The sequence below is a fragment of the Methylobacterium sp. CB376 genome, from assembly GCF_029714205.1.
GTDB lineage: Bacteria > Pseudomonadota > Alphaproteobacteria > Rhizobiales > Beijerinckiaceae > Methylobacterium.
Map to the genome: position 1 here is coordinate 1,702,738 of NZ_CP121648.1, position 57,671 is coordinate 1,760,408.

The 57,671-nt window shown below is 67.2% G+C and carries 41 protein-coding genes and 6 pseudogenes (2 of these 47 only partly in view); 24 read left to right on the top strand and 23 right to left on the bottom strand.

The window, feature by feature from the left end; all coding sequences use genetic code 11:
- Positions 1-117 carry the start of a hypothetical protein gene (locus QA634_RS07635; RefSeq protein WP_012331423.1) on the bottom strand. Its footprint begins 150 nt before the window's first position, so 117 of the gene's 267 nt are visible here — the first part of the coding sequence; its start codon is at positions 115-117; its stop codon lies beyond the left edge, outside the window.
- A 696-nt stretch (positions 118-813) separates the two neighbouring features.
- Positions 814-2,208, bottom strand: coding sequence for a hypothetical protein (locus tag QA634_RS07640; RefSeq protein ID WP_012331424.1), 1,395 nt, complete (start codon positions 2,206-2,208; stop codon positions 814-816).
- A 116-nt stretch (positions 2,209-2,324) separates the two neighbouring features.
- Here QA634_RS07640 and QA634_RS07645 point away from each other — a divergent pair, with 116 nt between their 5' ends.
- The gene (locus QA634_RS07645; protein ID WP_012331425.1) at positions 2,325-4,424 is read left to right on the top strand and encodes a DNA polymerase III subunit; all 2,100 of its coding nucleotides are present in this window, start codon (positions 2,325-2,327) and stop codon (positions 4,422-4,424) included.
- A gap of 1,077 nt (positions 4,425-5,501) precedes the next feature.
- A pseudogene (locus tag QA634_RS07650) lies at positions 5,502-6,719 on the top strand (transposase); the annotation flags it as partial.
- Positions 6,720-6,752: 33 nt separating this feature from the next.
- On the opposite strand, the gene istB reads toward QA634_RS07650, so the two are convergent.
- The 7 genes and pseudogenes from istB to QA634_RS07680 form a co-directional block, all read right to left on the bottom strand.
- A complete protein-coding gene (gene istB, locus QA634_RS07655) occupies positions 6,753-7,628 on the bottom strand; it encodes an IS21-like element ISMtsp8 family helper ATPase IstB (protein WP_012290057.1) in 876 nt (291 codons plus the stop codon).
- Positions 7,625-8,014 (bottom strand): Mu transposase domain-containing protein, encoded by a 390-nt coding sequence (locus QA634_RS35800; protein ID WP_445928388.1) that lies wholly within the window; start codon positions 8,012-8,014, stop codon positions 7,625-7,627. The genes istB and QA634_RS35800 overlap by 4 nt, the downstream gene beginning before the upstream one ends.
- Before the next feature lie 60 nt (positions 8,015-8,074).
- Positions 8,075-8,728 (bottom strand): annotated as a pseudogene (istA, locus tag QA634_RS35805) (IS21-like element ISMtsp8 family transposase); the annotation flags it as partial.
- A 76-nt stretch (positions 8,729-8,804) separates the two neighbouring features.
- A pseudogene (locus QA634_RS07665) lies at positions 8,805-8,891 on the bottom strand (helix-turn-helix domain-containing protein); the annotation flags it as partial.
- A 380-nt stretch (positions 8,892-9,271) separates the two neighbouring features.
- Positions 9,272-10,480 carry a glycoside hydrolase family 5 protein gene (locus QA634_RS07670; RefSeq protein ID WP_168169141.1) on the bottom strand — a complete coding sequence of 403 codons (1,209 nt, stop codon included), beginning with the start codon at positions 10,478-10,480 and terminating at the stop codon, positions 9,272-9,274.
- 456 nt (positions 10,481-10,936) lie between these two features.
- Positions 10,937-12,607 (bottom strand): cellulase family glycosylhydrolase, encoded by a 1,671-nt coding sequence (locus QA634_RS07675; protein ID WP_012331428.1) that lies wholly within the window; start codon positions 12,605-12,607, stop codon positions 10,937-10,939.
- Between the two features lie 89 nt (positions 12,608-12,696).
- The gene (locus QA634_RS07680; protein WP_012331429.1) at positions 12,697-14,328 is read right to left on the bottom strand and encodes an NAD(P)-binding domain-containing protein; all 1,632 of its coding nucleotides are present in this window, start codon (positions 14,326-14,328) and stop codon (positions 12,697-12,699) included.
- Positions 14,329-15,012: 684 nt separating this feature from the next.
- On the opposite strand from QA634_RS07680, the pseudogene QA634_RS07685 reads away from it, so the two are divergent.
- The 5 genes and pseudogenes from QA634_RS07685 to QA634_RS35815 form a co-directional block, all read left to right on the top strand.
- Positions 15,013-15,507: pseudogene (locus tag QA634_RS07685) on the top strand (helix-turn-helix domain-containing protein); the annotation flags it as partial.
- 181 nt (positions 15,508-15,688) lie between these two features.
- Positions 15,689-16,807 (top strand): DegT/DnrJ/EryC1/StrS family aminotransferase, encoded by a 1,119-nt coding sequence (locus QA634_RS07690; RefSeq protein ID WP_012331431.1) that lies wholly within the window; start codon positions 15,689-15,691, stop codon positions 16,805-16,807.
- Between the two features lie 197 nt (positions 16,808-17,004).
- A complete protein-coding gene (locus QA634_RS07695; RefSeq protein WP_012331432.1) occupies positions 17,005-18,339 on the top strand; it encodes a lipopolysaccharide biosynthesis protein in 1,335 nt (444 codons plus the stop codon).
- 833 nt (positions 18,340-19,172) lie between these two features.
- A pseudogene (locus QA634_RS35810) lies at positions 19,173-19,343 on the top strand (ISL3 family transposase); the annotation flags it as partial.
- 83 nt (positions 19,344-19,426) lie between these two features.
- A pseudogene (locus QA634_RS35815) lies at positions 19,427-19,597 on the top strand (ISL3 family transposase); the annotation flags it as partial.
- A gap of 55 nt (positions 19,598-19,652) precedes the next feature.
- Here QA634_RS35815 and QA634_RS07705 read toward each other — a convergent pair.
- The 4 genes from QA634_RS07705 to QA634_RS07720 all read right to left on the bottom strand — a co-directional run bounded on the left by QA634_RS07705 (position 19,653) and on the right by QA634_RS07720 (position 24,244).
- Positions 19,653-20,276, bottom strand: a complete 624-nt coding sequence (locus QA634_RS07705; RefSeq protein ID WP_012331433.1) for a pyridoxamine 5'-phosphate oxidase family protein — start codon at positions 20,274-20,276, stop codon at positions 19,653-19,655.
- A gap of 71 nt (positions 20,277-20,347) precedes the next feature.
- A complete protein-coding gene (locus QA634_RS07710; protein WP_012331434.1) occupies positions 20,348-21,319 on the bottom strand; it encodes an alpha/beta fold hydrolase in 972 nt (323 codons plus the stop codon).
- Between the two features lie 162 nt (positions 21,320-21,481).
- A complete protein-coding gene (locus QA634_RS07715; protein WP_012331435.1) occupies positions 21,482-22,381 on the bottom strand; it encodes a LysR family transcriptional regulator in 900 nt (299 codons plus the stop codon).
- 324 nt (positions 22,382-22,705) lie between these two features.
- Positions 22,706-24,244, bottom strand: a complete 1,539-nt coding sequence (locus tag QA634_RS07720) for an alpha/beta hydrolase (protein WP_012331436.1) — start codon at positions 24,242-24,244, stop codon at positions 22,706-22,708.
- A 204-nt stretch (positions 24,245-24,448) separates the two neighbouring features.
- Here QA634_RS07720 and QA634_RS07725 point away from each other — a divergent pair, with 204 nt between their 5' ends.
- The 5 genes from QA634_RS07725 to QA634_RS07745 all read left to right on the top strand — a co-directional run bounded on the left by QA634_RS07725 (position 24,449) and on the right by QA634_RS07745 (position 33,084).
- Positions 24,449-25,108 (top strand): GntR family transcriptional regulator, encoded by a 660-nt coding sequence (locus tag QA634_RS07725; RefSeq protein WP_265576559.1) that lies wholly within the window; start codon positions 24,449-24,451, stop codon positions 25,106-25,108.
- 698 nt (positions 25,109-25,806) lie between these two features.
- Entirely contained in the window at positions 25,807-27,975 is a 2,169-nt protein-coding gene (locus tag QA634_RS07730) for an acetate--CoA ligase family protein (protein WP_012331439.1), read from the top strand.
- Between the two features lie 673 nt (positions 27,976-28,648).
- A complete protein-coding gene (locus QA634_RS07735; RefSeq protein ID WP_012331440.1) occupies positions 28,649-31,576 on the top strand; it encodes a response regulator in 2,928 nt (975 codons plus the stop codon).
- A gap of 49 nt (positions 31,577-31,625) precedes the next feature.
- Positions 31,626-31,985 carry a response regulator gene (locus QA634_RS07740; RefSeq protein WP_012331441.1) on the top strand — a complete coding sequence of 120 codons (360 nt, stop codon included), beginning with the start codon at positions 31,626-31,628 and terminating at the stop codon, positions 31,983-31,985.
- Positions 31,986-32,031: 46 nt separating this feature from the next.
- Positions 32,032-33,084 carry an adenylate/guanylate cyclase domain-containing protein gene (locus QA634_RS07745; RefSeq protein ID WP_012331442.1) on the top strand — a complete coding sequence of 351 codons (1,053 nt, stop codon included), beginning with the start codon at positions 32,032-32,034 and terminating at the stop codon, positions 33,082-33,084.
- Between the two features lie 457 nt (positions 33,085-33,541).
- On the opposite strand, the gene QA634_RS07750 is transcribed toward QA634_RS07745, so the two are convergent.
- Positions 33,542-34,342, bottom strand: coding sequence for an AraC family transcriptional regulator (locus QA634_RS07750; RefSeq protein ID WP_012331443.1), 801 nt, complete (start codon positions 34,340-34,342; stop codon positions 33,542-33,544).
- 153 nt (positions 34,343-34,495) lie between these two features.
- Between QA634_RS07750 and QA634_RS07755 the strand changes: the two genes are divergently transcribed.
- From QA634_RS07755 to QA634_RS07775, 5 genes are all read left to right on the top strand, one after another.
- Positions 34,496-35,815: a tetratricopeptide repeat protein gene (locus QA634_RS07755; RefSeq protein ID WP_012331444.1), complete on the top strand. Its 1,320-nt coding sequence runs from the start codon at positions 34,496-34,498 to the stop codon at positions 35,813-35,815.
- Between the two features lie 8 nt (positions 35,816-35,823).
- Positions 35,824-37,083, top strand: a complete 1,260-nt coding sequence (locus QA634_RS07760; RefSeq protein WP_012331445.1) for an MFS transporter — start codon at positions 35,824-35,826, stop codon at positions 37,081-37,083.
- Positions 37,084-37,103: 20 nt separating this feature from the next.
- Positions 37,104-37,505: an alcohol dehydrogenase catalytic domain-containing protein gene (locus tag QA634_RS07765; protein WP_236728763.1), complete on the top strand. Its 402-nt coding sequence runs from the start codon at positions 37,104-37,106 to the stop codon at positions 37,503-37,505.
- Positions 37,457-38,860 (top strand): esterase, encoded by a 1,404-nt coding sequence (locus QA634_RS07770; protein ID WP_283027375.1) that lies wholly within the window; start codon positions 37,457-37,459, stop codon positions 38,858-38,860. The genes QA634_RS07765 and QA634_RS07770 overlap by 49 nt, the downstream gene beginning before the upstream one ends.
- A 202-nt stretch (positions 38,861-39,062) precedes the next feature.
- Positions 39,063-39,278 carry a hypothetical protein gene (locus QA634_RS07775; protein ID WP_018262137.1) on the top strand — a complete coding sequence of 72 codons (216 nt, stop codon included), beginning with the start codon at positions 39,063-39,065 and terminating at the stop codon, positions 39,276-39,278.
- A gap of 129 nt (positions 39,279-39,407) precedes the next feature.
- Here the strand turns inward: QA634_RS07775 and QA634_RS07780 are convergent, their stop codons facing one another.
- Positions 39,408-39,683 (bottom strand): hypothetical protein, encoded by a 276-nt coding sequence (locus QA634_RS07780; RefSeq protein ID WP_012331447.1) that lies wholly within the window; start codon positions 39,681-39,683, stop codon positions 39,408-39,410.
- A 93-nt stretch (positions 39,684-39,776) separates the two neighbouring features.
- Between QA634_RS07780 and QA634_RS07785 the strand changes: the two genes are divergently transcribed.
- The gene (locus QA634_RS07785; protein ID WP_168169142.1) at positions 39,777-39,917 is read left to right on the top strand and encodes a hypothetical protein; all 141 of its coding nucleotides are present in this window, start codon (positions 39,777-39,779) and stop codon (positions 39,915-39,917) included.
- Between the two features lie 168 nt (positions 39,918-40,085).
- Here QA634_RS07785 and QA634_RS07790 read toward each other — a convergent pair whose 3' ends face one another.
- On the bottom strand, positions 40,086-40,289 hold the full coding sequence (locus QA634_RS07790; protein WP_012331449.1) for a hypothetical protein: 204 nt from the start codon (positions 40,287-40,289) through the stop codon (positions 40,086-40,088).
- Positions 40,290-41,051: 762 nt separating this feature from the next.
- Between QA634_RS07790 and QA634_RS07795 the strand changes: the two genes are divergently transcribed.
- Complete coding sequence (locus tag QA634_RS07795; protein ID WP_012331450.1) at positions 41,052-42,965, top strand: potassium transporter Kup; 1,914 nt, start codon at positions 41,052-41,054, stop codon at positions 42,963-42,965.
- A gap of 791 nt (positions 42,966-43,756) precedes the next feature.
- Here the strand turns inward: QA634_RS07795 and QA634_RS07800 are convergent.
- From QA634_RS07800 to QA634_RS07825, 6 genes are all read right to left on the bottom strand, one after another.
- The gene (locus QA634_RS07800) at positions 43,757-43,918 is read right to left on the bottom strand and encodes a hypothetical protein (RefSeq protein ID WP_012331451.1); all 162 of its coding nucleotides are present in this window, start codon (positions 43,916-43,918) and stop codon (positions 43,757-43,759) included.
- Between the two features lie 196 nt (positions 43,919-44,114).
- Positions 44,115-44,477 carry a CsbD family protein gene (locus QA634_RS07805; RefSeq protein ID WP_012331452.1) on the bottom strand — a complete coding sequence of 121 codons (363 nt, stop codon included), beginning with the start codon at positions 44,475-44,477 and terminating at the stop codon, positions 44,115-44,117.
- 1,224 nt (positions 44,478-45,701) lie between these two features.
- Positions 45,702-45,914 (bottom strand): hypothetical protein, encoded by a 213-nt coding sequence (locus tag QA634_RS07810; protein WP_150108603.1) that lies wholly within the window; start codon positions 45,912-45,914, stop codon positions 45,702-45,704.
- Positions 45,915-46,316: 402 nt separating this feature from the next.
- Entirely contained in the window at positions 46,317-48,266 is a 1,950-nt protein-coding gene (locus QA634_RS07815) for a DUF3604 domain-containing protein (RefSeq protein ID WP_283027378.1), read from the bottom strand.
- Positions 48,267-48,288: 22 nt separating this feature from the next.
- Positions 48,289-49,287: a HupE/UreJ family protein gene (locus tag QA634_RS07820; protein WP_012331454.1), complete on the bottom strand. Its 999-nt coding sequence runs from the start codon at positions 49,285-49,287 to the stop codon at positions 48,289-48,291.
- A gap of 14 nt (positions 49,288-49,301) precedes the next feature.
- Positions 49,302-50,231, bottom strand: coding sequence for a peptidylprolyl isomerase (locus QA634_RS07825; protein WP_236728762.1), 930 nt, complete (start codon positions 50,229-50,231; stop codon positions 49,302-49,304).
- 648 nt (positions 50,232-50,879) lie between these two features.
- Here QA634_RS07825 and QA634_RS07830 point away from each other — a divergent pair.
- Together QA634_RS07830 and QA634_RS07835 are read left to right on the top strand one after the other, a co-directional pair.
- Positions 50,880-51,086 (top strand): hypothetical protein, encoded by a 207-nt coding sequence (locus tag QA634_RS07830; protein ID WP_018262130.1) that lies wholly within the window; start codon positions 50,880-50,882, stop codon positions 51,084-51,086.
- A gap of 128 nt (positions 51,087-51,214) precedes the next feature.
- On the top strand, positions 51,215-52,621 hold the full coding sequence (locus QA634_RS07835) for a TAXI family TRAP transporter solute-binding subunit (RefSeq protein ID WP_012331457.1): 1,407 nt from the start codon (positions 51,215-51,217) through the stop codon (positions 52,619-52,621).
- Positions 52,622-52,716: 95 nt separating this feature from the next.
- Here QA634_RS07835 and QA634_RS07840 read toward each other — a convergent pair whose 3' ends face one another.
- On the bottom strand, positions 52,717-53,376 hold the full coding sequence (locus QA634_RS07840) for a hypothetical protein (RefSeq protein ID WP_012331458.1): 660 nt from the start codon (positions 53,374-53,376) through the stop codon (positions 52,717-52,719).
- A 977-nt stretch (positions 53,377-54,353) separates the two neighbouring features.
- Here QA634_RS07840 and QA634_RS07845 point away from each other — a divergent pair.
- The 3 genes from QA634_RS07845 to QA634_RS07855 all read left to right on the top strand — a co-directional run.
- Positions 54,354-54,926: a DUF1003 domain-containing protein gene (locus QA634_RS07845; RefSeq protein ID WP_012331460.1), complete on the top strand. Its 573-nt coding sequence runs from the start codon at positions 54,354-54,356 to the stop codon at positions 54,924-54,926.
- 437 nt (positions 54,927-55,363) lie between these two features.
- Positions 55,364-56,584, top strand: coding sequence for a hypothetical protein (locus tag QA634_RS07850; RefSeq protein WP_018262125.1), 1,221 nt, complete (start codon positions 55,364-55,366; stop codon positions 56,582-56,584).
- A 146-nt stretch (positions 56,585-56,730) separates the two neighbouring features.
- Positions 56,731-57,671: the 5' portion of an NAD-dependent epimerase/dehydratase family protein gene (locus QA634_RS07855; RefSeq protein WP_012331462.1), read on the top strand. It continues 133 nt past the right edge of the window; the window shows 941 of its 1,074 coding nt (coding positions 1-941); its start codon is at positions 56,731-56,733; its stop codon lies off the right edge, out of view.

The following is a 57,671-nucleotide window of genomic DNA, read 5'->3' on the forward strand; positions in this document are numbered from 1 at the left end:
GTCGAAGTGAAATGTGCCATCGGGCCGCTGAGCGCTGTCGTGAGCGGATGGTTCGAACACGGCATCGACCTGCGGGCACGTGCGGTCGGTGCGATGGTCGACGATGTTGCCGAGCATGAAGGGGCCTCCAAGAGCTGCGAGACATGAAGATCTCGGTCTGTGTGGAACAGCCGTAGCTTCAGCCAGGCGGGGCAGAAGTTGCGGGCGTCAGTGAGGATGAAGGCGGCGGGCCTGGATCGCCGGGAGGTCGCCGTCTGCCGGAGGGGCGGTGGGGACCGGCACGGCGACAGGGGGGAAGGTGCGCTCCTGGAGAGAGGGAGCGGCGGCGGCGTAGCGGGGAGTGCTCTGCGGCGGATGAGGTGATCCGCCGGAGGAGGGGGTGTCCCGTTGATGTAGCTCGGCAACCAGCGAGTACGCAGGCCAAATTGGCCCTATGCATACAGCGTTTTACAGACACGCGAATCACAGCGCTTCTCAACTCTGAGCGGCAGAGATGCGCCAGGAGCGGAGTCTTGCTGCCTCCCTGAGAGCGGCCGCGACCTGATCCGTGATCAGCAGGGGTTCGGAGCACAGCGCTCGTTATTCGTCAGAGCTTTAGGGCGCTGAGGGCGCACCGACGTCCATAGAGGGACGTCAAGTGAGAACAAGGATGAACGGTGAGAGACAGCGTGCCGGCGGATCGGATGATCCGCCGGTGTTGTGAGGAGTATGAGTGGATATAGTGACTGATACAGCACTTAAATAGTGACTGATACAGCACTTAAGCAGCACTTCATGCACATACATCCATAGCGCTTGAGTCTGCGCGTCGAGTCAGTGCCTATGTGTCTGCAGCAGGTTGAGTACTTGGCGGTCTGCTGATTTATCAGCAACGATAAGACCAGCTTCACCGAGACGAAGTGAGAGTGTCTCACTAGAGGACCAGCGTGCCAGCCGTTCCAAATGGATGAAGTCGATCAGGTGCATCTCCGAGGCCGCTGCCACAAAGGCGGGATCAAGCAGTGAAGCTTCGGGCTCGACTTGGATGGCGAGTTCTGGTCTGACGTCAGGCTCAAACTGCGACTTGGCCGAAAGCAGCATCTTGACCGGCGTGTTAAGCACGGCGCTGGCCACTGGAGGGTTGGGAAAGGCCACGCCTCCGAGGCGTTCACCGTGTTGAACCCGCAGGAAGTAGCGGAACGTCGTCAGAATTTGCCACAACTTCTCCCGATTAACTGCGGCATGAACTAGAGCATCCGATTCAGCCTCGCGTAGCGTTCGGTCGATGCCCGGGATAATGTCGTGAGTCGGGCGTTTGGCCCACAGCGTAAGCACACCGTCGTCGAACCGGTACCAGCCGGGGGAGGACGATACGGTTGTCTGACCCGCCCGAAAGCGCTGGAGCACGCTGATGAGCTGGGTTGCGTCGCCGGCGTGAAACTTAATAGTCAGCCCCGCCAGTGCCGGGTGCTCGAACACGGAGAATGTATCATCAGACGCCGCCCGCATGCGGCCGCCCGACACGTCGATCGTTTGATAGCGCGGGTCGCCGGCACCACCAGCAAGACTGACGAACACCGCCTCTAGGCCCTGAACGAGGACGTCCGGCCGGACGGGCTGCGGGGGTGAAAACGACTCGGCGTTCCATGGTTGATCGTCCGGTGCTGCTGGAACGGTCGCGAACGGGAGGACGCCGGTCTCAAGATAGACATAGAGGTATTGCTCGACTGGATGGAAGCCGAGCTTGAGCACAGCCGACGAAACGACATTCTTTTTCGCATGGGCGAAGGCATCGCGCATCTTCGCGTGTTTCAGCCTGAAGCTTACGTCTTGCACGAAGGGGATGCCGGGCGAGAGCGCCAGCGGGATTTCAGTGGTGCAGTGCAGGGTGGCGCTGTGCGTCGTAAGGCGCAGCGCCTCAGGCCGAATGGTACAGGCTACCTGGTTGGTGAGGCGCTCGCCCTTCGCGAGACCCTTCGTCTGCACGAAACCGGTGGCGACGAGGGCGGCCTGCAGGTGGGGGCTGTCGACGGAGAACCGGCAGACCTGATCGCTGACGAAGGTCTCTGTAGCCTTGATCTCGAGCAGCACAGCCTGGAGCGACTTCGCAAGCGCGGCCTTTTGGGTCTTCTGCTGCCTGAGGAGTGCCAGGGCCTGCACGACCTCCGGGGACAGCCCCTGGTTCGGCTCGACGTCGTTGCCGGGGCCCCCTGCCTCCTCGCCGTCCATCTTGATCCCTCGTCGCGGTTGGGTGTGGCACAGGGAACCGAGTAAAGGGCGAAGCGGGGCGTCACAAGGCGGACGCGTTCTCGACGATTGAGTGCCAGGCCAGGGATGCGGGGAGAATGCCCGACACGCAGGAGCCCAAGGGTTGGGATGAGAAGTACCGACCGCGCGTGTTTGGCGACCTCGTTGGGCAGGACGGGGCCGTTGCGTGGTGCAAGGAGCGCGTCAGAGAGCGGCAGGTTAAGACCCTGCTGCTGCACGGACCGTCAGGATGCGGGAAGACGACGATAGCCCGCGTGCTCGGAAATGCCTTGAACTGCCGGGCACCGGTGGACGGCTCGCCGTGCCTGAGTTGTGACATCTGCCGGGAGTTCAAACCGAAGAACGACACGTACTACCGCGAGCACCTCTGTGCGTCGCAGGGCGGCCTTGAGGACGCGCGTATGCTGGTGCGCGCTTCAAGCGCGTCTGGAAGCCGCAAGTACCGGAAGATCTTCGCGCTGGATGAAGCGCACCGCATGACGGGTGCCGCCTTCGATGCGCTGCTGTCGCGCCTTGAGGAGCCAAACAGCACCACCGTTTTCATGCTGCTGACGACGGACCTAGAGGCGATCCCGGAGGCGGTCCTGACGCGCAGCCTGCGAATCGAGATCCGCCCGATCTCCGACGAGGATGCGCTGACATACCTGAATAAGATCTGCCGCCACGAAGGCCTGGAGCCGGAGGCGGCCGCGCTGCAGCTGCTGGTCGAGACGGGACGAGGGTCGCCGCGCCGGCTTATCCGCGACTTGGAGAGGGTGAAAGACTTTGGCAGCCTGACGTATGACGGCGTGCGCCGCGCCCTCGATCTGGATCACGCCGACGTCGTGCCAGCCTATCTGAAGGTCGCCCTGACGGGTGGTCCACTGGAGCAACAGCTGCGCTTGCTGGAAGGATGGGTGACGGCCCCGGAGCGGAAGATCCGCTTGGTCGAAGAGCTGCTGGTCTACCTGCTGTTCAATGAGGTGCACCGCGTCGAGCGATCGCACGCGATCCACGACCGCGTGAGCGTGACAGACCGCCGAGTGCTGGTGGAGGCGTTGACTGCAAGGGCAGCCGCGGCGCGGACGGACGTGCCGAGCTTCATTGAACGGCTGGCGGAGCTGTGGCGGTCGAGCACGGCGCGGCAGGCGAGCGCGTCAGACCTAGCGTTGCTGATCAGCCGCTTTCACGGGTACCTCGGCCCTTTGCCCGTGCCCAGCGAAGCGCGGGGCGCTGCCGGGCCTGGGGTTACGACAGATAGTTTGATGAAGCGCCCCCGGCGTGCGCGTGCTCAGACGCCTGCGAAGGCGATCGGTGCGGGAACGGTGGCTGAGCATCTCACCTACGCGCAGGCCTGTGTACTTTGGGATGCAGCATCCTTCATGGCGCAGGAATTTGGCGTCTGGTTCAACATGAGGGTGACGATCCGACATGTGGAGGGACGGATCGGCGACAGGACAGCTGCAGAGATCGTCGGCACCTTGCTCCAGCGATTGAGCATGAAGCTGCGCGGCCGCGGCGCTTGGCACTGGATCTACGTGCACGAGTTCGCGCCGCGTGGCCGGACGGATATCCTCCTGCACGTCCTGGACGAGCAGCGCGTGGAAGTTCGGCGTTGGCTGTTGGACAACTTCCGGCGAGGTCATCTGCCACCCGGTGACAGCCGAACTCTGCGCGTCGGGCGGTTGTTGAACTTGCCGGAAGCACGCCACCACCGACTACACTTCCGTTACATGCGGTACCTCTGCCGCGGCTTGGATCCGGATTGCATGGCCCGCGACGAACGAGGCCGAGAAGGGGCTGTGCTGGATCTATTGCGGGTACTGGCACGATGGCGACGATCGATCGGGACCGTTCCGCCGGGTGGCCGACGTTTCTGGGTGTCGGAGGGGATCGGCGAGGGCGCACAGCGTCGCTGCGACGAGGAGCGGATGACGTTCCTGTCGGCGCTGCGGGACCATGCCTGGCGCCACGTCGCCTTCGGTTGGGAGGAGCGCGAGCACCAAGATCGCGAGAGGGAGAGGGAACGGCGTGCGGCTGCGTTGGCACGTCTGGCGATTGATAAGGCTGCCGCACCGGGGGCGATTCTCGCTAAGGCACGGGACGAACTGCGGGACTCGTGGCCGCTGGATGCCAGGGCGCGGAAGCGGCGTTGGCGGGGATGGTGGACGCGAGGTGCGGCGGGGGCTAAGGGCTAAAGCGACTACACACCCTATGAAAAGATGATCTAAAACAAATACTTAGCTGAACAGCGAGATGCCGGATCGATTCCGTTCGGCGGGCAAATTCTTAGAATTAGGTGATTTATGGCTTAGACCTGGGTGTGTGTTGCGCCTAAATCTAACATGGACGGAGGCTGGCATACTGCCGGCATGAGCGCGCGGCCAATAGTTAGGGGTATGGGTATCGACCGCACCGGTAGGATCAGTGTGGCCGGCCGGTGGACAACTTTGCCGATCTCTCTTGATCGAGAGATTGGAGATTGCCTCGTCTCCTCACTAGAGGGGAGGCCCGAGGTGCCATTGTGCCCGACAGGGCACAGCTTCGCCGGTGACCGGCAGAAGCAGCGAGGCACGCGCGCCGTCCCGTGCGGGAGGCCGTCGGCGCCGGGGCCGGAGGTGAAACCTTCATCAGGCAGGCCGGGGTTGGGCTGTCGGCCTTTACTCACCGCTTCCCGCCGTCCCGGCGGCCAACGCGGACGGATGCCTGCTCTCCGGACCCTTGGAGCAGGCGGTCGTCCAGGGGGCTTGGATGCTTACCGTTCCCCCATCCTGAGCGGCCCGGCAGCCCGAACCACTCTTGAGTGCCGATGCCCTTCGGCGCTTGATCCGGCGGTCCCCATCCCGCCTGGCTAGCGGTGGAGGCTCGGAGCCCGTCAGGGGCCTGGCATGTCCAGCGATGAGGCGTGATCAGGTCGTCAGCAGAATGGCTGTGCGAGAGGAGAACGCGGAAGCAAACTGCGGGGTATTCCGCGTGTCACACAGGCGTGCTACACACGACGTATTCAGGGACTCGCTAAAGCCTTGATCTGATTGAAATTGTCTGGAGAGACGTCCAGTCCGGGACTGAGCATGGCGGATCCTGTCCTGTACGCGGGCGTCCGCGCGAGCGGAGCCCCAGCGACTGTTCGGAGGAACGCGACGGGGCGTCCGGGATCGTGCCAGTCGGCGATCGCGACACAGGAGTAGCTCAGCTTCGCCTGTGTCGAACCGGAAATACCTCAGATCGCCGGACGCCCAAGCCGCACTGAAGCACGGCTCGTCGTCAGGTACAGGAAATACCTGCTGTGTCTGGAACTGACTGACGTCGGCTTCGACCACACTGTCCTGAGCGAGTTCCGCACGCGCCTTCTCGCGCACGGGGCGGAAAGCCGCCTCCTCGACGCAACTCTCAAACTGGCGCGAGAGCGCGGACTGCTGAAGGGCGGCGGACGCCAGCGCAGCGACTCCACGCACGTCCTCGGGGCGATGCGCACCATGAGCCGGCTCGAAGTCGTCGGCGAGACATTGCGCTACACACTGAACGCGCTGGCGACGGTGGCGCCCGACTGGCTGCGCGCGTGCACGACCCCGACATGGGCCGAACGGTACGAGCTCCGAGCGAGCGAGTTTCGGCTGCCCAAGAGCCAGACTGGGCGCCGGGCGTGGGCGGTGCAGACCGGCGTCGATGGCTTCACGTTGCTGGCTCTCGCCACAGCGGACGGCGCGCCGCCGGTTGTGCGGGACGCCGCGGCCCTCGAGACCCTGCGGCGCGTCTGGGTGCAGAACTTCCTCGTCGAGCACGGGCCGGAGGGCGCCCGCGTCGAGTGGCGGACGAATGATCAGGTGCCAACGTCGGGTCGCTACATCGGCTCGCCCTACGACGTGGAGGCGCGCTACGCGAGCAAGGGCGCGACGGTGTGGAGCGGCTACAAGGTGCACCTGACCGAGACGTGCGACGAGGGCACCCCGAACCTGATCACCAACGTCGAGACGACGACCGCCGCGGTATCGGACGACGCCACGACTTCGACCATCCATGCGGCGCTCGCTGCACGGGGCCTGCTGCCCAAGACCCACATCGCCGACACCGGCTTTGTGAATGCGGCGCTGTTCGTCGACGCCCAGGAACGCTACGGGGTCGACCTGGTCGGCCCGACGCGCGGCGACCGGCAGTGGCAGGCGCAGGCCGGCGCTGGGTTCGCCGCACGGGACTTCGCCATCGACTTCGTTGAGCAGCGGGCAACGTGTCCAGCCGGCAAGCGAAGCCAGAGCTGGACGCCGGCGCTCGCCCGCGGCACGACGCCGGTGATCAAGATCAAGTTCGCGGTCAGCGACTGCCGAGCGTGCCCGCTCCGGCCGCAGTGCACACGCGCGAGCACGGCACGCCGGGCGATCACGATCCGCCCCGAGGCGCAACACGAGGCGTTGCGCGTCGGGCGGGCGCGGGAGCAGACCGCGGACTTCGCAGCCGAATACGTGTCAACGGGCTTCGAACCTTCCGCAATTTCGGGCGCGCAATTTTCCTCAGATCGGCGGGCTCGGCGGTCAGGCGATGCCGAGGTGAGCACCTCCATTCTTGGGCGGGCGTCCGCGCCGACGCGGAGGCGGGGCGAGCGGCGGAGCCTGCAGGGCTGCCTTCGAGCGGATGTGCTCGGGCATGAGCGCGGTGTGCTGGCGCAGCCGGTAGCTTGAGCCCTCGATCTGCACCACCACGGCGTGGTGAAGCAACCGGTCCAGCAGCGCGGTCGCCACCACCGGATCGCCGAACACCTCCCCCCACTCTGCAAAGCCGCGGTTCGAGGTCAGGACCATCGCGCCCCGCTCGTAGCGCGCGTTGACGAGCTGGAAGAACAGGTTGCCCCCGCCCGGCACCACCGGCAGGTAGCCGATCTCGTCCACGATCAGCAGCGCCGGCCGGCAGAAGTAGCGGATCTTCTCGCGCAACGTTCCTTCCCGCTCGGCCCGCGCCAGCGTTCCCACAAGGTCGGCCAGGGTGGTGAAGTACACGCTGCGGCCCGCCTTCACCGCCTCGACCCCGAGGGCCACCGCCAAGTGGCTCTTGCCGGTGCCGGGCGGGCCGAGGAAGTGCAGCACCTCGCAGCGGTCCACGAAGCCCAGCTCGGCCAGGGCCAGGATGCGGGTGCGGTCGAGCGAGGGCTGGAAGGCGAAGTCGAAGCCCGACAGCGTCTTGACCGTCGAGAGCCGCGCCATCACCAGCGCGGTCTTCACCCGCCGGCTCTCGCGTAGGCTCAGCTCCTCGCTCAGCAGGGCATCGACCGCCTCCAGCGCGCTGAGTTCGCCGCGCTCCAGCCGCCGCACGGTGGTGTCGACGATCTCCAGGGCGCGCGGCATCTTCAGCCCTACCAGCGTGGCCTTGATCCGCTCGACCAGTGGGGGGATCAGCTCGCCAGTTCCGCTCATGCCGCGTCTCCCCGGTCGGTCCTGGGCACGCCGGCTCCCGCGAGTTGGCGGGCTACGGCGTCGTAGATGGCCAGCGGGCGACGACGCGCGACCTGGTCGCCGGCGCGCCTGACGACCACCGGCTCGGCAGGGTCTCGTGGCTCGGGCGGGGGAGATCGCGGCCGCCGATGGGCTGGATCGACCTGCGTCAGCCCACGCCCTTCCAGGGGCAGGTGGCAGGCAACGAGCTCACCCGCCTCGTAGATGCGGATCTGATCGGCCAGCACGTGCACCTCCAGGGCGCGGCGGCGGGTGGTGTCGGGCACGCTGTAGAGATTGCCCGCCACCGAGACGAAGCCCTCGTGGGTGACGCGCCGCTCCAGGCTGAGCACGGCTTCGTAGGGCACGGGCGGCAGCGCCCGCAGCTGGCTGCGCTCCTCCGCGAAGGCGTCGGCGACGATCCGCTTGGTCGTGGCGTGCCGGCGGGCGTTGGCCACGGTGTCGAGCCAGTGCCGCAGCTGGTCGTTCAGGTCGTCGAGGTTGCGGAACGAGCGGGCGAGGAAGAAGTCCTCGCGCAGGTAGCGGAACGGGCGCTCGACCTTGCCCTTGGTCTTGGCCCGGTAGGGACGGCAGGCGCGCGGCAGGAACCCGTAGTGGCGCGCGAGATCGAGAAGGCTGCGGTTATAGATGACCAAGCCGTCGGGATCCTCGCCGATCACGGCGGTCTTCATGCGGTCGTAGAGGATCTCGCGCGGGGCGCCTCCAAGGGCCTGGAAGGCGGCGATGTGGCAGCGCAGGACCGTCTGCAGATCCTGGTGGACGACGAAGCGGGCCCAGAGATAGCGCGAGTGGCCCAGCACCATCGCGAACAGCCAGACGATGCGGGTCACGCCCGGCTCGTCGGCGAAGACGACCTCGAAGCGGGCGAGGTCGACCTGGGCCTGCTCGCCCGGCGGGGTCTCGAAGCGGCGCTCGATAGGCAGAGGAGCTGAGGGGCGAAGCAGGGCCACGGCTCGCTTCACGGCGGTGTAGGCCCCTGCGAAGCCGCGCTCCTTCAACTCGCGCCAGAGACGGACGGCCGTAAGCTGCGGGTAGGCGGCCAGGCGCTCCGCGCAGGTAGGGCAGGAAGGCGTCGGTGGCCCGCGCGCGGGGGGATCGCGGTCCGTAGACGGGCGGCTCGAGGCCGCGGGCGATGTACTTGGCGACGGTCTTGCGGTCGAGGCCGAGCTGGCGGGCGATGGCGGTGACCGAGAGGCCCTGCCGGTGGAGGTCCAGGATCGTCATGAGTTCCCCGAGGCTGACCACCGCGCCGCTCCCTCCCGCCACGGGGACCAGCTTCGGTGAGACGGCCGCCGCGCGGGCATCCCGCCTCAAACAGGAGGCTCAGGGGCGGCCGGGAGGGTGGGGAAAATTGCAGGCCCACAAGTGAGGAGGATCCAACGCCCGCTCACAGCAGGTTCAACCGCTCGCGCGAATGCGATCTTCCCGCCAGTCCCGCGCCCCCGGCGTTAAGCTGCCGGCAGATCCGCGCGGGCCACCTGACCAGGCTCGTGGCATGTTGCGTCCAGCGCCAGTCGGCGGGCCAACGCGAAACTCGATCGAACTTCACTGATTTTACAATGCGCAGACTACACCGGGCGGTACAATCCGCAATATGTTGCTGGTTATGGCGTATTTTGCAGAAATTTTTGCAGTATCATTCGATAAATGTTCGTTTCGACTCTCACTTTCGACTGATCGGCCGTCTCAAAGCCTTGCGGCTTTGCGTCCTTGTATGGAAAGCGCCGAAACCAACTTTCTGGAAGTTCCAGGTCCCAGCCCTGGTACTCACGCCAGGCGTGATAACTCCACGACCATTTCTCAGCCTCAAATATTGACATGGCGTCAGAAACGTATCTCTCCGCCGAACAGCCCGGAGCCCAACGGACTGCGCTGAATTCCCCAATGTATATATTGACGTCATGCCGTTTCGCGAAATCCTTCACTGGGGCAAGAAGAGCGAACAGATCTGACTTGTTCCAAATTCCTGGATAGGAATAAGGCATCTTGTACGAGTATAAACCTTGATGTGTGAGCTGGTGCGGCTGGTACACATGCGCACTGTACACAATATTGCTGAACGGTATGAGCCGATGCACCGCAGAGAACCCAAACGGCAATCCGCCCGGCGAGGGCTCAAATACGACTACCCGCTTGGGATCTATCTCGCGAATGGCCGCAACTATCTTCGTCGCAAAATTCAGCCACTCCTCCTGGCCGCCGTCGTCCCAGGGACGTTTGGTGATCGGCTCATTGATGAGGTCGTACGCGGCAATCGCGGGACTGTGCTCGTAGCGCTTCGCTATCTGTCGCCAAGCATCAACGATGCTATCCTTCAAAGACGAATTATCCCAAAACTCCTGAGCAAATTGGTTGGGTAACGGCTCGAAAGTAACAACAACTTTGAATTTGTGATTCAAGGCAAACGTGACCAATCGGTCCAACTCAACCAGTTGCTGCGCGTCCACGACGTACTCATCGGATTTCACGGCCCGATGCAAATTGAGAAACTTTCTCACAACATTTGCGCCGGTGCCCGCCAGATCGTATAAGTCCGTGTCAGAGAGACGGCCGACGCCGAATCCCCGTACGGTTCCAGACCCGAACTTCGCGGCGTCCCACATTTGACCGGCACGCCTCAGTTCATACTCCCTGCCGTCAGCCTGGCCCGGTGGACTGTTTGCAAAGCTGTGCTGGTCAGTCCGATCGCCGCAGAGCCAACCGGCGATGAGAACGACGAACGCAGCAACGGACCTCGCCCTTCTCGTTCGAGAAGCAACGAACCGGCCGCCGCTATATTGCGCGTCGCGCTTGCCGGCGCTCGCTCCGTACATGTTTATCCCATTACCACGGAAGCGCATCGACAAGCTCGCGCAAGCCGAGAGATCGCATGTGCAGTGATATTGTTTCGCGCGATGTCCCAGGAGTCAATCCCGGAGAGATATCGTCGCTGTGAGAATTTGGTTGTTCCTGCATCTCGTGTGCGGCGAGCGCGATGACGGAATCAGGTGATTGCTCTTGTCGTGGTGCGCGACATGCCGGGGATGGTCTTGGCTCGCGCGGTGATCTCTTGGCTCGCGCGCTGATCCAGTCGGCTCAAGGTTCACCACGTATTGTAACGCGGTGAAGGAGGGGCGACGTTCCGCGGATCTTGCCACCGCTGCCGCCGATTGCCGTTGCCCGGTCACGTCAGAATGCAGCCGACCGGCTCGCAGCGGACGTTGCAGGTAAGGTGGCCCTTCGAACCAGCTGCGCTCCGCGGCGCCCGGACCGGTAGCACGGCCAAGTCGTCACAACTCCATGAAAGTAAATTCTTGCGACCCGCTCGAAAACAGCGTGAGTCGGCTACCTGGAATTCCAGTCCCGTTGTAGGTCGCTCCGTTGAGATACAGATTTCGGTCGGCTGCCGGCGTGCCGCCGTAATTGTCATTCAGAAAGTCAATGCTAACTTTATGGACGCCGGCGCTCCAGTCACCATTTATTAGCAGTACATCAGACTGCCCGGTGCCGTGCGAAGCTGTAGCTGTCATTTTGCCACCGATCTGCTGGCCATCAACGGCGATCGTGTACTGAGCACTGCCCAGCCAGGCATCTTCGGAAATCTCAAGAAGCAAGGTGTCATCACCAGGCCTGATGTCGGTGTAAGACGCTGCTGAGACGGTCGGGAATGGAACCTCCTCGCGGTGTTCTTCCTCGCGGTGTTCTTGGAGGATATCAATTTGCGGCTGATCGTATCCGGTCACGGGAACGCTATCGTAACTGGCGTAATTAATGTAGAGATTGCGATCTACGGTCGACGCACCACCATAAAGATCGTTCAGAAAATTGACGGTCACCGCGTGCTGCCCGATACCCCAATCGCCAACAAACGAGAATGTCTCGCTCTGCAAGCTCGAGTGAGACGCGTGTGCGGTTAGAATGCCACCCATCTGCACACCGTCGACTGACACGCTGAACACTGCATCGCCCTGATATTCATCTTCAGAGATATCCAGTGTGAGTATATTGCGCTGGCCCAGCGCTGACGAGTCATTTACCATGAACGTGAAGCTGCCATTCTCGGCCAACATATGTGCGGCTGGGTTCGGCGGCTCGACGGAGTAAAATGGGTGGGGCAGCTGCGGACCGGCGACCCAGTACGTACCGCCCTGCCAAACATGTGCGTGCTGCTCCATGTAGGAAAGCGCATTGTCAAGCGCCGCCAGACTCGTCTGATCTGTTCCAACACCGAACTCGCCAAGGAACAGCTGCGCGTTGTTCGCCTCCGCCCACGCGGTGACGGCCGCGAGGCGCTCGGACCCAATCGTCGCAGAGATCGCGCCAGGTTCCGTGCCCCAGCTGTTCGTGTCGAAATACATGTGGACTTCGAAAGCAAAATTGTGTAATGGGTCATTCACTCCTGTCCCAACTACGGTGGCGTTGTCCGTAGAACTCCAGGACAGTGCGCTGTCACCGTAGGCGCCCGGAACCAGGATCTCCTGCGTCGCACCAGCGCTCCGGATTGCCTGAATCGCTGAATTCACGGACCGGATCCAGTCTGATGCTGGCTGAGCTTGCGGCTCATTCATAAGTCCAAATATAATCCCTGAGTTTGACACGTAACGCTTCGCGATCCTGCCCCAAAAATCAGCCAAGGTGCTGTCCGTTGTGATGGGCCCGCCCACGGGGTAGCCATAGCCGAACCCGAAATTGTGAAGGTCGAAGACGACGGAAATCCCTTTGGATGTCGCATAGCTGACGAGGTCATCGATATGTGCCATCTCCGCCTCGTCCAGGGCGCCGAACGGGACGTGTTGAAGGCGTTCCCAGAAAACAGGCAGTCGTATGACATTCATTCCTTTTGAGGATATATAGTCGATATCCCACCGAGTCGGGTAAACGTAGTCCACGCCTGCCACTCCGGGCAGACGGCCGGTGTCGCCGCTGGTGACATTGACACCGAGGAGCTGCATTGCAGCCATGATACCTCTCCACGCATCGCAAAAATCTCTGACGCGGGCCTCAGATATCTGGAACGGACAACTAACTACAGCAATTCCGCGGCCGGCATTCAGGTTGTGCTGGTTGTAGGAAGAGCAGATCCACTTTGGCCCCCGCCGGCAGCCTCGATTGACGTGACTCCTGGCTCGTTCCAGCGCTGCAGGGATTGAGACGAATGGGGGGCGCTCCCGACGCAGCATGGCAGCTCGTATGTGCCATGGTCGTTCGCTTCCGCCCCGCCATCGTTTAAGCTGTCTCCGGGCGAGATTGCCTCGGGGCGATCAGAACGGTCAGTGCCGAGGTATGGCCTTGCGTCGAGGTGGCTCTGCCTCGGCCTACGATCCGGAGAGGACCGAACAGCGGAACTGTCCGGGTCGCGAGCGAGGGTGGGCGCGGCACCACCGGGGGCGATCCTCGCCGCGAGGCGGCCCGAGGCGATGACGTCCGTCAGCCTCGGATGGGTCGGACCGGGTGACGTCGTCGCCCGCGCGGTGGCACCAACGGCGAAGTTACGTTCCAAGCCGCGGAACGCGCCAGTGAGGCGACGCGCGGTGAATTCAGTTCCACAGACGAAGCGCAGCAACGGCCCGAAGGTCACAGCTGCGGGTGTTCCGACGATAAACAGTCCTGGCACACTCGTTTCGAAACGAGCGGAGAGCACGGGAGATCCCTCCAGGCAGCGGATTTCAGAACGCAGGCATGAATCAAGGTAGTTGAGGCGATCGAGGCTCACGCGATAACCTGTTGCTGCGATGACGTGGTCAGCTTCGATGAGCTGGCGCTCAGCGTTCGCGACGACCGTCAGCTGGACACAGTTGCGCTCAGCTCGGACCTGCTCGACCCGGGCGCCGCTGATCACGCGGACATGCGCATCGATGATTTCCTTGACGGACCAGGCCGGTGTTGGACCAAGGTGACGACGGACGAGATCGATGCGCAGGCGGGAGGGCAGCTGCCTGAACAGCAGCGGGGCGTACGAGCACAGGAATTTTTTCCATCCCGGGCCCAACGGTGTAGGAGGCGCGCGCAACCAATCGAAGCGGCGCTGCGCACGAGGCGGATAGAAGCGCAGCGAGTTGCGTCGAGCGATGATGGTGGCGCGCGCTCCAGCTCGGTGCAGGCTCGCGGCGACATCCACGGCGGAAGCTCCGCCGCCAATCACGGCGACGTGTCGACCCGCGAAGTGTGTTAGGTTCGCGGCGTCGCAGCTGTGGCTTACGAGGCCTTCCGGCAGAGTGGCGAACTCGGGTGGAAGATGGGCGAAAGGCTGAAGGCCCGTCGCCAGGACGATGTGGGTGGCGAACAACGGCCGCGAATCGGCGAGCGTGATGTCAAATCCGGAGCTGGCGCGCCTGACACTGCGGACGGTCACCTGTTCGAGATGAGGAACGAGACGTTCGTGGAAAGCCTCGCCGTACGCGGCGAAAACCTCGACCGGCACGCTCCATTCGTGATCGTCGTAGTAAATACCTTGTTCCCGGCAGTAAGCCGAAAGCGAGTAGGCGCGGCCCGGGTCCGACAAGTTGGAGGCGAGGCCATGAGACTTCAGCAACATGCCTGTTGGCATACCGCTTCGCCACGTGCTCATCGGCGCGCCGAAGATGCGATGTGGGATCCTGGCCTCGGTCAGATGAGCAGATATCGAAAGGCCATACGGCCCGGCGCCGACGATCACGACTGAGGAATCGCGCTCTACGGGCATACGTCCTGCTCCCGCGGCTTGCCTTCAGGCACTCAAGCCAGCTGCATTCGCATGCATTACGCATGATAATTATGCAAAAAGCTGGCTTCAGGAGCCCGGTTCTCGCTTGAGACTCCACACCGAAACTTGGTTACAGATTTCTCCTGCGCCATGCCATCGGGCTAAGATCTCCGCGGAGGCAGCCACGCCGACCCGGCTCGACCCGTCACGAGATGAACTGCAAGTGCGCTGGTTGAAGGTCTTGAAGTCGCACGCAACGGTGTTACGCCGCGGATGCCCAATGGACAAAAGCTGGCCGGTCCTGGCAGCAGGCATTGGTTCGTGGCAGGGCGTCGACGTCCCTACGCCCCGCGTCGGAGAGTCCTCACGACCGATCAGCAATCATGCGGCCCTCCTCCGGTCAGGAAAAGTGCGCGCATCAGCTCGTCGAGTCTCACATATTCGAAAGGCACCCACTGACATTTATAGACCCCGTACCTGCTCTGTGCAAGCGCCTTTCATATTTCGCCGGTGGTGCGAGTGCGGAGCTCCCGATTGTGTTTGGTTTCTTACAAATATTCCGTTCGATCGCTTACAAGACAGCGACCCAGCGGGTTGTTTTCGAAATGGACCTACCGAGCGGATGAGGTGTATGATCCCGCAGTGTGGTGGTACGGTTGACTACCATGCTGCAAGGGATTCGCTATGGGCCAAGCTCTCCACGGCCGCGCCCGCACGACGGAGGCGGTCCGTCGCGCAATCCAGCTACGTCAAGAGAGTGTGAGAGCGGCGGCCAAGCGCTACGGCGTCAGCCCGACGACAGTGCAGAAGTGGCGCGCTCGGCAGACGACGGCGGACGCCGCCATGGGCCCCAAGGCGCCGCGCTCCACCGTCCTCACGCCAGAGGAAGAGGCCATCGTCGTCGCCTTCCGGCGGCATACTCTGTTGCCGCTGGACGACTGCCTCCACGGGCTGCAGCCGACTATCCCACACCTGACCCGTAGCAGCCTGCACCGATGTCTGGGGCGCCACGGCATCAGCCGCCTACCAGACGTGGAAGGCGGCAAGCCCAAGAAGAAGCGCTTTGCCGATTCCGCCATCGGCTACTTCCACATCGATATCGCCGAAGTTAGGACCGAAGAAGGCAAGCTCTACCTCGTCGTCGCCATCGACCGAACGTCGAAGCTGGCCTTTGCCAAGCGAGCAGGGCCATTCAGTTCTGCCGTAGCAGGCTGGACGTGAGCGGCGGCAGGGCAACGTAGCGGCTGTATGGAGGCGACCTTCCAGCTTCGTGAGGTCGCCCTGTGCCGTTCGCCTTCCCGCTTGCCGCCCTCGCCGAAGCGCCCGTCGGGCCAATCTCGTTACAGCCCTGAGGACAGGAATGCCAGGTTGGATTCACACCGCACCTGAGCCGACTTTGCGATCGGCTCTCTCGATCGCCCGCAAGGGCCGCCTGCGACTCGACGTGCAGGCCGCTCAGCCCTGGATGCGTTTTGGAGACAAGCCCATCTGGTTATCACGCAGTTCCTGGGGAATGGCGGCGCTGGTCGACGCGCTTACCGAAGCGAACGAACGCCCGGTCACCGCTTGGCTGCCGGAATACTTCTGCGATCAAGCGCTTTGGCCGATGCGCCAGCGCCAAGTGGAATTGCGGTTCTATCCGGTAGACTCCTGGGCTCGTCCGGAATGGAACCGCATCGACATCGCAGGCCCGGGACCGAAGCTTTTCTTTCTGGTTCATTTTTTTGGACATCCCTCAGACGGTGAGCAGGCGCGGTCTGTCTGCGACGCCACGGGAGCCCTTCTGGTCGAAGACGCGGCCCACGCCCTCGGCCCCGCGAAAGGCATTGGCGAGGTCGGCGACTTCGTCTTCTACAGTCCCTGGAAGTTTTTCGAGGCGCCGAACGGCGCAATCTTTGTGATCCGCCCCCGCGCCGTCGGGTGGGCCGCTGCGATCCAGAGGAGTGTCGACAAGCTGGGGTCCGCGCATTCGCCTGGTCTGGGCTGGGCAAAAGACATCGCCATGCGAAAAGTCGCGCACGTTGATCCCAAAGGGTTCTGCCGAGGACGTCCGGGCGATTTCTTCCTCGATGTGAGCTCGCGGCCGATGCCGTCGCGTCCGAAGGCTTCGCCTATCGCAAGCATGACGCTTCCGTGTGTCAACATGCTGGAAGCGCGCCGCATGCGGCAGGAAAACGACGCAGCGATCAGGGACTTTTTCAAAGGCCGTCCAGGGTGGCAGCCGCTGATTGCGACGCCGGCGCCAGGGCCTCTCCGATCGGTCTTCCGACTCGACTCACCGGAGCGGGCGTCCGCTGCGTACGATGCGCTCCGCGCCGTCGGGGTCCGCGCAGAGGGCTGGACCGCCTTGCCACCCGAAGTGGTCGACCCCACCTCGCAGGCGAGGCTGTTGCGGCGCACACTCCTGAATATCCCCTGCCATCAGGGCCTGAAGACGTTAGGCTTAATCGAGGCTTTGAGGAGGGCCAAGCTCGACTGAGTGCGAACCAACGCTGAAACATCCGACGGGGACGGAAATGGCGACGGCGTGATCTGGCCTCCTTTGCGCATACACACGCCGCTAAGTTATCACTGCCCGCAGCCTTTATTTGTTTTCTCTTCGTCGTCGTTTTTGCCGTCCAGCAGCAGGACAGCCTTTTCCGATCAAAATCGGTTCGAGAATCGAGGTTTTCTTCTATGTCCAAGAGCACTAAGGAAGGCGGGACGACGGAGAGGCGTGGCAAAACCCTGCCAGATCGTGTGCCGCGTGCCTACGCTCTGACGGCCTTGGGCGAGGGCGCACAGAGCGCATTTCATTTCATTTTGAATATTGCGCTTATTCGAGCCCTCTCCGCGTATAACTACGGCGTGTTCGCAATCATATTCACAGTCGGTGCTATTGCGATCACCGGCATCAATGCCGTGTTCGCGGTTCCGGTGACCGTCTTCCTCCCGCGCGCCAGACGCAACGCCGCGATTTCCCTCGAGGTCACAATGGGATCGCTGGCCCTTCTGGCCTCCACGGTGATTGCGGCGGCGGTTGCGGTCGGCGCCGGATTCTCCATACACGATATGGAAGCCGCCGCACTTGCAGGTTGCCTCGTCGGCCTTTGGCCGCTCCGCGTATATACCAAGGCTGCTAATTTTGCCCGGTTCGGCCAACACGCCGCCCTGAGCGGGGTCGTCTCGGACGTATCCTACGCGGCGGTGGGTCTCGGCTCGCTGGCTTTTTTGTATCAGTTGCATGGAGAGAAACTAACCCTTGCAATAACTCTGGCTTTGGTTTGCGCCGCGAATGGCGTCGGCATCGTCATCAATCTGGTCGGACGCCGCAAGAGAATCCGTGTGCGTCTTCATAGGCGCACTTTCGCCCGCTTCTTGAAACTGTGGCCGCATGTCCGCTGGTCGCTTGCTGGAATTGCTGCTTCGACTGTCATACAACAAGGACAGATGACGTTCGTGACCATGCTGGCCGGGCCGGCCGCGTTCGCGCCATTGGCGGCCGGTTTCGTGTTGATGAGCCCCATACGCACCTTCGGTATGGCCATCGCCAATGTCATGAGGCCCGAGCTGTCGCGGTCCAACGCGCTTGGCGAACACAGATCCGCCGGTAAGTTATTAGCCAAGGCCGTCGGCATTTTGGTTTTCGTGTTCATGGCGTACGGCTTTGCTCTTTTCTTTGGCTGGCAGACGCTGCGCTCGCTCCTGTTCGAGCGGCGCTTTCCCGACCAGGCCATGGGTCTGATCGTGACATTGGCCTGGCTCACGACTTCCGTGTCGAACGTCAATTTGTTCATGCAAACTGGCACGCAGGCCAAGTCAAGATTTGTCGACGCGGCCTGGCCGGCAATCGTCGGCGGGACAATCATTGTCATTTTCGTTCCCCTGCTGGTTCTCACGTTGGGGCCGCCGCTTTCCACGCTTGGTGTACTTGTCGCGGAAATCGTGACCGTCGGCCTTTTGGTCGGCCTGCACGCCAGAGATCGAAGCATTTGGCGTCCCAATGCGATCGATGAAAGCCGGCCTGCGTGATCGATCAAACGTGATCCGCATTTTCGCCGGGGCGATCACTGGATCCTGCGTTGTTTTTGTGCTACTATTCTCGGGAAGGCTGGCGGCATCTGTGTTAGGGATGGCTGCTGGCGAGCTCGTCACATTAGTTTTCCTATGGATCCGTCACGTCCGATTTGCAGAACATAACAGAAGCCATTCATGGAAGCGGCTCCAGGCAAGGCGGGATTGACAACCTGTGCGGAATATTGGTTCTCAGTATAACACTTGACGTAGCAGGATGGGCTCGTTGGAAGTACCCGGCACTCGGACCTTGGCGTTAGTTGTCAGCCGAGATTTGCAGGACTGCAGGCTCGCGAGCCATACTCCAAGAGGAGCCACTCCAGCAGCTCCTCGGCGGCATTCCGGTGGGGGCTGACGTGATCGCATGCGCCGACCGCATTGGCCAGCATGGGTGACCCGACCAGTATGCTCCGCTGGCGCATCATTCCGCCTCCCGCGGTTGGGCCGTTGGGCTACATGGTCTGCCAATTTACGACGATAGTGAACGCGCGATGAAATTGCTGGATAAAATCTTGGAGTGGCTCGCCTACCGCCCTGAGTACCGTCCCAGGGCAAAGCGCTCGTTGTCCAAACACGACCTTAAGGTTCGATCGCCCGGTTCGGACTCCGAGAAGGGGAGCTCCAAAGCGTCTCGTCGATCAAAGGCCTAGCTGTCCGGGTAAGTGTCTCGACGGCGCGGCGTTTGGGTATGGGATCGTCCCGTTTCCGTGGCTCTTGCTCGCTTTGCGTGGACGGCGGTGGATTGACTCGGCCCGGTGATGGCCTGCCCCGCCCACCCCATCGTGGGTGGCATGCCCATCCCCTTCGCCATCCCCGAATGCCGCTTCGAGCGCGTCGTCGAACGCCACCGGGACCGCCTCGTCATCCCGGTGCGCCTGAACGCGGCGAGCCGGCGCGGCCCGGATTGCGGCCGTACCAGCCGGTCCGTCCACAGCCGCTGCCATCGCCGTCCCGCCGACCTGCCGCTGCCGGCATCCCGGACGGCTCTGCGCATCGAGGTGAGACGGTTCTGCTGCCTCGACCCAGCCTGCCACCGCCCCCAGCGATCGCGACGGTCGCCTCAGGCCTGGACCGAGACGGCGCGGCGGTCCGGGCTGCCCCGATCGAGCCGTGGAGCAGCGGACAGGCCGAGGGCCAGATCACTCGGCTCAAGCTGATCAAGCGTCAGAGCTACGGACGAGCGGGTCTGGATCTCCTCAAACGCCGCATGATCCTCGCCGCCTCATCCACGCAAAGTGAGCAACAGCCACGGAAACGGGGCAATCCCACATTCAGCCGGCTGTCTGAGGCGCCCGTGCGCCCAGGCGCGCCTCAAGCTCGGCGATGCGCGCGTGCAACGGTGCCACGGCGGCCTCGATCTCGGCGGCGGTGAAGCGCGGGGTGATGTGCTGCGGGCAGTTCCAGTCGAACGCCTCGACCGCGACGGTGACCAGACCCTCCACCCGCGCCCGATAGCCCGGAACCGCGAGCCGCTCCGCCAGGTCCGGGCGCTCATCGGGCTCGTGGGCGCGCAGGTGCCCGAGCAGCTTCAGACGCCGCCGATGGGGGTAGTCCATGAAGAACAGCGACACCCGGTCATCGGCAGCGGTGTTGCCGGCCGAAACGTACTGGCGGTTGCCCGCGAACTCCGCCCAGCCGATCGTCCGCGCGTCGAGCCGGCGCACGAACCCGGCCGGCCCACCGCGGTGCTGAACGTAGGGCCAGCCGGTCTCAGAGACGCTGGCGAGGTAGAAGCTGTCGCGCTCGGCGATGAAGGCGGCTTCCAAGTCGGTGAGCACGTCCGCCTCGGCCCGCGCGCCGCCGGCCGCCGACGCGTAGGCTGCGCGCGAACCGCGGCGGGTTTGCTCCGCCTGCACGGACGGGGTGAAGGCGAGATCGAAGAAGCGGCGTCTCATGATCGTCTCCTGAGGAGACGGCCGGGACTGCGCGGCCCCGGGCCGGACATGGATAGGGGGCAGAGGGCGCCTCAGCGCTGCGCCAGGGTGCGATCGAGGAAGCCGCGGATCAGCGGACCCATCTCGTCGAGCTTGTCCTCCAGCGCGAAGTGGCCGGTGTCGAAGAGGTGCATCTCGGCGTCCGGCAGGTCGCGCCGGTAGGGGTGAGCGCCCTCGGCCGGGAAGATCTTGTCGTTCTTGCCCCAGACGATCAGCGTCGGGGGCCTGCGCTCCCGGAAGAAGGCCTGAAAGGCCGGGTAGAGCGGCACGTTGCTGCCGTAGTCGCGGAACAGGTCGAGCTGGATGTCCGTGTTCCCGGGGCGGTCGAGCAGGGCCTGGTCGTGGACCCAGTTGTCCGGGTCGATGCGCGAGACATCCGCGACGCCGTCGACATACTGGAACTTCGTCGTCTCCGGCCGGACGAGGACGGCGAGCGCCTCGCGGTTCTTGGCCGACGGCTCCGCCCAGTAGGCCTTGATCGGATCCCAGAACTCCTTCAGCCCCTCCTCGTAGGCGTTGCCATTCTGCACGACCAGCGCGCTGACCCGCTCGGGATGCTTGAGCGCGAGGCGGTAGCCGACCGGCGCGCCGTAATCCATCACGTACATCGCGTAGCGCGTCGCGCCGAGCTGACCGAGCAGGCCGTCCACGATCTCGGCATAGTGGGCGAAGGTGTAGGCGAAAGCCTCGTGACCCGGCGCGTCGCTCTGGCCGAAACCCGGGTAATCCGGCGCGATCACGCGGTAGCGGTCGGCCAGGAGCGGGATCAGGTTGCGGAACATGTGCGAGGAGGTCGGGAAGCCGTGCAGCAGGAGCACGACCGGCGCGTCCTGCGGCCCGGCCTCGCGGTAGAACACGGTCACGCCGTCCACGGTGGCGGTGCGGTAGTGGGTGATGCTCGCCCGTGAGACGGACGAAACCGGGGCGTGAGCGGGCTCGGCGGCCCGGGCCGCAGAGACGAGCGCGGTTGCGGCGAGCAGGGCGGGGGCGATCAGGCGTCTCATCGGGTCTCTCCTCCTGGCCCGGTCACGGCGACGTCGGGCTGTGCCGAGGTCGTGTGCTGCGTGTTCCGGCCTCGCGGTCTGAGGTAGACCCGCCCTGATCTCGGAAGAAGGCGGCTTGCCCGGGAAGCTTTCTCCCGGAAAATGGAAGGATGCCGGCTCAGGCTACAGCGCAGCCATGCGGGCCCGCATGCGTGGGATCGCCCAGTCGAGGAAGGCACGGACCTTGAGCGGCAGCTGGCCGCGCTCCGGATGCACGAAGCTGACCGGCAGCGGTGCGGGCTCGTAGGCTTCCAGCAGCACCCGCAGCGCCCCGGACCGGATCTCGTCCGCCGCTTGGTAGGAGAGCACCCGGGTGACCCCGAGGCCGGCGCGCGCGGCGTCGACGGCGGCCTCCGCCGCGTTCACCGCCAGACGGGGGCGGATCGGGATCGAGAGTGGCGTGGCCCCGCGCCGGAACCGCCAGTCGGTCGTGGCCGGGAAACCCTCGAAGGTGACGAGGTCGTGGGCCGCGAGATCCTCCGGAGCAGCGGGCGTGCCGCGCCGCGCCAGGTACTCGGGGCTGGCGCAGACGACGCGGCGGACCAAGCCGACCCGGGTCGCCACCAAGGCGCTGTCGGCGAGCGGGCCGATGCGCAGCGCGACGTCGATATGGTCCTCGACGAGGTTCACGCTGCGGTCGATCAGCAGCAGCCGGACCGCGATCTCCGGATACGCGACGAGAAAGTCGGTGACGATCGGGACCAGGTGACGCCGGCCGAAGACCACGGGTGCGGTGGCCGACAGGTCGCCGCGCGGCACGCTGTACTCCCCCGTGGCGGCGCGCTCGGCCTCCCGCACCTGCTCGAGGATGCGCCGGGCGGCTGCCACGTAGGCGTGTCCTGCCTCCGTGAGGTCGACGCGCCGGCTGGTGCGGGTCAGCAGGCGCGCGCGCAGGTGCCGCTCGAGGTCCGAGACCTTCCGGCTGACGGTGGTGAGCGGCAGGCGCAGGCGGCGCGCGCCCGCCGAGAGGCTGCCCTCCTCCACGACGGCGAGCAGCACGGCCATCGCGTCGAACCGGTCCATCGCGCCTTCCGTGATCCGGGCATCGGCGTCCCGACGGTGCTGGATAGCCTCATCATCCGGAAGCTTCCACGCCGCGATCCTGTGCTCTCACACGTCGTGTGCCCGAGCAGCAGCTGGCAGGCGCCGATGGTGTTGCCCGCGACGCGGATCGCCGACGTTGCCCGGACATTCTGCGAGACGAAGCGGCAGGCCGCACGAGGCCACGCCCAGGTGTCGGCCCGAGCGCGTCAGAGCCCGACGCCCTCCAGGTCTCCGCGAGGTCCTCTGCCCGCCGCATGCGCGCCTCGTCTTCCGCCGTGACCGGAACGGGACGCGCGTCGAGCCTCAGGCGGCGAGCAGGGGGAACGTGACCCCGAGGGCCCAGGCGAAGGCGACCGCGTTGGTGAGCCCGCCGACCGCGGGGTGCCCCGTCCGGCGGTAGGCCCAGGTGCCGAGCACCCCGTAGATCAGGAACAGGACCACGATCGCCGGCACGATGATGACCAGGAAGAACAGCCGCCCGGGCTCGAGGGCGACGGCCAGCGCGAGCGACAGGAGGAAGGCCAGCTTCGAGGCCGGGTAGGCCCAGCGCGCGCCGCCCGCCCCGCGCGTCAGCCACTCATCGGCGAGGAAGTAGGGCAGCGTGCCCGCGAGCATGGCCAGGATGATCGGCGCCCGCCCGGCTGCCGGCACGAGGGAGGCGACCCAGGCATCGACGAGGCCCCCGAGCCCCAGGACCGCGTAGAGGAACGAGGCCAGCACCGCGCCGATCAGGGCAGCCCGCCGCGGCGGCGCGGGCGCGGCTCCAGCCCGCCGCGAGCGGGCGAGCAGCAGCCCGCCGGCCGTCAGCAACCCGTAGAGCGCGAAGTGGGCCGCGACGTAGTCGGCGACCAGCACGGGCAGGAAATGGGTCGGCGCGACGCGCAGGATCAGCGGCGTCAGCACGGCCGGGCCGACGAGCAGCGCCCACAGCCGATGCCCCGCCAGTCCGGCGCCCGCGGGAGGGTCGGCGACCACCGGCAGGAGCCGCGACAGCGGCCAGGCCAGCAGCACGAATCCTAAGAGCAGGAGCGCGATCCACGGGCCGCGATGATCGAGGACGCGCGCGGCGCGCGCCGGCCGATCGAAGGCGGCGTCGAGCCAGCCCTGGGCCTCGTCCATGGAGCGCGGGCTGAACAGGACGCCGATGTGCTCGACGCCCGGGCTGAAGGCGGCGCGCCGGGCGGTGCCGAGGGCCGGGTCGCCGTAGGTCACGCCCGCCCGCGGCGGCCGCGGGGCGCTGGCGAGCCCGACCACGCGCAGCGCCTCCGCCTTCAGCCGCCCCTCCCAGTCGCCGGCAATGACGAGGAGGTTGCGCGGGCTCGTGGCCGTGGCGGTGCGCGAGAACATCGAGACGGCGATGGTGGCGCCGACATCGGGCACCTGCTGCGCGGCACGGATCACGATGTCGGAGGCCATGGAATGGCCGAGCAGGGCGACGCGCCCGTCGCCCAGGCCGCGCGCGACGGCGAGGACGCGCAGTGTCTCGTCGACCAGCGCCCGGGTCGCACCGCCCTCGCGGGTGACGTCGCCCGGGAGCGGCCGCGGGTTGCGGCCGTGGCCGGGGAAGTCGAAGGTGATCGCGACGAGGCCGTTGCGGGCGAAGGTGGTGGCGAAGGCGGCCATGAGCGGCTGCGAGCCGGCGAAGCCGTGCGCCACGACGACGACGGGCGCCGGTCCGCCGCCCTCGGGGCGATACACCGTCGCGGGGGTCGTGCCGATCACGACGCGTTCGATGCCGAGCCCCGCCTGGTGGCGAAGGAGCATGAGGAGACCGAGCCCGATCGAAGCGGCCGCGACGAGGGCGGATGCGGCGCGAACGAGGCGCCCGGACGGTCGGCTCATCGGTTCTCTCGCGCGTCGGCGTCGGCTTTGGCCTATCACGCCTCGGAACGATCGGCCCTCAGCCGCATGACGTTCCCATGGACGTTATCGTGACGGAGGAAGGTGTCTGGCCGCAGACGGCTTGGCCATATCAGTTGGGGTAGGGTCGGATCCATGTCACACAGTGTCCGGACTGATGGCGCCTCGGCGGGCTCGGAAGCAAGTTTGCGCGATCTCGTCTACAAGGCTTTGATGAGCGCAATCAGCGAGATGGGCATCTATGATCATCCAGGCGAGCCGCAACTTCATGAGCATGAATTATCACATATTCTCGGTGTCAGCCGCACACCTGTTCGAGAGGCCCTGGCGATCTTGGAGCACCAAGGATTCGTGCGGTGCAAGCCGCGACGGGGCGTGTTCGTCATCAAGAAGAACAAGCTCGAAATTGTCGAGATGGTCTACGCCTGTGCTGGGTTGGAGAGCATGGCGGTCCGTTTAGCATGCGCGAAAGCGACGGAGGCGCAGCTCGGAGCTCTTCGTGCAAGCTTCGGCGCCTTCTACGAGGCAGATCGTTCCAGCGGATATGACCGGTACTTTGAGGCGCGTTGGCGGTTCTGTCGCCATGCCGCCACCCTGGCGCAATGCCAAGAGATTCAATCCATGCTTGATCATCTCCTGCTGCATCTGCGGAGCGTTCACGAGGTCATATTTCGCGGAAACGTTGATCTCAGTTATTTGAGGTCTGCTTACGTCGCCATCATCGCTGCGATTGAGGAGCGGGACGCTGAACGTGCGTGCCAACTCGTTCTGGAAAGAGGTTTCAGGTTCGCTCGAGACATCGAGGGCTGCGCCGACTTTCCGCAGTCGCTCACGAAGATCGATTAGGTCTTGGCAGATGCCATCGCCGGGCCGGAGAGGGCGGGTCACCTCTCCGCGGACGGGAGGCAGCGCTCTTCGTGTTCGGGGATCTCTCCGCTCTCGCCGTCGACGGCGAAGCGTCTTGTCTCAACACGGCGCCACCGCCAGGCTATGACGCGAACTTTGCGGCGAGCGCGTCTTTCTCCGAACCGCCGACTTCGTGTCTGCCATCGACAACGCGGCGGCCGAGGGCGCATGGAATCGCAATTGGTATATTGCATGCCAACGGAAAATGAGACATCGTTCGCCCCCTGGTCGTTCGGGAGGGATCCTGGGATGCCATGTGAAGGAGTGCGGCCGATCGGGCGAGGGTGCGGCGTTCGCCGAGGTGCCCCCGCGTGCGGGTGACGATCCCGATGGCGGTCCGCCGGATCGCGTCGTCCCGCGGCAAGCGTCTGACCGCGGGCAATGCCATCCGGCTCGCGGCGCGCTCAAGCGACGTCAAGCGGTCGCCCCTGCTCGGCGAGATCGCCCGTTCCGCCGCCATCGGAGCGCCTGCTCCGGCTGCGGCGGAGAGGATCAGCCCCGTACGGCTCCGCAGACCTGACCGTACAAGCACAGCCGCACGACTTCGCGGCGAATGATGAGTAGAGGTTCCGTGACCCTGACCCAACATCTGATCTTTGTCAGGGAAGCATCACGGCCGAAAATCGGGAGGAACGACGATGGCCCTATCGGCCCAACAACGCTCGGTCCACGACACGCCTGCTGATAGCAGGATTGCAGTCCGTCAGATCCTCGATCGTGTCAAAGCGGACGGGCGCGACGCGCTGACCGCTCCTGAAGGCCGCATCGTCTGTGACGCCTACGGTATTCCGGTGCCGAAAGAGGCCGTGGCGACCTCAGCGCAGGATGCTGTGCGGGCGGCAGAGAGCATGGGATTTCCCGTCGTCCTCAAAATCGTCTCCCCTGACATCCTGCATAAGACGGAAGCGGGCGGCGTCATGGTCGGCCTCTCCTCCGCGCAGGCCGTGGCGCAGGGCTATGAGACGATCCTGGCGAACGCGAAGCGCTACAAGGCCGATGCCCGCATCGACGGCGTGCAAATCCAGCAGATGCTCGCAGGGGGCACCGAGGTCATCGTCGGTGCGGTCACCGATGGCTCCTTCGGCAAGCTCGTGGCCTTCGGTCTCGGCGGAGTCCTGGTGGAGGTGCTGAAGGACATCACGTTCCGGTTGGCCCCTGCGACCCGCGACGATGCGCTCTCGATGCTCGATGGCATTCAAGCGGCCGAGATGCTGAGAGGCGTGCGAGGAGCAGACCCGGTCAGCCGCGAGGCGCTGGCCGACATCATCGTCAAGGTCTCGCAACTCGTCACCGACTTCCCGGAAATCGCGGAACTCGATCTCAACCCAGTCTTCGCGACGGCGCGCGACGCGACTGCCGCGGACGTGCGGATCGTGGTGGATTTCGCGCAGCGGCCCGAGCTGCGGACGCGGTCGCATGACGAGATCGTGGCCAGCATGAACCGCATCATGCGTCCCGATACGGTGGCGGTCATCGGCGCGTCCGCAGAGGAGGGCAAGATCGGCAATTCCGTTATGAAGAATCTCATCAACGGAGGCTACAAAGGTAAAATCTATCCAATCCACCCGAAAGCGGACACGGTTCTGGGTCTCAAGGCCTACAGGTCGGTGAAAGACGTGCCCGGGCCAGTGGACGTCGCCGTGTTCGCGATTCCTGCCCAATTCGTCGCCGCGGCGCTCACCGAGTGCGGTGAAAAAGGTGTAGCAGGGGCAGTTCTGATTCCGTCCGGATTTGCCGAGACCGGAAATGAGGCGGGGCAGCGTGAGCTTCAGGAGATCGGCCGCCGATATAATATTCGCCTCATGGGCCCGAACATCTATGGCTTCTATTACATGGCCAAGAGCCTGTGCGCGACCTTCTGCACGCCATTCGACGTGCAAGGCCAGGCCGCCTTGTCGTCCCAGTCCGGTGGTATCGGCATGGCCATCATCGGCTTTTCGCGTTCGACCAAGATGGGCGTCTCGGCCATCGTCGGGCTCGGCAACAAGTCCGACATCGACGAGGACGATCTGCTCACGTTCTTCGAGCAGGACGACTCAACCCGGGTGATCGCGCAGCACTGCGAGGATCTGAAGGACGGCCGCAGCTTCGCGGAGGCGGCCCGCCGCGTCTCGAAGAAGAAGCCCGTCATCGTGCTGAAGGCCGGCCGCACCTCGGCGGGCGCTCGGGCCGCGAGCTCCCATACGGGGGCGCTTGCCGGAAACGATAAGATCTACGAGGACGTGTTCAAGCAGTGCGGTGTCATCCGGGCGCGCTCGCTGCGCCAGCTCCTCGAATTCGCCCGCGGTGTGCCGGTTCTGCCGACGCCGAAAGGCGAGAACGTGGTCATCATCACGGGTGCGGGCGGGTCCGGCGTGCTCCTGTCCGACGCGGTCGTCGACAACGGCCTGTCGCTCATGGCCATGCCGGACGATCTCGATGCAGCGTTCCGCAAGTTCATCCCGCCCTTCGGAGCAGCCGGCAACCCTGTCGACATCACGGGCGGCGAGCCCCCGGTCACCTATCAGAACACCATTCGTCTGGGACTCGAGGACGAGCGCATCCACGCGCTCATCCTGGGCTACTGGCACACCATCATCACGCCGCCGATGGTCTTTGCGAGAAACGTGGTGGAGGTCCGCGACGAGATGCGCGCCAGGGGCATCGAGAAGCCGATCGTTGCCTCGCTCGCGGGCGACGTGCAGGTCGAGGAGGCCTCGCAGTACCTCTACGATCACGGCATTCCAGCCTACGCCTACTCGACCGAACTGCCCGTCGAGGTGCTGGGCGCGAAGTACAAGTGGGCGCGCGGCGCGGGTATCCTCTAGAGCAACGCCCGAGCACGGCGCAATCGGACGCTGCTCCCGGTCGTTGATCGGGCCGCATCGTCTTCGACGAACCGGCATTCGTGTCGTCGGAGAATGCTCTGAGCAAGAGTGGGGCGCCGCCGTGCTTGGAGCACGGCGTGCCGCCCCGCCCGCTCACGGCGGGATCGGCGCGGCGAGATGAACGAGGGTTCGGCCGGACCGAGGTGGCATCCTCACCAAGTCCTTCGCAGAAATCTCGCGCGCTCGTGAACGGGCGAGATGCGCCAGTACCGGACCTCGGATCTCGGCCGGAAGTCGTTCTCGGCGTCGCGCCCGATCGCGGTCCTCCAGCGAACGTCGAGGACGATTCCGAAGCCCGATTGCGCCCGCGCCCTGAACCCGGTCCCGCGCGCTGGCTTCTCGCGGCCAGACGTTCGATGCAACCCTCGTGACGATGATCAGGCCGTGGGATGCCGGCTTCAGAGCCGGCGGAATCTGATCTGGCCGAAGCCGCCTGGCCGCGCTGCGCCCAGTGTTGCTGTCCTCCGGCAGTTTCCACCTCACTTGATCCGGAATTTGCGTCATGCAACGGTGACGAACAAAAGAGCAGGGTGGCGACGGGCGTGGCGCGTGTCCGGCCTGGGACAAGAGGTAGGGACACTGGAGGCACGCCGCCGAGAGGATGGCTCGACACATGTCCCAAGCGCCGATCGGAACGCCGCACGAGCGATCTCTCGGAACGGGCACCGCGCCCCGCGGCGAGGGGTTCCTCGATGCCGCCGGGGTCGCCAAGCAGAAGCTGATCGAGGCGATCGAGAGCAGTTCCGAAGGCTTCGCGCTGTTCGATCCCGACGACCGCCTCGTCCTCTGCAACGATCACTTCCGGGATTTCCACCCGGGTCTCGCGGAGGTGATCGTTCCCGGCGCGTCTTTCCAGACGATCGCCCGCGCCGCCGCTGAATCCTGCATCGTGCACAAGGAAGGCACGACCGTCGAGGCGTGGCTCGCCGAGCGGATGGCTCATTATCGAGAGCCTCGCGGATCCATCCTCCAGCAACGCGTCGACGGGCGCTGGGTGCAGGTCAGCGAGCGCAAGACCAACGACGGCGGCGTCGTCGCCGTCTACACGGATGTGACCGAGATCAAACGCGCCGAGCAGGTCGTGCTCACGACACAGGGCAGGCTGACCTACCTCTTGACCGCCTCCCCGTCGATGATCTGCAGCTTCGAGGTGGGCGGTCGAAACGCGCCCACGTTCATCAGCGAGAACGTGCGCGACCTCCTGGGCTACGAGCCGAGCGATTACATGGCCGGGCCGGAATTCTGGCTGGACCGCCTCCATCCCGAGGACCGGGACCGGGTCCTGTCCGAATTCCCACGCCTGCTCCAGCAAGGGCACAACGTCATCGAGTACCGGTTCCTGCGCGCCGACGGCACCTACCGGTGGGTGAGGGACGAGCAGCGCCTCCTGCGGGATCCTCATGGAGAACCGGTCGAGGTCGTCGAGTCATGGAGCGACATCACCGAGCACAAGGAGGCCGAACTCGCGCTGCAGAGGCAGACCGCTTTCGTCGAGCTGCTGCAGGCCGCGGCAACGGCGGCCAACGAGGCGTCCACGGTCGAGGACGCCGTGCGGTTCTGCCTGGACCGCGTCTCGCAACATGCCGGCTGGCCGATCGGACACGCCTACGTCGTGGCCGAGGACGGAAGCCGCACGCTTGTCCCGACCGGCATCTGGCACTGCGACGCGCCGGAGCGGTTCGCGCGGTTCCGCGCCGCGGCGGCCGGGATGCGGATCGGCGCCGGCACGGGACCTGCCGGCCGCGCGCTCCTCTCGGGAGCACCGGAGTGGATCCTCGGCGATCCGTCCTCGCCCGACGATCCGCGCGCCGCCGCGGCGGCGGCGGATGGGCTTCGGGCTGGCTTCGGGTTTCCCGTGACGGTGGGGCGCGAGGTCGTGGCAGTCTTGGAGTTCTTCGCCTGCGATGCGCCTCCTCCGGACCCGGCCCTGCTCAGGGTGATGACCAATATCGGTGCGCAACTGGGGCGAGTGATCGAGCGCAAGCGCGCCGAGGAGAGCCTGCGGCAGGCCAAGGAAGCGGCGGAGGATGCGAGCCGCGCCAAGAGCAGCTTTCTCGCCAATATGAGTCACGAGCTGCGCACTCCGCTCAACGCGATCATCGGCTTCACCCGGCTGGTGATGCGCCGGGCCAAGGAGGCGTTGCCGACGAAGCAGTTCGAGAACCTCGAGAAGATCCTGGCGAGTTCCGAGCACCTGCTCTCGCTGATCAACAGCATCCTCGATCTCGCCAAGGTCGAGGCCGGGCGCATGGAGGTGAAGGCGTCCGAGTTCGCCCTGGAGCCCGTGCTCGACCTCTGCCTCAGGACGGTCGAACCCCTGATCAAGAGCGAGGGCGTGCGTCTCGTCCGGGACGTCGAGGATCCGCCCACGATGCTCCGGACGGATGAGGAGAAGCTCCGGCAGATCCTGATCAACCTCCTCAGCAACGCGATCAAGTTCACGGAAGCCGGATCGGTGACGCTGCGGGTCCGCTCGGCCGGCGAGCACGTCGAATTCGCGGTCACGGACACGGGTATCGGCATCCCCCAGGAGGCGCTGAGCGCGATCTTCGACGAGTTCCATCAGGTCGACAACAGCGCGACCCGGTCCCACAGCGGGACCGGGCTCGGTCTCGCGATCAGCCACCGGCTGGCCCGGCTGCTCGGCGGCCACATCGACGTCGAGAGCCGGGTCGGGCAGGGCTCAACCTTCACGCTCAGCATCCCGCCGCGGATCGCCGGCGCGCCCGAGATGGCACCGAGCCTGCCGGAGCCGGCCCCCGCCGCGGCGGCCGTGCCCCGGTCGGGGTCCAAGCTCGTGCTCGCGATCGATGACGACCCGAACGTGGTCTACCTGCTGCAGGAGAACCTCGCCGATGCGGGCTACACGGTGACCGGCGCTTCGAGCGGCCAGGACGGGCTGCGGATGGCGCGGGAGCTGCAGCCGCGGGCGATCACGCTGGACATCATGATGCCTGGCACGGACGGCTGGCAGGTGCTGCACGCGCTCAAGACCGATCCGCAGACCCGCGACATCCCCGTCGTCCTGATCTCGATCGTCGATCAGAAGGAACTCGGCTTCCGGCTCGGGGCGACGGACTACATCGTGAAGCCCTTCGAGCGGGAGGCCCTGATCGGCGTGCTGGCGCGCATCGCCCCCGGCAACGAGCGCGTCCTGGTGATCGACGACGACCCCAACGTGCCCGACCTCGTCCGCCAGTTGCTGGATTCCGAGCACTGCACCGTGGACTGGGCGGCGGACGGCGCCGCCGGCCTTGAGCGCATCGCGCAGGCCCGCCCGAGCGTGATCCTCCTCGACCTGCTCATGCCACGGATGGACGGACTCACCTTCCTCGACGCGCTCCAGGCGGATCCGGTCGCTCGGACCATTCCCGTCGTCGTGCTGACGGCCGCGTCCCTGGACTCGGTGGAGCGCGGCCTGCTGCGAGAGCGCGTGCTCGGCCTGATCGACAAGCAGGGCCTCGACCGCGCGGCCCTCATCCGCGAGGTTCAGCGCGCATTGCCGCTTCCGGAGCCCGCCGCCGTGGAAGGCAGCCGATGACCTGTCCGGAGCTCCGCGCCGAGCAGCCCGCCTCCTTCAGGAACGTCACATGAAGCGGATTCTGATCGTCGAGGACGTCGCGCTCAATCGCGATCTGCTGACGCAGCTCCTGGAGGACGATTACGATCTCGTCGTCGCGGTCGACGGCGCCGCGGGCGTCGAGATGGCGCTCACCCACCAGCCCGATCTCATCCTCATGGACCTGTCCCTGCCCCTCCTCGACGGCTGGGAGGCGACACGATGCATCAAGGCGAACGCGGCCACCGCAGGGATCCCCGTCGTCGCGGTCACCGCCAACGCGATGAGCGGTGACGAGGAGCGGGCGAAGGCGGCAGGCTGCGATGACTTCATGACGAAGCCCATCGACGAGGACCTGTTGTTCGCCAAGCTGCGCCGTTGGATGGGGTGAGTGCGGTCGGGGCCGGGCATGTTCCGGCCCGGAGAGAGGGAGACCCGTGGAGCCAGCACGCATCCTCATCGTCGACGACGAGCCCTTCAATCTCGACCTCCTCGAGCAGGAGCTGGAGCTGCTCGGTCACACGAGCGTGCGCGCCGCGAACGGTCGGGCCGCCCTCGACCGGCTGAATGAGGAGCCGTTCGACCTCGTCCTGCTCGACGTGATGATGCCGGCCCTCGACGGCTACGCCGTGCTGGAGCGGATGAAGGCGCACGAGGCTTGGCGCCACACGCCGGTCGTGATGATCTCCGCCCTCGTCGAGATCAACAGCATCGTTCGGTGCATCGAACTGGGGGCCGAGGACTACCTGCCCAAGCCGTTCGAGCCGGTGCTCCTCGAGGCCCGCATCCGATCCTGCCTCGAGAGGAAACGCTTGCGGGACCGGGAAATGGCGCATCTTCGGACCATCGAACGCGAGCGCAGGCGCGCCGACGAGCTCCTCCGCGCCATCCTGCCGGTCTCGGCGGTGGCCGAGCTGATGGAGACCGGTCAGGTCAAGCCGCGCCTGTTCGATGATGTGGCGGTCCTCTTCATCGATCTCGTCGGCTTCACGGCCTGGTGCCATCGGCAGACCCCGGACGTGGTCGTCGCGGAGATCCAGCGCTTGGCGGAGGCGTTCGAGATCGTGGCGCACGAGCACGGGCTGGAGAACATCAAGACGATCGGCGACGCCTTCATGGCCACCGCCAACCTGCTGCGTCCTCATGCGGATCCGGTCGAGGCGGCCATCCGGTGCGCCAGCGACATGGTGGCGGTCGCGGCTGCCGGCGCGCCGGGCTGGCGGCTCCGGGCCGGCATCCACATCGGTTCGGTGGTCGGCGGCATCGTGGGCCGGACGAAATTCACCTTCGATCTCTGGGGGGACACGGTCAACGTCGCCGCGCGCCTTTCGGGCCTTGGCGGTGGATGCACTCTTCACCTGTCACGCGAGGCTTTCGCCCGCTTGGCTGACCAGCGCGCCGTCAGACCGATCGGCAACGTCATGCTCAAGGGAAAGGGCGAGATCGAGGTGTATTGCCGCGTCCTCACCTCATCGGATGAGGGAAATTAGCCCGTCCGACAATTTCGTTCTCCCCAGATCCTGGACGCGCGAGCAAGAGTGCCGCGGTAAAGGATGAAGACTGGGAAGCAGACCTCTTCGTGGTGGCGGCGAATGGGGTCAACGCGAAAGTGAGATCGAACCCGGGTCGGCGTGTCGAGGTCGCCGTCCGGCCTTCTCCGAATCGGGCGGGCCGCGCAGGCTCGTGGCCCGCACGGTCTCGCCGAGATGCATGTCGGTTCCGCGCCGCCGCACGAGGTCACGGCGGCGTCGCCTGGAGGTTCGGTCCCGCAGAGTGGTGCGACTGCTGCCGCATGGAGGGACGCGCGAAGCGGCAGGCTCTCCGCGGCAGCGCCACGACGACTGATCCGGGATCCGGTTGATCACAGCGGCTCCCGTCTCACGAGCCCGCGCGGCGCCTGAGCGAAGCCCGAATCCGCCCACCCCAGTTCTTGGAGCGTGTGCGCCCTCACGGACCGGCAGGCGCGTCCGCGTTCCGTCCACGCATGTAGGCCTGCGGGCCGCACCCCATCGCGGTGCGGAACGCGTAGACGAAGGCCGAGGTCGAGCCGTAGCCGAGTTCCATCGCCGTCTGCGTGACGCCGAGGCCTCCGCCCATCAGCTCGATCGCCTTGAACAGCCGCAAGCGCCGCCGCCAGGAGCGCAGGCTCATCCCCAGCTCGGCCTCGAAGTGCCGGGCCAGGGTCCGCCCCGACATCCCGAGGTCGCGGCCCCACGCCTCCGGACCGCGACGGTCGGCCGGCGCCGCGTAGAGCGCTTCGCAGAGCCCGACCAGGGCGCCCGCGCGCGGCCAGGGAAGCGCGCCCGGAAGCGCTTGGGCGCGCCGCAGCTGGTCCAGGATCAGGGCGGTCACACGGCCGGCATAACCGTCGGCATCCTCCGCTCCCTCGATCGCGGCGGCCTCGACGATGAGGGCCTGCAGCAGGGCCGAGACGCCGAACACGGTCGGGCTCTCCGGCAGGCCACGGCCGGCTTCGTCGGCGATCCAGAGGCTGCGGAACTCGGCACCCAGGAGCGATCCGACCCGGTGCCGCTGACCCGTCGGCAGCCAGACGGCCTGCTCCGGTGAGATCACGAAGGAACGCCCCTCCACGGCCACCGTCAGCACCCCGGAGATCGCGTAGACGACTTGGTTCCAGTGATGCGCATGCTCCGCGAAGGCGTGGCGCGCCGGGATGGACTGCGCGCGGACCGTGAGCGGATGGGGCGGTGCCAAGCCGGGCGGCGTCTCGATCGTCTCCCAGGTCATGCCGGGCTCCAGTTTGGCTGGAATTCTACATAGAATGTCACCTCATCGAAATACAGACAGAGGGCGGTCCGGTATGCACGGCGGGGTCCGACGCACCTGACCGCAGGGCGGGCATCACCCGCGCTGCCACACGACCGAGCCCAGGAACTTGTCATGGCCCACCTCGATCGCCGCGGCCTGCCCCTCTCGACCACCTCCGACCGTGCCGCCGCGCGCTACCGGGAAGGGGTCGATCTTCTCCTGTCGGCGTGGCCGGGCGCGGCGGAGGCCCTGGAAGAGGCGGTGGCGGCCGATCCGGATTTTGCTCTGGCGTACGCGGCACGGGCGCGCCTGCACGCGATGCGCGGTGAGACCGCCGCGGCACGCACGCGGATCGAGAAGGCGCACGAGGTCGTCACCCGCAACGGTACCCTGCGGGAGCGGAGCCACGTCGCGACGTTGAGCCTCGCCGTGACCGGGCAGTCCGCCAAGGCACTCGAAAGCGCGCTGGCCCACGCCGACGCCTGGCCGCGCGACGTGCTGATCCTGTCGCTGCCGCTCGGGGCCTTCGGTCTGCTGGCCTTCTCGGGCATCTCCAACCACGATCAGGCCCGTGTTGACCTCTGCGAGCGCCACGCGGCGCACTTCGCGGCCGATGACTGGTGGTTCGTCTCCTACCGAGGCTGGTCCCATGCCGAGAACGGCGCGGTCAGGTACGGCCGCGACCTGGCACAGCGCGGGTTCGCGCTGCGGCGCAACAATGCCAACGGGGCCCACGCCCTGTCGCACGCCATGTTCGAGGACGGCGCGGGCGAGGAGGCCGAGGCGCTGATCGCGGACTGGCTGCCGGGCTATGACCGCTCCGGGATCCTGCACGGCCACATCGCCTGGCACGCCGCGCTGTCCGCCCTGGAGCGCGACGATCCCGAGCACGCTCTGAGGATCTACGCCGCGCACGTCCAGCCCTCCGTGACGGCAGGGTTGCCCATCAACGTCGTCTCGGACACCGTCTCGCTGCTCTGGCGCATGCAGGCCTACGGCTACGAGGTGCCGGCCGGGCTGTGGGACGATGCCAAGGCCTACGCGAGCGGCCACTTCACCAAGGCCGGCTTCGCGTTCGCCGACGCGCATATGGGCCTGCTGGCAGCCGCAACCCGCGACAGGGCCGCTGCGGAGGCGCGCATCGGCGCCCTGACCGACCTTGCGGCGGCGGGCAGCCTCACGGCCGGTCCGGTCGTGCCCGCGATCTGTCGCGCCGTCCTGGCGTTCGCGGAGGAGGATTACGCGGCTTGCGTGCGCATCCTGGAGCCGGTCGCCGCCGAGGTGGCGCGCATCGGCGGCAGCGGCGCCCAGCGCGAGATCATCGAGGACACGCTGCTCGTCGCGCTGATGCGCGGTGGCGAGGCCGCCAAAGCGCGCGCCCTGCTCGACCGCCGCCTGCACCGCCGCCCGTCGCCGCGCGACACGCGTTGGCACACCCTCCTCACGGCCTGAGAGATCCCATGTCGCACGCTGAAGCCGGTCCGGCGAGCGGGCCCGCGCCCGCTCGCCCTGCGCGGTCCGATACCGGCAACGTCCTCCGGCTGGCGATCGCCCAGGCGCTCGCCGGCGCGAACTCGACGGTCGTCTACGCAACCGGCGCCATCGTCGGGAGCATGTTGGCGCCGAGCCCCGTTCTGGCGACGCTGCCGATCTCGATCTTCGTGGTCGGCATGGCCGCCTGCACCCTGCCGGCCGGCGCCATCGCCCGGCGCCATGGCCGCCGCGCCGCGTTCCTCGCCGGGACGGGCTGCGGTGTCCTCGTCGGCCTGCTGTCCGCCCTCGCCATCGTGCTGGGCTCGTTCTGGCTGTTCAGCCTCGGCACCTTCTTCGGCGGCGCCTACGCCGCGGTGGTCCTCTCGTTCCGGTTCGCCGCCGCCGACGGCGTCAGGCCGGAGCGGCGCCCGCGGGCGCTGTCGGCCGTGATGGCCGGCGGGGTCTTCGCCGGAATCATCGGCCCGCAGCTCGTCACCCACACGATGAGCCTGTGGCCGCCGTACCTGTTCGCGGCCACGTTCCTGGCGCAAGCCGCCGTCGCGGCCGTCTCGGCCCTGGTTCTGCTCGGCGTGCGGCTGCCGATGCCGACCGCGCAGGAACTGGCCAGCGGCCGTCCGCTCGGCGTCATCGCACGCCAACCCCGGTTCATCACGGCCGTGATCTGCGGGGTGGTGTCCTACCTGCTGATGAACTTCCTGATGACGTCGGCGCCGCTGGCCATGCACCTGTGCGGCCTGTCGCAGGAGGACGCCAACCTGGGCCTGCAATGGCACGTGATCGCCATGTACGGACCGAGCTTCTTCACCGGCCGGCTGATCACGCGCGTCGGCGCGCCGCGCGTGGTCGCGACCGGCTTGGCGCTGACCGCGGTCTCTGCCGGCGTCGGCCTGGCCGGCGTGGACGTCGCGCATTTCTGGATCGCGCTGGTCATGCTCGGTGTGGGCTGGAACTTCGGTTTCGTCGGCGCCTCGGCGATGGTGCTGGAGTGCCACCGTCCCGAGGAGAAGGCGCGCGTGCAGTCGCTCAACGACTTCGCGGTGTTCGGGACGATGGCGGTGGGCTCGTTCTCGTCGGGCGGCCTCCTGTCCCGCTACGGCTGGGATGTGGTCCTCTGGATCTCGTTCCTACCCCTTGTGGCGGCGGTGGGCGCCCTGGCGTGGAGCGCGGTGCGCGCTTCCGGTGCCCGCCAGGTCGCCGACGTCGCGGGCCGGTCGAGCGCGTTGTGACGAGGCCGATCTGCCGGGCCATGCAGGTCACGACCTCCGGCACCCTTGACGAGGTCGAGCGGACGACCCCCGAGCCGGGAGCCGGCCCGGTGCTGATCGCGGTTCAGGCCTGCGGGATCTGCGGCGCCGACGCCGCCGCCATCGCCGACGCCCATCCAACGCCGCGGCCGCCGCGAGTGCCCGGCCACGAGGGTGCCGGGCGGATCGTGGCTCCGGGTGACGGGGTGCCGACGCTCTGGAAACCGGGGCAGCGCGTCGGCGTCGGCCGCCTGGGCGGCCACTGCAACGCCTGGCCCAATGCCGCCGAGGGCTGTTTCAGCTCTGCCGGAACCAGCCCCTCGTGGGCGCCTCCCGCGATGGCGGCGATGCCGAGATGGTGCCTGCGCGCGCCACGGGTCTCGTCTCGATCCCGGACGCACTGAGCGCCGAAGAGGCCGCGCCCATCCTCTGCGCGGGCATTGCCACGTTCAACGCGCTCAGGACGTCCGGCGCCGAGGCCGGCGACGTGGTTGCCGTCCTGGGCATCGGCGGGCTCGGCCACATGGTTGCAGCAGGCCCGGAAGCCGGACGTGACCCACATGGCGGCACATTGGCGGCACATTGGCGGCCTGCGGCGGCTGGGCGGCCTAGAGGGCTCCGGGCGCCCTGCAGCCGAGGGCACGTTCGAGGATGCGATGGCCGCCTCGGCCACGTGTCCTACCTTCTCTGCAGCACGCTCAACGACACCGACGGCCCTAGGGAGGGCGCCCTCATGCGTTTTGCACTGCTCGCCGCGTTATGCGCTCTCGCAGCCCCAGCTCTCGCTCAGACCGCGCGGCCCGAACCCGGCCCGCTGACCATCGCCAAGCAAGGCAGCTTCTTCGTCGGCGGCCGCGAGGTGAGGTCCGACACCCTGTCGACCCTGCCGAACTACGACCCGTCTGGCACCATCACCGTCGACCAGATGTACGTGCGCTATCAGGCGCCTGCAGGCCAGGCGGGAGTGCCCATCACGCTCATCCACGGCTGCTGCCTGACCGGCAAAACCTGGGAGACGACGCCCGACGGCCGGATGGGCTGGGATGAGTACTTCGTGCGTCACGGACATCCGACCTATGTCATCGATCAAGTCTGGCGCGGCCGGTCCGCCACGGACCCGTCCGCCATCAACGCGGTCCGTCTCGGCAAAGCGCCTGCCGACAAACTGCCGACCGTGTTCTCCGCCGGGCACGAGGGCGCCTGGGCCATCTTCCGGTTCGGCCACGAATATCCGCAGGTGATGCCCGGCATGCGCTTTCCGCTCGCGGCGCAAGCCGAGTTCTGGAAGCAGATGGTTGCCGACAGCGCGGCGAACCTGCCGACCCCGAACCCGACGGTCCACGCGCTATCCGAGCTGGCGCAGAAGATCGGCGGAACAGTGCTGATGAGCCACTCGCAGTCGGGCATCTACCCGTTCCAGACCGCCGCCCTCAGCACCCAGGGCGTGGCAGGGATCGTCTCGATCGAGCCGGCCGCGTGTCCCGAGCCGACGGCTGATCTCACCCCCTACAAGAGCGTGCCTATCCTCGTGCTGTTCGGCGATTACGTCGATGAGTTCCCGCGGTGGGCGCCGCGCCTGAAGAACTGCCGCGCCTTCGTGGCCGCTGTCTCGGCTGCGGGTGGCAAGGCCGAGATCATCGTGTTGCCGGACATCGGCATCAAAGGGAATTCGCACATGCTCATGCAGGACGACAATAGTCTCGATATTGCTGACATTCTCTTGGAGTGGATCGGCAAGCACATTACGGCAATTCACTAACCTGTAGAGCCCTACTTTATGCTTCAGTGCTTGCCTGCTGATTCTGTGCGGGAACATCGGTTGCGTAAGCGTCCGCTTCCGCTATCACGCCGACGGCACCCGCGGCGAGCACTGAAAGACAGCGGGGTAACGTGCGAGCTTCGATCCGACACGGGGCCGTGACGTGATAGATCAGACCAAAAAGCTCGCGGAAGTCTCGCGCATGGCCAACCTTCTGGCCGACCGCATCTTCCGCGCTCACATGGCTGGAGAGGAGGTTCCGGACGCGCACATGAGTGCCCTGATCACGGCCGGGCTGCTGCTGGACGCGTACGGAATGGACGTGCCGCCCTTGCTCATCCCCATCATGGATCAGATCCGGTCGCGGGCGGCCGCAGAGGCTGAAGCGCATGAGCGTGCTGACGGCGGAGAGGGCTGAGCAGGCATGGTCGGCTCGGGGTCGCTGCCGATGCCGACATCGCGTCTTCGCGAGCGCCCTCGTCAGGCCACGGCACGGCCTGCTCCCGGGTCCGGTGGTGCGGATCACTCCGCCCGGCAACCGCAGCGCTCACCCGACCCCAATCTCGAACTCCATCCCGCGGCCCGGGCCCTGGTCGGCGTAGGTGATGAGGATGTAGCCGCGCTCTGCCAGAGCCGCCTCCAGCCTGTCGCGGTGCTTGCGGTACATCTGCCCGATCGCCAGCGGCGTCAGGCGCGGGTTGGCGCGTCGAAGCTCCTCCACGCCGATCGTGAGCGGAGCACTCTCCCGATCCGCTATGCGGATGATTGCGGATGCCAACTCCGCCGCCTTTGTCTCTGAAGCCGACTTTGCCTTGAACGCCATCCTGATTTCCACGCTTGGTCGCGTTGGGCTTAGCCGCCCTGCAGGTTCTCAGCAAAGTCGTCCGACGCCTCGCGGAACGGACCGAGAAGGGTGATGCTCTCTGCCATCTCCCACCTCCTGGAGCGCATCGTTCTCGCTCTGCGCGGGCTCAACGCGCTCCCGGTTCGGGCGCGGCAGCGCGATGTCGGCGCGGGCGGGTGCGGGCGAGAAGCGGGCCTGACCGACGACGTGTGAGGTGCGCACGCGGCGCTGCACCACGCGGCTCGCCGAGGTCCCGTCCGTGTCGGCGCACCTGCCCAAGGGACCGCCGCCCACAACAGACTTCTTACGGCGGGAGAGTGCTGCCGCCGCACAATCGAGGACGGAGCCGCACGCGCCGTCGGGCCGCGCCCTGCCAGGCGGTCAGCGCCGCGCCCCCGCCCCCGGGTGGGCAGTCCGCTCCAGCGCCGCGAGAGCCCGAGCGTGCGCCTTGGCCTCAGTCTCATGCGGCCGATCCGACCGTTCCAGGAGCTTGCCATGCTTGCGGATCGCCCAGCCGAAATGGCCTTTGGGCGTGGTGAGCGGTGACACTTCGATCGCGAAGGGGTGCAGGCTGTTGTTGGTCATCGCGGGTCTATCGCATGTCCGGGCCGCCATGGCCAGTTTCGGCGCTCGTCGTGCGCCTGCCGGCCTTGGCGCACGCCGCCCGGTGGCTGCTCCGGCCGCTCAGCGTGACCAACCGCCCGGCTCCCGCTCAGACGGCCGGTCGAGGCGCCCGGCATCCCACCGAGTCGCCCAGGGGATCACGGGGCTGCGCCTCGCCAAGGGCCGGCAGGCGCCCGCCCCGCCGTTCCGATGGCCGCTCGACCAGGGCGCCCGCAGGCTTGCTGCCTCGTCCGCGGGGGGCAGGCGCGGATCCGGGGCATGTCGCAGAGAGTTCCGGCATAGAAGAGTGTGCTTGCTGCATGGGCGCACTCCGTTTCCATGGGACGATATCGGGCCCGCCACACAGCTTGACTGACTTCGTCGTCGTGGGCGAGCAGGCGGTGAGCGGGCATCGTGCCGTGCTGTTCGGAGAAGATTGTCTTCGGCCGTTGAACGTGCGCGCCACGCCCGTCGCAGCCTCGTGTTGCCCAGGCGGATCATGTTCTGACACGCCATCCTTGCGGATTGAAGCGTCCGAGAGACCGTCGTTGGTCTCACATGACACCATGTGCCACTTGGAGCATCCCCGGCCGGGGAAGCTCATGGAACGTCGGTTCCGCGCGGCCACGACTGACGACGCGCTCCCGACGACGGGCCGAGGGCGGTGATCGAACGATCCCCACGCCACGGCCGTTGAAGTCGGTCCTCAGACTTGATCTGTGGCCTGGCCAGAGAACGAAGCCGATGCATACGCTTGCAAAGCCCGACCTTCCTGCGGCGCACGCTCCATTGCCGGCGAGCGCCGAGCACGGCTCGAAGACGGGCTTCTGGGCGCTCACCTTAGGATCCATCGGCGTCGTCTACGGCGACATCGGCACCAGCCCGCTCTACGCGCTCAAGGAGTCGCTGCACGCGGCCAGCGGCAGCGCCCACGCCCTCACTCGCGAGATGGTGTTCGGCGTCGTCTCGCTGATCCTGTGGGCGCTCATCCTGATCGTCACGCTCAAGTACGTGCTCCTCGTCATGCGGGCTGACAACAACGGCGAGGGCGGCACCCCCTCCCTCGTCGCCCTGGCCCAGCGCGCGCTCGGCCACCACGGCGGCTTCGTCATCGTGCTGGGCATGATCGGGGTCGCCCTGTTCTACGGTGACGCGATCATCACCCCGGCCATCTCGGTCCTCTCGGCCGTCGAGGGCCTGAAACTCGTCACGCCCGCCTTCGAGCCCTACGTTCTGCCGATCAGCCTCGCCATCCTGATCGGCCTCTTCGCCGTCCAGAGCCACGGGACGGCCCGCGTCGGCACCTTCTTCGGACCGATCACCGCCTTCTGGTTCATCGTCATGGCGCTCGGAGGTTTGAGCCACATCGCGGACGATCCCGGCATCCTGGCCGCCCTCAACCCGGCCCACGGCATCCGCTTCCTGCTCGGCCACGGCACGGCCGGGCTCCTGGCCCTCGGGGCCGTGTTCCTGGCCGTGACGGGGGCTGAGGCGCTCTACGCCGACATGGGACATTTCGGGCGCTCGCCGATCCGGACGGCCTGGTTCGGCCTCGTGCTCCCGGCGCTGGCCCTCAACTACCTGGGGCAAGGCGCGATGCTGCTTGCCCACCCGGAGCGGATCGAGAACCCTTTCTTCCTCCTCTACCCCTCCTGGGCCCTGCTGCCGATGGTGCTGCTTGCCACCGTGGCGACCATCATCGCGAGCCAGGCGGTGATCACCGGCACCTTCTCGATCACCCAGCAGGCCATGCAACTCGGCCTGCTGCCGCGAATGCGCGTCCAGCGCACCTCCGAGACGGAGAAGGGGCAGATCTACATTCCGCGGGTGAACTGGTGGCTGCTGGTCGCCGTCGTGTTCCTCGTATTGCTGTTCGAGTCGTCGAGCGCGCTGGCCGCCGCCTACGGCATCGCCGTGACCGGCGACATGGTCATCACCGCGTGCCTGCTCTTCACCGTCGCCTGGAAGTTCTGGCGCTGGTCGCCGGCCCTGGCGGCGCTGGTGCTCGCGCCCTTCCTGCTGATCGAGCTGGTGTTCCTGTCGGCCAACGCGCTCAAGGTTTTCCATGGCGGCTGGGTGCCGCTGACCATCGGGGCCGCCCTCGTCACGGCGATGTGGACGTGGCGGCATGGCTCGGCCCTGATCGCGGAGGAGATCCACCGCCGGTGCCTGCCGCTCTCCGAGTTCACGCGGATGGCCGAGACCGGGTCGGTTCAGCGGGTGGCGGGCACGGCGGTGTTCCTGACCGGAACGCCGAGCGACACGCCCGGCGCCCTGATTCATAACGTCAAGCACAATCGGGTGCTGCACGCCCACAACTTCATCCTGCACGTCGTGACGGAGGACTTGCCGCGCCTGACCGACGCGGAGCGCGTCACGGTCAGGCGGCTGTCCGACGCTTTCTCCTGCGTGACGGTGCGGTTCGGCTTCAAGGAGATGCCCGACCTCCCGCGCGCCCTGGCGGCCGCCGGGCTCGACGAAGCCAGCCTGTCCTACTTCCTGACGCGGCGGGTCCTGGTGGCCTCGCCGGAGACCGGCATGCCGGTGTGGCAGGACCGCCTGTACATCGCCCTGGCGCGCTCGGCGACGGACGCGTCGCGCTACTTCGGCATCCCCGTGGACCGTGCGGTGGAGATCGGTGCGCAGATCAAGATCTGAGGTGGGTGGGGCCTCGCGCACGGCCGCTTGAGCGGGCCCGCTCAGCCGATGTCCGGCCACGCCCGCGGGGGCAGGTCATCTGCGCCGCGAACGAGGCGTCAGGCGCCGGATCGATCCGCTGGGCAGCGGCATCACGTCGATCATCCCGCGGCGGCCCGACACTGACCCGACCGCGGAGGCCATCGGGCCGCCTTCGGGATTTCGAGACCGCTCACCTGTCCTGCGTCCCAGGGTGGGCGAAGGCAGCGATGGGCGCCGCCCGCGGATGAGGCCGGTTTTTCCCTGGTCCGTGACCGGGCTCCCGAGAGAAGGGAGCCCGGCCGAAGCACCGCACGTTCAGCCGATCACGCACTCACCGCGACGGGGCGGTGGAGTTCGTCGGGCTGCTTGGGGCAGTGGTCGACGTGCCCGCGCCTGGAGCAACCGGAGCGATCCCCGGGGCCGGCGCCGTCACCGTTCCGGTCGCCGCGGGAGCACCACGCTCCGGCATTCCCTTCTCGGCGTTGCTCTTCACGCTGCCGGGGTTGTTCATGTTGCTCTCGGCGCTGCCCGGAGCGGTCGTGGTCTGCGCGAAAGCGGCACCTGTCAACGTGAGCGTGGCAGCCAGAGCGAGTGTTGTTGAGCGCATGGGTTCGCCTCCGAGATGGACACGGCCCTCAACGCGCTTCGCTGCCAACTGTTCGAGGGCTTTGCGCGGCGGAGAACTGGACCATTCGAAGCGTCACGCAACGCAACACCCCGCTCGCAGGCGTGCTGGGCGGGGGTGCTGATCTGCGTTGCTGCGGTGCCGCTCAGGCAGCGAGCTTGGCGGCCAGGATCTCGTTCTCGTTGCTGGCGACCAGCGGCAGGGCCGGGGCGGGCGCGCGCGGGGTCATGCGATCGGCGGCGACCAGGACCAGCGACGCGTTCACGGCAGCGGCGGCGACGAGGCTGAGCAGGGCAAGGGCGATCATCTGAGGCGTTCCCGAGTGGCGTTGTGCGATGCACCATATGTGGCACTGCACAACGCGCTTTGGTATGCCACATGCCAGATGGCTGGCATGCGATGGCGGCATGACCGCTCACGCCGGTGGCCTCGGCCCAGGATCGGGGCGGGCAGCAGTGGGGCCAGGGTGATCCCGACCTGTCGGCCTAGCCGCTGCGGCTCGCTCAACGCCGGCCGTGGATCAGGTAGCCGAGCAGGTATCCGACAGCGACGGCCCCCAGGAGCGCTCCAAGCGGCGCGTCCTGCGTGTACGGCCTGACCGCCTCATTCCCGCGCCGGTAGACTTCGTCAGCACCGGGGAGGCCTTGGCGGCCTCTCCTCAGCGCATCCTGGGCCAGATCAGCGGTCTGGTCGGCCAAGCGGCTCGCCGCGTCCTTGGCCTGTCCGACCAGGTTCTCGGCGGTGCCCCGAGCCTCCCGGAGGGCGCCTTCCGCTTGGGTCTTGGTGTCGCCAGTCAGGTCACCGACTGCGCCCTGGACCTGGCCAGCCACCTTGTTGGTCTCCCCGGTCACACGCTTCTCGTCCATCGCTCGTCTCCTCCGCTCGCCAGACGCACGAACGCCCAGCGGAGGAGTAGGACCTCGCCGGGCGCACGCTGCAGGGGAACTTCGCTTCGATGGAGGAACGAGACCGCGGGCGTTGGGTTCCCCGAACCGCCCCGGACACGGGGCTGATCATGGGCGAGACGGACGCAGCAGAGCCATTGTCACCTCTCGAACCTGCTCTGGAACGGTTGCGCCGGGCGATCGGTGCATGAAGCGGAGCGGCAGGCGGACCAGTCGCAAGGGCCGCCGCGGGCAGGACTGCTGCCGCTGCCGAGGCCTGAAGTATTTCAGCGGGCTTCTCGACCACGCGGAAGTCGGATACGTTCCAGGAATTGACGATAGGCTCCGGGGATGACCATGCCTTCGGCCAAGACCTCTTCTCAAGACGGCGGATCGCCAGCCGACAATCCCGGCCATGCTCGGGTCGGAGACATCTCTGAAAAAGAACTCGACACAGTGACTGGCGGCTCCATTGCCGGAACTGGATGTTTGACTTAGGATGCAACCCGGTACGAGAATAGGTTTATCGAGATAACGACTCCTCAGGGCTCTCAAAGCTCTGGCAGTGGCGGCGGTAAGGGGCTTTGATGGGTCCAGATCTGCTCGACCCGTAGGTCGGGTCGCTGCCGCCGCATGGTTGGAGTCGGCGGCCGCAAGGTGCCGCTGCCGCCTTGCGGTCTGACGGCCGTAACGGTTCCGTTCACGCCCTCCGCCGCCTCAAGCGCGATCGCCGAGATCGAGCCGACGACGCCGTCACCTGCTCGGCGATCTCGGCGATGTGCGCCCGGTCGCCGTCCGGACCCGCGACCACATCATTCCTGCCATGGCTGCCTCTCCCGGAAACGGGGCTCTGCTCGTCGTCGCGCGTGAGGGCGGCCCGTGCGCACAAGCCCCCGTATGGGGCGACGAGAGCCCGCCCTGGCAGGACGGGCCGGTGGAGGCGGAGTCCCACCGGGTCAAGCGGCGCACACCGCGGCATGGCACGATGTGGATGCTCGCCCGCCCTGCGACGGCGGCGCGGCAGGACTCTTCGGGATCTCCTCCCCGACCTCGGGCCGCTCCTACGGAGCGGCCTTCCTTTGCTGGGTCGCCCCTCGCCCGCGCGAGGCTCATTCCTTCGACGAAGGACGCCGCGATCGCGGCGCGGCGCTCTCGCATGTGCTGCTACGCCGACCCCGTCGTGCTCAGCCTCCCGCGCGGGGGCCGTCACGAGGCCGCGCGCTCCACGAGCCACAGGATCAGCATCGCAACGAGCCCGGTGACCAGTGCCTGCGCGACGACCTGCGCTCCCGCGCCCCATCCGAATTCTGACCCGAGGTATCGCTCGAGGGCGATGCCGGCGAGCGCGCCGAACCCGCCCGCGATGAACACGACGAACCGCCTGCGGTACCACGGTCGAGGATCCTGCGGCTGGGCCATGGTCGGCGATGCGCCTCCCGGGTCTCCCAGTTGGCTGCCGGTGAGGACCGGCCCGTCCGCTCAACGCGTGCGAGGGCGGCCCGTTCGCATGATCCCACGGGTTGGGATGCCTCATGATGCCCCCGGGCAGTCCTCGCAAGCACCGGCGCGCCCCGGGCCATCCGCCAGTCGAGGGCCGATCTGTCGGCCTCCGGCGAGGCCTCGCGGGTGGGCGGCGCGACGTCCGCCTTGCCGCGCAGGCCGGCCGCCTCTGGCCAGGCCACGCCGCGGCGTTCCAGGCGATCAGGTCCGCACCTGAGGCGGCCAGCCCATGGCCGGTACCCGGTCGGGGCGCACCAGACCTTCGCGAGGCAGGGGCGGATCCGCGCCGCCCTCAGCCCACCGGATACCGTCTCACGGCCCTCATTCGGCAGGCGAGTACCAGATCGGCGACGTGTAGGCGCGTTCCTGCAGCGATGTCGGCACTTCGGGCCTCAGTTTCACCCCGTAATACTTGGCGTCATAGGTCGTCCATCGGGGTGTCGGGATTTCGAGGACCCGGCCGTAATAGAAGGCCCGCTGTTTCGGGTCGAAGTCAGGATCCTTCCAGACGGAGATCAACTCGGGGCTCCCGATGCTGTTGCTCCAGGTTGCGCTCGCGACATCGACCGTGTTGCCGACCGGCGGCAGCTTCCCGTCGCCGCCCGGCTTGCGCTCGCCCGACCACGCGACGTCATAGACCTTCTCCTGCATCTCCCCCCGGTCGTCCAGCCAGCCCTTGACGATCTGGTAGCGGTCGAGATTGGCCCCGATGGGATCCTTCAGGGCCGCCACCAGGAAGGTCGGGGCCTTGCCGGGAGGAGCCGCGCCGAGATCGCCGCCCATCGGAACGCCCTTGGAATAGCCGGCAAGCGCGGGGCTCCTGGTCCTGGCATCGGCCGGCTCGAAATCGAATCCGCCGAAGAAGCGCACCAGCATGCGCGGGCCCGTCGTCGCATAGGTCTCGCGACGCTCCATCGCGTCGAAGAGGGCCTCGCGCGTGTTCTCCGTCGCCCACACGGCCGCGTAGCCGGAGGCCGAGGTCTCCCACTCGTAGATCGTTCCGGCCGCGCCCTTGACGAAGACGCGGCTGCTGCGTTCCGCGCTCGGCTCCATCGCGGACGTCTTGCCGAAGTAGTTGTCCTCCTCGACCGCGCTCAGCCCGGTATGGGAATCGGTCGAGCCGACCAGGCCGAACTTGTAGGGATTGACGCCCGTTTCGGCCTCCAGCTTCAGGCCCAGCTTCAGCCCCGAGCGGGCATACTCGTACTGCAGCATGTCCGCCGTCTTGGGCGCGGTCAGGTCCAGATTGCCCTTGTCCCAGCGCTCGAAATTCGCGAACTCGTCGTTCGGGGAGAGATAGGGGTGGGTCTCCCCGTCTCCTTTGATCTGCGTGGCCTCGTAGAGGCGCTCCCACTTCGCCCGAACCTCGGCATAGCCGCGGTCGATGCGCCGGCCGGTGCCGGGCTCGACGATCGGAAACATGCGGCCGTTGGAGACATTGCCGTTGTGGGCGATCGCCAGCAGGCGGCCCCCGGTCTTCTCCTCATAGGCGGCCATCCACGTCCAGAGATCGCGCGGGTTGTCGCTCCCGAAAGGGGCCATCGTCGTGTAGGGCACGATCCGGCTGGCCTTCTCCCCACCGTCGCGGAAGATGACGTTGCGGTGAAGGTTGTTGCCCGCGGTGTTGGAGGTCCACTCGTAGCCGATGAGGGCCGTGAACCGGCCGGGATCGTTGGCCTGCTCCGCCGCCTTGACGATCTCCTGCCAGGCCGAGCGAAAGGGGCTCCCGTCGGGTCGGTACACCAGGGCCTTGGGGAAGGTGCCCTGCGAGAAGGCTATGATGATCTCGATGGCCGCGTCCGCGCCGCGGCCATCGAGGATCATGTCATGCCATTTCCGGCCGGTCGGATCGGCCAGAATGCTGGCCTTGCCGGCTAGCAGGTCCGGGAAGAAGCCCAGATTGTCCGAGTGGTCGGCGACGACGAGGAAATCGAGAGGCCGGGACAGCTTCGCGGGCTGGCCGGAGGAGGCGGTGACCTGCTCGCCCCTGGCGAAGCGGTAGGCCTCGCTCGGCCCGAGCCGGGCGCCGAACGCGCCGGCATCGAACGAGAAGGATGTGTGCAGGTGGGTGTCGCCGAAGAACGGCCGGCTGGGAAAGCTGCGGTTCGCGTAGGGCGAGTAGGGGCGCTTCGCCGGGTAGAGCTTGTCGGCGGCGTCCTTGGTCAGCGTGCCGACGTCGGTCGCCGTGCCGTCGGCCGCCAAGGCCGGCACAGCAAAGGAGAGACCCGTCACGCCGAGCAGCGCGAGCTTCAGGATCGTGCGGTGAGCCATGGTTGCCTCATCGAACCGAGGTTCAGAACTGCGCAACGCGCTGGATGACCCAGAACATCGCGACGGATCCGATCAGGTAAGGGGGGACGAACTGCGTCCAGTGCGGAAGCGGGCCGCCCAGGCGCCGGAGAAGAACGGCAAGCGCCAGCACGGCGCCGACGAACAGCAGCTGGCCCGCCTCCACCCCGAGATTGAACAGGAGCAGCGCCACCGGGATGTGCCCCCCGGGCATGCCGATCTCGCTCAGCGCGCCGGCGAAGCCGAAACCGTGCAGCAGCCCGAACGCGAAGGCGACGAGCCAGGGCGCCTGCGCCGCGAGCCCGGGCCTGCCCCCGCGGGCACGGATGATCTCGACCGCCACGAACACGATCGAGAGCGCGATCACCGCCTCGACGGGCTTGGGCGGCACATGGACGACGCCGAGCGCGGCCGCGCTCAGGGTGATGCTGTGCGCGGCCGTGAAGGCCGTGATCGCCCAGAGGAGCCGACGGGTCGAGTCCGTGACGAGGATGAGACCGAGCACGAACAGCAGGTGGTCGAACCCGAGCAGGATGTGCTCGATCCCGAGGGACAGGTACGTGCGCGCGACGCCGATCCCGCTCTGCGCCGCCGCGATCGTGGCCTGCGGTGCCGCGGGTGTGAGCCGATGCGCGAAGGAGCGCCCGTCCGCGAAGCTGACGCGCAGCAAGGCGTCGGAGACCGTGCTCTCGAGGCCGACCAGACGCACGCTTTGACCGGAGAGGCCGTCCTTGGCGCGAACCCGCCAAGTCTGCACCATGGCCCCATCGGTCCTGCGGGAGACGACGGGGGACAGGGGTTCGGCCTCGCCCGAGAAGCTGACGCGCAACGCCAACCTGAGGTCCCCGCGCATCGGCGTCTTCAACAGCACGTCGAAAAGGCCCGGTGCCTCTTCCCGCAGCTCAAGGTAGGCGGGCCGGACCTCGTGGGCAGAACTGGCCGAGCCGCCGATCACGCTCAGCAGACCGAGACAAGCCGCGACGGCGCAGAGGCGGGCCAGCATTCCGGGACGCTCCCTCATCGGGCTGACGGGGCGGCTTCGCGACCGAGCGGGCCCACCATGGGCGGCGGCACGCCTGCGTCCCAGACGACGCCGTACTTGTCTCGCAGCCTGCCGAGATAGGCGTCCTTCAATTCGCGCTCCTTCGCCCTGTGCCAGTCCTCCGAGACCAGGTTGCGGACCTCGTCGTAGCCGCGCAGCGCGCCTTGCGCTCGGCTCGAGACCAGCACGAGGTGGGTGCCGTAGGCGGACTCGACCGGGCCGCTCCACGACCCCACGGGCAGGGCGAAGGCGGCCCGGGCGAAGGCGGGGCCGAACAGGCTCGACAGGGCCTGGAGGTCGATGTCGGCGAAGCTGGAATCGAGGGCCAGCGGGTCCCCGTCCGGCAGGGTCTCGGTGGCGCTGGCCGATGAGAGCAGGGTGCGCGCGGCGCTGGCCTCCGCCGCGGCCTGCGGCCGGCGCTCCGGGCTGAAGAAGATCTGCTGGAAGGACAGCCGCGGCGCGGTCCGGTAGCGTTCGGCATGATCCTGGTAGAAGCGCCGAAGCTGGTCTTCGCCGGGCTCGGCGATGCGGGCCGTGTCCTCGACGAGGAAGCTGAGCTTCTGCGCCAAGCGCCGCCGCACCACCGTGTCCTGTCGATCGAGGCCGAGCGCCCGGGCTTCCCGCGCGAGTAGTTCCTCATGGAGCAGCGTGGTGAGCAGGTCCGTCATCTCGTCGGGGGTCGGGTCCCGTCGCCACTGGCTCGAGAAGGTGTCCCGCACCCAGCGGACCTCGCCCTCGCCGATCCTGATCGGCTCCGGCTCGCGCGATGACGGCGCGCTCCGGTTCAGCCAGGAATAGCCGCCGAACAGGACGGCACCAGCACACAGGAAATGCAGAAGCGGCTCTCTCAGCAGCTTGCTCAGCAGCTTGCGAATCCCCGCCGCCATCGGATTGGCTGGTCGCATCCTCGTCTTCTCCATCCCGACGGGCGCATCACCGTCACGGCCGGATCTCGGCAGGGAGCATCGCGAACGGGCCAGCAGGATTGCGGACGCATCCACGAGACAAGTCGCACGAGACAAGTCGCACGAGACAAGTCGCACGAGACAAGTCGCACGAGACAAGTCGCACGAGACAAGTCGCACGAGACAAGTCGCACGAGACATGCCGCGCCGCTGCGTTGCGCGCACCGCCTCGACCGCCTCGCCGGGGCTGACGAGGCAGAGGCCAGGGCACCACCGGCCGGCAGACCCACGCGAAGTCTCGCGCTCGCCGCTCGCATCATCCGAAGATCCGCCCCTCCCGCTTGATCGCCAGGGACAATCTGCCGGCAGATGGGGACAGCGCGCTCGTTGGGGGCACTCGTGGGGGCAGCGGAGAACGCGGCGGCTCCTTTGCCGCCGAAACTGCCTCGATGCCGGAGCTGTAAGGTCCTGTCCCTTGCGATCAAGTCATGAGAACCCATGAGGGCTAAGATGAAGCATCCCTGTCCGTTCTATGGCTGCCGCGGAGGAGGTCATGAGGTCATGACGAACTCACACGCAGGCGCCGCCGTCCTGATGCTCTCGCTTCTCGCAGGGGCAGCGGGTGGAACCGGCCGAGCCGAACCCCGTGTGGTCCTCGCGCAGGGCAGCGTCACCATCCCCAGCGATGCGCAGCTGGAGCGCATGCAACGGGAAGCGATCAGCACGCCCCCGCTCGACGTGAGCGAGGGCGCGCAGGGGGGCGGTCAGGGCGCACGGACCCGGCAGATCGAACGGCGTGATCACGGCGGCGATCGGAGGCGCCCGAAGCACGATGGCGCCTGCGACGATTGCTGAGCGGGCCCGGGAGGCGCGTCCACGTCTGGACTAGGCTCGCTTGGATTGGGCCATCGCCGCATGGCGGAGCCGGAACCGTCCCTGGGGCGCCAGCATGATGCGGCCGAAGCGCCCGGAGCGGGGTGACGATGAGGAACGCGAAGCCCGTCGATGCCGAGCCTGACCGGGCGGGCCCGGAAAGCTCCGTCGCCGTCGTGCCGCGGCGCAGGGGATGGGGCCGAGCCCTGGCCCTCGTCGGGGTGCTGCTCGCCGCAGCTGCCGGTTTCGGGCTCGCGCATGTCTGGTCGCCGCACGCCAACCTGCGCATCACCACGGGCCCGCCGGGCAGCGCGGCCTACCGCTTCATCGCGGCCTTCGCGTCCGTCTCCAAGGTCCAGCATCCCCGCGTCAACCTGGAACTCGTGCAGGTGGACGACCTCGGGGGGAGTGCCAAGGCTCTGGAGGAGGGCCGGACCGACCTCGCGATCGTGCGCAGCGACGCGGCCCCGCCCGCAAATGCCCAGACCATCGTGATCCTGCGCAGGGACGTCGTCGCCTTCGTCCTGCCGCCCCATAGCCACGTCAGCTCCGTCGCCAACCTGGCGGGCAAGACGGTCGGCATCCCCGCCGGGCCGCTGCAGGCCGCCAATGCCCGGGTCCTCGACACGGTGCTGGGCTACTTCAACGTCGCCGCCAAGGATGTGGGCAGGGTCTTCCTGCCGGTGGACGACCTCGCCCAGGCCGTCCAGCAGAAGAAGCTGGCCGCGATCCTCGCGGTCGGCCCCGTGGCCCCGGGCGAGGTCGTCGATGTGGTCGCGGCGATCGCGCACGCGACCAGAGGGACGCCGACGATCCTCGATCTCGACGAGGCGGAGGCCATCGGCAAGCGCTTCCCCGGCTTCGAATCGATCGACGTGCCCGCCGGGGCGTTCCGGGCGAGGCCCGCCACGCCGAGCGACACCGTCACGACGCTCGCCGTCACCTACCGGTTCGCCGCGTCGGAACTGATGCCCAACGTCGTGGCGGCCGCGATCGCCCGCTCGATCCTGACCACCAAGGCCAAGCTCGCGGCCATCACGCCGCTCGCCAACCAGATCGAGGCGCCCGACCCCGACGACAAGAGCCCGATCCTGCCCGTCCACCCGGGCGTCGCGGCCTATCTCAGCAACGGGGACCAGAGCTTCTTCGACCAGTTCCAGCAATATTTCTATGTCGGCGGCTTGGTCATCAGCCTCGCCGGCTCGCTGTTCGCGGCCGTCTCGAGCTACTGGAGCCGGCGGAGGTCGGAGGAGGATTGGCGGCCGATCAAGCGGCTGGTCGAGATCGCCGACCGAGCGCCTCGCGCCGAGGCGCCCGAACTGGTGGCGCTGGAGGGCGAGTTTCAGGGGCTGGTGTCGTCCGTTCTGGGCCGGTCGCCCGGGACCATGGCAGCCGATCAGCTGTCAGCCTTCTCGACGGCCCTCGCGCATGCCCGGCACGCCCTGGATGGCCGGCGCGCCGCGCTCGGCCCCGATACGGGCTCCCGGCCCGCGGCCACCCTGGTCCATTCCAGGTAACACGAGGTGCCCCTGGCGGCGCGCCGTGAACCGATTCCGGGGCTGGATCGGGCCCGTCCTGCGCGGCCCGTCCTGCGCGGCATGGCCTCGTGTCCTCAGGAGCCGAGGGGGCGACCGGGCTCGGAGCCCGATCCCGCGTGACGCCGCCCGGCAGGCCCCAGCAGGAGCGCGCGCAGCTGCGCGCCACCGGTCGCATGGTCGATCTCCCGGTACGTGAAGTACGGGATCAGCGCCACGAACATCACCCAGGCGAAAGTCGCCAGGCCGCGCGGGCCGCCGGCCATCTCCGGCAGGACGGCGCGTGGCGGCTTCCCGTGCCAAGCCCCGACCAGCAACTCCTCCAGCACGTAAGCGGCCGCCAGGACCGCCGTGAACAGAAGCGAGCGGTACAGGATCACGTAGAGGAGCGGCCCTCCCTCCAGGCGCCGGCCAATGCCGGTCAGGGACCCGACCTTCGCCGCCTCGGCGATCAGCATGAACTTGGCCAGCACCAGGGCATTGATCAGGCCGAGCGCGTAGAAATGATAACTCGGAAAGTGTTGAACCTCCTGGTCGACTTGGGCGTAGATATTCACGCTGAAGAGGATCAGGGTGCCGAAGATCACGACGAGGTAAGAGGCGAAGCCCAGGTAGCGCTTCGCCTCGGCGGCGGCCCGTCGCGCCAGGGAGTGGGACGTCGTGCTCGCGCCGGCGCTCGCCTGATCCTGCGGGCCAGGAGCAAGGGGGGCAAGCTGTCGTGGGGATACGGGGGACATCGCTCGTTCTCCGGGGCTCCCGTCAGCTCACGATCCTCTCAGGATCCGGCGCGCCTGGGCGACCGCGTCCTCGCAACCCCCCGGGTCTCCGGCTTGGTCGGCGCTCCGCGCTCGGGCGAGCGCGGCCCGCGCCGCCGCCGCCGCGCCGCCCTCGCCGAGAGCCACTTCGGCCTGCAGGATCGATCCGGGCGTCGGCTGCCGGTGACGCATCGCAGCCGCACTTTCCGGGGCCGTGCGCCCGCTCCCGGCCTCCTGCTCGATCCTGGCGTCCACCTCGCGCTGCAGGCTCTCGATCGCGCCCGTGCAGGCTCCCGCGTGAAGCGGCCCGGTCAGAGCCAGCCAGATCACGGCCCCGACGAGGGGGCGCCGCGGCCACGGGTTTGCCCGGCGACGAAGCCGCGGCCGGGGATCCGCCGAACCGGGCAGGCGCGCGCGCCGAACCTTCGTGACGACAGGTGATGCGACGACGGACATAGCCCACTCACAGGGTTGGCGGCCCCGCACCGGCGTTGCGGCGCAGGGCCTGACGGGTCGGGGTCGGGCTGCGAGCTTGACCGGGTGCTTGCTCTCGATGGTGCGGATCAGGCGGCGGGTCCGCGCGATGATGGCCAATTCGTCCGCGAGGCAACTTTCCAGCAGGACGCCCCATGCGGCCCGGCCGTCAGCGTGGACACCCTGCGAGGCTAGGCCGCTTCGCGACGACCCGCTTGATCGAGCGCGACAGTGTCCGGCGTCGCTGGAGAAACGCATGCCGGGGACCGCCTCGACGCTGGCGCGGCGGGACATGGAGGGCGCCCTGGGCAGTCAGGACTTGGCGGCGACCGCTTTGGGCTCGGGTGCCGGCATCCTTGTCGCTGGACGTGGACGCGCAGGCACGCTCATGGGACGCGCCTCGGGGTGGCTCCGCGTCCCGCGGCGGGAACACCCCGTTGCGGAGGCTGGTTGGTCAGGCAAACCCCCTCACGAGGCCTGTCCGAATGCCGAGGCAAGACGAGCGGAAAAGCCCCCCTGCAAGGACGACCTTTCCGCCGCCTCAACCGGAAGGACTGGCTCCCGCCCTCATCCGCAACATCCGGACGCTGCAGGAGCGCAGGAGTGCGGCCGAGCGAGCCGCCTCCGCGCAGGAGCGCGTGGCCGAGGCGATCACGCGCTTCACGGGCAGCATGGCATTCGTCTACCTGCACGTCGTGCTCTTCGGCTTCTGGACCCTCGTGAACGCGGGGCTGCTCCCGATCCTGCCAAAGTGGGACGAGTCCTTCGTGATCCTGGGCACCTCGGCGTCCGTCGAGGCGATCTTCCTGTCGACCTTCGTGCTGATCAGCCAGAACCGCATGGCCGCGGCGGCCGACAAGCGAGCTGATCTCGATCTTCACATCAGCCTCTTGGCCGAGCACGAGGTGACGAAGCTCGTCGCGATGGTATCGGCCCTCACGGAGCGGCTGGGCATCGAGACGGAAGCCGATCCCGAAGTCGATGAGCTCAGACAGGATGTGGCGCCCGACGCCGTGCTCGATGAGATCGAACGGAGCGATCATACCAAATCCGCTTGATCCCTTCGGGATGGCGGATTTGGGCTTCGCTCAGGCGCCGCGCGGGCGAGTGATACGGGATCCGCTTCGATCAAGCGGATCCCGTATCACTCCTGATCAGCGGCCGTGCGGCCGATGATCGACCTTCCGGAGATTGCCTCGGTCGCTTCCGGCGGATCGTCTCAGCCGGCGGAGGACTCCTCATCGCGCTGACACGCTTCCGCCTGGCGTCGCTGTGGCCGGGGGGCTCGCGCGTCCGGCGTCGCGCGGCCTGAGGTGCCATGACGCGCCACGTCCGGACCGTCGACACTGCCGCCGGATTGGCCGCCCGGCGCCCGACGGCGGTCCTTCGAGGCCGACGATCGCGCCTTTGATCCCCACGCCGATCCGCGTAAGCTCCAGTATAGAGCGTGAAGAGCCCGCCATGGCATGACCGGGTGACCTGGGCTGAGCACCGCGTGCGCGTTCTCCTGACCGAAGGCGGCAGCACCTCTGCCCGCCAAGCCATCACGGCCCTGGCGCTCGCAGGACACGAGATCGCGTTCTGCGACCCGGCGCCGTTCTGCCTCGGGCGGTTCTCACGCTTCGTCTCTCGCGGCTACCGCTGCCCGCCGCTCGGCACGGATCCGAAGGGCTTTCGGCGGTTCCTGCGCCAGGTGCTGGCGCAGGACAGATTCGACGTTCTTCTCCCGATCCACGAGCAGGCCTACCTCGTCTCCCGCGTCGCCGACGAGCTGCACCCGCTGGCGGCCCTGGCCGTTCCGGCCTTCGCCTGCTTCGAGCGCGTTCAGACGAAGCTCGAATTTCGCGATCTCCTGACCGAACTCGCCCTGCCTCAGCCGCGAACGATCCTCCTCGACGACCCGCGCGGCATCGCCCGGCACGAGGCTTACCCTTTCGTGGTGAAGGCGGCCCTGGGCACGGCGAGCCGCAGCACGTGGCCGATCCGGTGCCGGGCGGACCGGGACCGCGCCGCGGCCGAGATCGCGCGGACGACGGCCGCGGGCGAACCGATCCTCGTGCAGGAGTGGGTGAGCGCGCCGCTGGAGCAGGCCCAGGCGGTGTTCCAGGAGGGGCGCCTCGTCGGATTTCACGCCACGCGCCGCCTCATCGAGGGAGCCGGGGGTGGAGCGGCCCTCAAGGAGAGCGTCCACCGGCCCGGAGTCGCGGGCGACCTCGCCCGAATCGGTGCACACTTGGCCTGGCACGGGGCCTTGTCCGTCGACTACTTCATCGACGAGAGCGGGGCGCACCCGCTCTACATCGACGGCAATCCGCGCCTCGTCGAGCCGATGGCCGCCACCCTCGCGGGCCTCAACCTCGCGGATCTGCTGGTCCAGGTGTCCTTGGGACGACCCGTGCCGCGCTGCCTCACGGGGCGGCCGGGAATTCGCACACGCCTCTCGTTGCAGGCGCTCCTGGGTGCGGCGCTCCGAAGCGGCAACCGCCGGGCCGTGCTCGCGACGGCCGCGCAGCTTCTCGCGGCCTCGGGCCCGTTCGCGCAGGCGCGGGAGGAGTTGACCCCGGTGCGTCTCGACCCGCCGAGTGCCCTGCCGGTGATCGGTGCGGCGCTGGCGCTTCTCGCACGGCCGGGCGGAGCCGGGGCGGTGGTGCGGCGCGGATGGGGCGCTCATCTCCTGACGCCGGAAGCCATGCGGCAGATCCGTGAGATGGCGTGAGCGTCCGGCCCGCGGGGGCCGCAGCGTCGCGGCCACCCCACCCGAAGGCCGGACACGGCGCACGGCCGTTCGGAGCATCTTGAGCAAGATCAATTGCACATCACGGTGGGGCGTTAGCATTCTCTATCGATCTGCTGAGGCTACCGATGCCCTCCGTCGATCTCGTCACGGGTGGATGCGGTTTCATCGGCCGGAATCTGGTCGCGTCGCTGCTTGCCGCCGGGCGTACCGTGCGGGTGTTCGATTGCGGCGACCCGCACGGCCTTCCGGCTTGCGTCGAGTATCGCCGCGGCTCCGTGCTCGACGAAGCCGCGCTCTCGGCCGCGATGAACGGGGTCGGGCAGGTCTACCATCTCGCCGGGATCCCGCACCTGTGGTCCGCCGACCGGGGGGCCTTCGCCCGCGTCCACGCGAACGGGACGAGGTGCCTGCTGGCCGCCGCGCCTGCCGCGGTGCGGGTGGTCCATTGCTCGACCGAGGCCGTGCTGCTCACCCGATCGCGCGACGTTGCGCCGGTGCGCGGGGACGATCTCCCGCCCCTCGACCGGATGTCCGGTCCCTATACGCGGTCGAAATGCCTCGCCGAACAGGCAGCGCTCGCCGCCGCGGCGGCCGGACGCCACGTCGTGATCGCGAGCCCCACGGTGCCGATCGGGCCCGACGACCGGAACATGACGCCGCCCGCGGCCATGCTGTCCCTGTTCCTGAACGGGCATGCACCGGTCTTCCTTGATTGCACGCTGAACCTCGTCGACGTGCGCGACGCAGCCGAAGGGCTCCGCCTCGCGGGCGCGCGGGGGCGTCCTGGTCAGCGCTACGTGCTGGGCGGTGAGAACGTTCGGCTTCGGCAACTCCTGGCCAGGCTGGAGCATCTGTCGGGCCGGCCGATGCCGTCCGTGGCGCTCCCGGGCGGCATCGCCATGACGGTGGCGGCCGTGGCCGAGTGGGCCGCCGATCACCTCACGCGACGCCCTCCGGTCGCCACGCGCGAAGGTGTGCGCCTCGCGCGTCGCTCGGCCCCGTTCGACGACGGCAAGGCCCGCAGGGAACTCGGATACAGGCCGAGACCGATCGACGAAGCCCTGGC

Bases quoted from the DNA above. Each gene is read 5' to 3' on its own strand.
- QA634_RS07640 (WP_012331424.1), bottom strand. From the start codon at position 2,208: ATGGACGGCGAGGAGGCAGGGGGCCCCGGCAACGACGTCGAGCCGAAC.
- QA634_RS07645 (WP_012331425.1), top strand. From the start codon at position 2,325: ATGCCCGACACGCAGGAGCCCAAGGGTTGGGATGAGAAGTACCGACCG.
- istB (WP_012290057.1), bottom strand. From the start codon at position 7,628: ATGAGCGGAACTGGCGAGCTGATCCCCCCACTGGTCGAGCGGATCAAG.
- QA634_RS07670 (WP_168169141.1), bottom strand. From the start codon at position 10,480: ATGTACGGAGCGAGCGCCGGCAAGCGCGACGCGCAATATAGCGGCGGC.
- QA634_RS07675 (WP_012331428.1), bottom strand. From the start codon at position 12,607: ATGGCTGCAATGCAGCTCCTCGGTGTCAATGTCACCAGCGGCGACACC.
- QA634_RS07680 (WP_012331429.1), bottom strand. From the start codon at position 14,328: ATGCCCGTAGAGCGCGATTCCTCAGTCGTGATCGTCGGCGCCGGGCCG.
- QA634_RS07690 (WP_012331431.1), top strand. From the start codon at position 15,689: ATGCCAGGTTGGATTCACACCGCACCTGAGCCGACTTTGCGATCGGCT.
- QA634_RS07695 (WP_012331432.1), top strand. From the start codon at position 17,005: ATGTCCAAGAGCACTAAGGAAGGCGGGACGACGGAGAGGCGTGGCAAA.
- QA634_RS07705 (WP_012331433.1), bottom strand. From the start codon at position 20,276: ATGAGACGCCGCTTCTTCGATCTCGCCTTCACCCCGTCCGTGCAGGCG.
- QA634_RS07710 (WP_012331434.1), bottom strand. From the start codon at position 21,319: ATGAGACGCCTGATCGCCCCCGCCCTGCTCGCCGCAACCGCGCTCGTC.
- QA634_RS07715 (WP_012331435.1), bottom strand. From the start codon at position 22,381: ATGGACCGGTTCGACGCGATGGCCGTGCTGCTCGCCGTCGTGGAGGAG.
- QA634_RS07720 (WP_012331436.1), bottom strand. From the start codon at position 24,244: ATGAGCCGACCGTCCGGGCGCCTCGTTCGCGCCGCATCCGCCCTCGTC.
- QA634_RS07730 (WP_012331439.1), top strand. From the start codon at position 25,807: ATGGCCCTATCGGCCCAACAACGCTCGGTCCACGACACGCCTGCTGAT.
- QA634_RS07735 (WP_012331440.1), top strand. From the start codon at position 28,649: ATGTCCCAAGCGCCGATCGGAACGCCGCACGAGCGATCTCTCGGAACG.
- QA634_RS07740 (WP_012331441.1), top strand. From the start codon at position 31,626: ATGAAGCGGATTCTGATCGTCGAGGACGTCGCGCTCAATCGCGATCTG.
- QA634_RS07750 (WP_012331443.1), bottom strand. From the start codon at position 34,342: ATGACCTGGGAGACGATCGAGACGCCGCCCGGCTTGGCACCGCCCCAT.
- QA634_RS07755 (WP_012331444.1), top strand. From the start codon at position 34,496: ATGGCCCACCTCGATCGCCGCGGCCTGCCCCTCTCGACCACCTCCGAC.
- QA634_RS07760 (WP_012331445.1), top strand. From the start codon at position 35,824: ATGTCGCACGCTGAAGCCGGTCCGGCGAGCGGGCCCGCGCCCGCTCGC.
- QA634_RS07765 (WP_236728763.1), top strand. From the start codon at position 37,104: ATGCAGGTCACGACCTCCGGCACCCTTGACGAGGTCGAGCGGACGACC.
- QA634_RS07770 (WP_283027375.1), top strand. From the start codon at position 37,457: ATGGTGCCTGCGCGCGCCACGGGTCTCGTCTCGATCCCGGACGCACTG.
- QA634_RS07775 (WP_018262137.1), top strand. From the start codon at position 39,063: ATGGCCAACCTTCTGGCCGACCGCATCTTCCGCGCTCACATGGCTGGA.
- QA634_RS07780 (WP_012331447.1), bottom strand. From the start codon at position 39,683: ATGGCGTTCAAGGCAAAGTCGGCTTCAGAGACAAAGGCGGCGGAGTTG.
- QA634_RS07785 (WP_168169142.1), top strand. From the start codon at position 39,777: ATGCTCTCTGCCATCTCCCACCTCCTGGAGCGCATCGTTCTCGCTCTG.
- QA634_RS07790 (WP_012331449.1), bottom strand. From the start codon at position 40,289: ATGACCAACAACAGCCTGCACCCCTTCGCGATCGAAGTGTCACCGCTC.
- QA634_RS07795 (WP_012331450.1), top strand. From the start codon at position 41,052: ATGCATACGCTTGCAAAGCCCGACCTTCCTGCGGCGCACGCTCCATTG.
- QA634_RS07800 (WP_012331451.1), bottom strand. From the start codon at position 43,918: ATGATCGCCCTTGCCCTGCTCAGCCTCGTCGCCGCCGCTGCCGTGAAC.
- QA634_RS07805 (WP_012331452.1), bottom strand. From the start codon at position 44,477: ATGGACGAGAAGCGTGTGACCGGGGAGACCAACAAGGTGGCTGGCCAG.
- QA634_RS07810 (WP_150108603.1), bottom strand. From the start codon at position 45,914: ATGGCCCAGCCGCAGGATCCTCGACCGTGGTACCGCAGGCGGTTCGTC.
- QA634_RS07815 (WP_283027378.1), bottom strand. From the start codon at position 48,266: ATGGCTCACCGCACGATCCTGAAGCTCGCGCTGCTCGGCGTGACGGGT.
- QA634_RS07820 (WP_012331454.1), bottom strand. From the start codon at position 49,287: ATGCTGGCCCGCCTCTGCGCCGTCGCGGCTTGTCTCGGTCTGCTGAGC.
- QA634_RS07825 (WP_236728762.1), bottom strand. From the start codon at position 50,231: ATGCGACCAGCCAATCCGATGGCGGCGGGGATTCGCAAGCTGCTGAGC.
- QA634_RS07835 (WP_012331457.1), top strand. From the start codon at position 51,215: ATGAGGAACGCGAAGCCCGTCGATGCCGAGCCTGACCGGGCGGGCCCG.
- QA634_RS07840 (WP_012331458.1), bottom strand. From the start codon at position 53,376: ATGTCCCCCGTATCCCCACGACAGCTTGCCCCCCTTGCTCCTGGCCCG.
- QA634_RS07845 (WP_012331460.1), top strand. From the start codon at position 54,354: ATGCCGAGGCAAGACGAGCGGAAAAGCCCCCCTGCAAGGACGACCTTT.